Raw genomic sequence first — 56,106 nt, 5'->3', positions numbered from 1 at the left:
CCGCGGCGTACTGGGCGGCGGCGCGGTCGAAGGAGAGCGCGCGGGGCGGGGTGGCGGGTGCGTCGGGTTCGGCGGGAGGCATGGGTTCATCGTGGCGCGTGCCCCGGGGCCCGTGCCGGTGTTCTCTCCCTGCGCGTGCCCACGCCGGTGTGCGGGTGACTTCGCGCGCCGGTGCGTACGTGGTTTGCGCGCGCCGGTGCGCCCATGGCTTCGAAGCAGGCCGGTGCGTACATGGCTTCGCAAGCAGGTGCGCACGCGGCTTGCGCGTCCGGTGTACGCGTGGGCTTGTGCCCCGGGCCGTTCTACTTGCGCTTGGGGCGCTTGCCCTTGGTGTTCTTGCGGGCCGCCGGGTTCCCGGTGCGGGCCGAGCGGCGCTTCTCGTAGCGTGCCAGGGCCGTCTCGTACTCCGTGCGGTGCAGTTGCTCGCCCGGTGCCTCCCGGAACGTACGGAGGAAGTACGCGAGCAGCGAGCCGACGAAGCCGATCGTCTTGAGGCCGCGCAGATTGGCCTCGCGCACCGGATCGGCGGGGCGGCGGCTGAACCCTTCCCAGGTCTTGCGGAAGGCGACGGCGCTGCAGATGGCGAACATCAGGACGATCAGGATGCCGACGAAACTGCCGACGTCGGCGATCTGCAGTCCCTGGTAGGCGAAGCGGAGCACGAAGCAGGCGGCGACCGCGGCGGCCAGGGAGCCGACCGCGGCCCCGGCGCGGCGCAGCCCGTAGCCCCCGCTGTGGTCGACCCAGGTCGTACCGAAGAAGCGCAGGGGCTCGGGCCGCGGGCCGGGCGTGGTGGAGCCGGGCGTGGTGGAGCCGGGCGTGGCACCGGCGCCGGGGGCTTCGCTGTTCTCGCTCACGAAGTCGATTATCCCCGGGCGGTAGCGGTCCCGGACGGGCCGGTCACGGACCCGGACGGGCCGGTCGCAGCCCCGGCCCGTCCGGGTCAGTCGCAGCGCGGCGCGATGTAGCCGTCGCTGCCCGTGCGGACGTAGGCGTCCGACACGAACTGTCCGTTGGCGATGTTGTCCCAGAGGTTGGAGGTGCCGTACGGGCCGGTGACCCGCTCCCCCGGCTTCTGGCAGTAGACCGGGACCCTCATTCCGTACGGGAGTGTCCTGACGATCCCGTACTGGGTGCCCGGTCCCGTACGGACGTTGACGCGGTAGCCGGGCGCGATCGGGTACCTGGTGACGTCGTCGGTCCCGGCGAGCGTCTCCACGCCCTCGGTGACGTCGACGGCATCGGCCGCCGCGGTCGTGCCGTCGGTGTGCTCGTCCATGGCCATGAGGCCCTCCCCCGTTGAGAGATGGTGTGTACGACGTGTACGACGCGCAGGCTACAAGCCCCGGCCGGATCGCACGCACCATCGACTAGGCTCCGTGCGTCGCGCTTGCGGACGAACACACGGGGGTGGGCGGTGCCGCCGCTGCGAGGTATCGGGGCCAATCCGGAAGCGGAGCATCCGGAGTACGCCGGGCAGTACCGTCTTGAGGCACGTCTCGGCGCGGGCGGCATGGGAGTCGTGCACCTGGCGCGCTCCGCCTCCGGGCTGCAGCTCGCCGTCAAGGTGGTGCACCAGCAGTTCGCGGCGGACCCCGAGTTCAGGGCGCGTTTCCGGCAGGAGGTCGGGGCGGCCCGGCGGGTCAGCGGCGCCTTCACCGCGCCGGTCGTCGACGCCGACCCGGATGCCGAACAGCCGTGGATGGCCACCCTGTACGTACCCGGCCCCACGCTCGCCGACCAGGTGAAGCGGAACGGGCCGATGGCCCCCGCCGAACTGCGCAGGCTGACGGCGGGACTGGCCGAGGCGCTGCGCGACATCCATCGGGCCGGGGTGATCCACCGCGACCTCAAGCCGAGCAATGTGCTGCTCTCCGACTCCGGGCCCAAGGTCATCGACTTCGGGATCTCCCGGCCGTACGACAGCGATCTGCGCACCGAGACGGGAAAGTTGATCGGCTCGCCGCCGTACATGGCGCCCGAGCAGTTCCAGCGGCCGCGCGAAGTCGGGCCCGCCGCCGATGTGTTCGCCCTGGGGGCCGTGCTCGTCCACGCGGCGACCGGCCGGGGGCCCTTCGACTCGGGCAGCCCGTACATCGTGGCCTACCAGGTGGTGCACGACGAGGCCGATCTGGCGGGCGTGCCGACGGACCTGGCTCCTCTGATCGGGCAGTGCCTGACGAAGGACCCGGCCGGGCGGCCCACGCCGGACGAGATCATGACGACGCTGCGCCCGCCGTCGTACGACGCCACCGCGTTCATACCGTCGCAGCGGCGGCCGGTCTCCGGCTCGGCACCCTCCCCGGAGGCCGGGGCCGATGCCTCTTTTGACGCGGACACGCACGTGGGCGCGGGCGCGGCGGCGCGGGGCAGGGAGGCGGCCCCGGACGGCGGTGGCAAGCGGCGGTGGCTGGCGGCCACCGCGGCGCTGCTGGTCATGGGGGCCGGCGGGGTGTGGGCCGTCGGCACGGGAGCCGATTTCGGCGGGGCCGGTGAGCCGGGCGGTACGGGCGGGGCGAAGGGTTTTGCGGAGGAGTTCGCCCCGTGGCGGACGGCCCTGCGGACCACCGGTAAGGCGACACCGGCCTGTTCCCCGGCGGACGGCGCCGGGCAGGAGGCGTCCGACCGGGCCTCGGGGCTGTACTGCGCGGCGGAGGGTGTCGGTGTCACCCGGCTGGATCCCGCGGACGGCCGGGTGCTGTGGTCCCGGCGCGCCGCGGAGGACAGCCCGCCGGTCGGCGTGGTGTCGGTCTCCGGCGGTCTGGTGCACACGGCGGTGCCGGGCGGGAAGCTCCGGGCGTACGACCCCGCCAAGGGCGAGCAGGTCTGGGACGCGGACCTCTCCCCGTATCCGGGCACGCCCTTCGACGCGGGTGACGCGCTGTTGCTGGTCGCCGAGGACGGCACCACCGAGGCGCTCGACTCCGCGACCGGTGTCTCCCTCTGGCGGCATGCGCTCGCCGGGCACCGGCGCCCGGACTACGCGCTGTACGACGCCGGCACCGGGCTGGCCTACGCGTTCGAGCACTCCGCCTACGGATCCACCACCCTGGTCACGGCCGTCCGTGCCACGACGGGGCGCACGGCGTGGCAGCGGCGGCTGACGGGGATGCTGACCCCGGTGGGGACCTCGGGCGGTGCGCTCGTCATGACGTCGATGAACGGTGACGCACAGACCGTCGGGCTGGTCCGCTACGAACCGGAGGCACGGAACGTCGTACGGATGGCGCTGCCGTTCCGGATGAACGAACCGGAGGTCGTGCTGGGCGGGGACACCGCCTATCTGCTGGCGCACGGCGGGACGCTGGTCGCCGTCGACATCCGCCCCGCCGAGGGCGGCGAGACGGTCCGCTGGCAGCTGGAGACCGCCGCCGGGCGGACCTCCGCCCCCGTCCTCGGTGCCGGGAACCGGCTGTTTTTCTCGACGGCGGACGGGCGGCTGCTGGCCGTGGACACCGAGCACGGGAAGCTGCTGGGGCAGACGAGCCCACGGCTGCGGAACGGGAGACTCACGTACTCCTCGGCGCTGCCCGCGCCCGTCGCCGCCGGCCGGACTGTCTTCGGGACCGCGCCCGACGGGTCCGTGTTCGCCGTGGACGGACAGGACCCCGCCCGCTGGTGAGAGCGGGCGGGGTCCTCGTCGGTCGGCGGACTGATCAACCCAGCTTGGACACGTCGCGCACCGCGCCCCGGTCCGCGCTCGTCGCCATCGCCGCGTAGGCGCGCAGCGCCGCCGAGACCTTGCGCTCGCGGTCCTTCGGCGCGTAGACGCCGTTCAGCGCCGCGCGGCGGGTGGCCAGCTCGCCTTCGGGGACGAGGAGCTCGATCGAACGGTTCGGGATGTCGATCCGGATCCGGTCGCCGTCCTCGACCAGCGCGATCGCGCCGCCCGACGCGGCCTCCGGCGACGCGTGGCCGATGGACAGGCCCGACGTACCGCCGGAGAAGCGGCCGTCGGTCACCAGGGCGCAGCTCTTGCCGAGGCCGCGGCCCTTGAGGAAGGAGGTCGGGTAGAGCATCTCCTGCATGCCGGGGCCGCCGCGCGGGCCCTCGTAACGGATGACGACGACGTCGCCCTCCTTGATCTCCTTGCGGAGGATCTTGTCGACGGCCGCCTCCTGCGACTCGCAGACGACCGCCGGGCCCTCGAACGTCCAGATCGACTCGTCGACGCCCGCCGTCTTCACGACGCAGCCGTCCACGGCGAGGTTCCCCTTGAGGACAGCGAGGCCACCGTCCTTGGAGTAGGCGTGCGCCAGGTCGCGGATGCAGCCGCCCGCCGCGTCCAGGTCGAGGGTGTCCCAGCGCTCGGACTGCGAGAAGGCGGTCGCGGAACGGACGCAGCCGGGCGCCGCGTGCCACAGCTCGACGGCCTCCGGGGACGGGGAGCCGCCGCGGACGTCCCAGTTCTTCAGCCACTCGGCCAGGGAGTCGGAGTGGACCGAGTGCACGTCCTCGTCGAGCAGGCCGCCGCGGTGCAGCTCACCGAGGATGGCGGGGATGCCGCCGGCCCGGTGGACGTCCTCCATGTAGTACGTGCCGCCGGGGGCGACGTTGGGCGCGACCTTCGACAGGCAGGGGACGCGGCGCGAGACCGCGTCGATGTCGGCGAGGTCGTAGTCCAGCTCGGCCTCCTGGGCGGCGGCCAGCAGGTGCAGGATCGTGTTGGTGGAGCCGCCCATCGCGATGTCGAGCGCCATGGCGTTGTCGAACGCGGCGCGGGTGCCGACCGAGCGGGGCAGGACCGACGCGTCGTCCTGCTCGTAGTAGCGCCTGGTGATGTCGACGATCGTGCGGCCGGCCTCCTCGTACAGCGCCCTGCGAGCGGTGTGCGTGGCGAGGACCGTGCCGTTGCCGGGGAGGGAGAGGCCGAGCGCCTCGGTCAGGCAGTTCATCGAGTTGGCGGTGAACATGCCGGAACAGCTGCCGCAGGTGGGACAGGCATTCTCCTCGATGCGGAGGATGTCCTCGTCGGAGATGCTCTCGTCGACCGCGTCGCTGATCGCGTTGACCAGGTCGAGCTTGCGGACGGTGCCGTCGACGAGGGTGGCCTTGCCGGCCTCCATCGGGCCGCCGGAGACGAAGACCGTCGGAATGTTGAGGCGCATCGCGGCCATCAGCATGCCGGGGGTGATCTTGTCGCAGTTGGAGATGCAGATCAGCGCGTCCGCGCAGTGCGCCTCCGCCATGTACTCGACGGAGTCGGCGATCAGGTCGCGGGAGGGGAGGCTGTAGAGCATCCCGCCGTGGCCCATCGCGATGCCGTCGTCGACGGCGATGGTGTTGAACTCGCGGGGCACGGCGCCCGCGGCCTTGATGGCCTCGGAGACGATCCGGCCGACCGGGGCCAGGTGGGTGTGGCCGGGTACGAACTCGGTGAAGGAGTTGGCGACCGCGATGATCGGCTTGCCGATGTCCTCGCTCGCTACGCCCGAGGCCCGCATGAGGGCGCGGGCGCCCGCCATGTTGCGGCCATGAGTGACAGTGCGGGACCTCAGCTGGGGCATCGTCTCTCGCTCCTTCGACATCAAAGACTGCCTCCGAGCGTACGCCTCCGGCTCCAAGATCTGGACACAGTGTCCGAAATGCGGGATGAATTGCTCGGTGGATGGGCGGGTTGCCGGCGAGGTCTCAGGATTCCGTCAGGTAGCGCTGGAGCGTCGGCGCGACCATCTCGATGATCTTCTCGGGCTCGGCCGAGGCCAGTGGTTCCGCCCGGATCACATAGCGGAGCATCGCGATCCCGATCATGTGTGAAGCCGCCAGTTCAGCACGGAACGTGGCGTCCGGTACGTCGAGTGCCTCCGCGACGCGTTCCAGGAGCCGGCGCAGGACGAAGCCCCTGAGGACCTTCGCGGCCGCCTCGTGCGTCAGGGCGGACCGCATGACCGCCAGCAGAGGGGCCCTGGAGGCCGGGTTCTCCCATACGCCGATGAAGTAGCGGGCCAGCCGCTCCCCCAGGCCGTCCGTGCCGTCGCCGAGGACGGCCGGGATCACCAGGGCCGGCTCGAAGGAGAGCTCGATCGCGGCCGCGAAGACCTCGTCCTTCGTCCCGAAGTAGTGGTGGACCAGGGCGGAGTCGACGCCCGCCGCCTTGGCGATGCCCCGGACCGAGGTCTTGTCGTAGCCTCGCTCCGCGAATTCGGTGCGGGCCGCCTCCAGGATGCGGGTGCGCGCGTCGGGGCCGGTGGGGGTGGCGGTACGGGAGGGTCGGCCACGGCGCTTGGGGCCAGTGGGATCGCCGGGGCCTGTGGGGTCCGTGGGGCCATTGGGACCGGTGGGACCGCCAGGGCCTGTGGGGCCAGTGGGACCGCCAGGGCCGGTGGGGCCTGTGGAGCCCGTGGGATCGCCGGGGCCCGTGGGGCCCGTGCGGCCGGTGGGATCGCCAGGGCCGCCGGGGCCCGTGGGGTCGTCCGTCATGGGCGTGGTGCCCGGGTCGGGGACGACGCCAGGTGGAGCCGGGTAAAGGCCAGGGCCTCCGCCAGGTCGGCCTCGCGTTCGGCGGTGGACATGGCACGGCGGGTGTTGACCTCGATGACGACATGGCCGTCGAAGCCGCTACGGGCCAGATGCTCCAGCAGTTCGGCACAGGGCTGGTCGCCCCGGCCGGGCACCAGGTGTTCGTCCTTGTTGGAGCCCTTGCCGTCGGCGAGGTGGATGTGGGCGAGCCGGTCGCCCATCCGCTCGACCATCGCCATGCCGTCGGTGCGAGCCGTCGCGGTGTGCGAGAGGTCCACGGTGAAGTGGCGGTAGTCGCCGTTGGTGACGTCCCAGTCGGGGGCGTACGCAAGCATCTCGCGGTCCCGGTAACGCCAGGGGTACATGTTCTCGACGGCGAACCGCACATCGGTCTCGTCCGCCATGCGCCAGATTCCGGTGACGAAGTCCCGGGCGTAATTGCGCTGCCAACGGAACGGCGGATGGACGACCACGGTCGTCGCCCCGAGCTTCTCCGCCGCGGCACGGGCCCGCTGGAGCTTCACCCACGGATCGGTGGACCAGACCCGTTGCGTGATCAGCAGACAGGGCGCGTGGACGGCCAGGATCGGCACCCGGTGGTAGTCGGAGAGCCGCCGCAGTGCCTCGATGTCCTGGCTGACGGGGTCGGTCCACACCATGACCTCGACGCCGTCGTAGCCGAGGCGCGCGGCGATCTCGAAGGCCGTCGCCGTCGACTCCGGGTAGACCGAAGCCGTCGACAGGGCGACCTTCGCATCCGGGATGCGCACCACTGGTTCTGCCACTGGGACAGCGTACGGGCAGTGGTCCGCCGCTCCGAAGGGTCCCGGCGGAAAGTGAGCAGTGCCATGACGGGGCTTCGGCCGTCCGGCGGCGCGCCGCGCCCCGCGCTCAGCCCAGCGCGGTCCGCTCCGCCGGCAGGTGGTCCAGGCGGCGCAGGATGATGCCCTCGCGCAGCGCCCAGGGGCAGATCTCCAGCTCGTCGACCCCGAACAGATCCATCGCTCCCTCCGCGACCAGCGCCCCGGCGAGCAGCTGCTGGGCCCGGCCCTCGGAGACGCCGGGCAGACCGCCCCGCTGCTCGGTGGTCATCGTCGCCAGCTTCGGCACCCACTCCTCCAGCGCCTTGCGGGTGAGGCCGCGCTGCACGTAGAGGCCCTCGGCGGAGCGCGCGGCGCCCGCGATCCTGGCGAGCTGCTTGAAGGTCTTGGACGTGGCCACGACGTGGTCCGGGCGCCCGAGGCGGGTGAACTCGCCGACGCTGCGGGCGATCCTGGCCCGGGCATGGCGACGCAGCGCCTTCACCTGCGCCGGGTCCGGCGGGTCGCCCGGCAGCCAGCCCGCGGTGAGCCGGCCGGCCCCGAGCGGCAGCGACACCGCGGCGTCCGGCTCCTCGTCCATCCCGTACGCGATCTCCAGCGAACCGCCCCCGATGTCCAGGACCAGCAGCCGCCCCGCCGACCAGCCGAACCAGCGGCGCGCGGCGAGGAAGGTGAGCCGGGCCTCCTCCGCACCGCTGAGGACGGTGAGATCGATGCCCGTCTCGTCCCGCACCCGGGCCAGCACCTGATCGGCGTTGCTCGCCTCCCGCACCGCGGACGTGGCGAACGGCAGAACGTCCTCGCACCCCTTGTCCTCGGCGGCCTGGAGCGCCTCGGTGATCGTCGCCACGAGCCGGTCCACACCGCCGGGGCCGATCGCCCCGTCCTCGTCGAGCAGTTCGGCCAGGCGCAGCTCCGCCTTGTGCGAGTGCGCGGGCAGCGGGCGCGCGCCGGGGTGTGCGTCCACCACCAGCAGATGCACCGTGTTCGAACCCACGTCGAGGACTCCGAGTCTCATACCCGGAACGCTACCGGGAGCGCAGACTCGGGCCGACCGGCAGGTGGGGGCGGCGTCGCGGGGCCGGGCACGCGCATCTGCCGCGTTTTCGCCGATCGACAACGCTGCTTCCCCGAGCTCTCGGCCGCGTTCGAGCAGGGGAGACCCCGCCCGCCTCGATCCTCCGCCTCGCAGCCGCACGCACCCGGCCCCGCTCCTTCTCCCACCCTCCACCGGCCGGTCGGTCTTACTCTTGGCCCGTGCCAAAGACGAAAAAGGCGAAGCCGGGCAAAAACACGAAGAAGCAGAGAACGAAGCAGGAGATGCAGCAACAGGAAGTGAACGGACCGAACCGGTCCGAAGACGAGACGGGGATCGACTTCGCGCGCGCCTGGGTCGAATTCCCGGACCCCGCGGACGACGAGCAGATCTTCCGCTGCGACCTGACCTGGCTGACCTCCAGGTGGACCTGCATCTTCGGCAGCGGCTGCCAGGGGATCCAGGCAGGCCGTGCGGACGACGGGTGCTGCACGCTGGGCGCGCACTTCTCGGACGAGGACGACGAGAAGCGGGTGGCGGACCATGTCGATCGGCTGACCCCGGAGCTGTGGCAGTTCCACGACGTCGGCACCAGGACGGGCTGGGTCGAGGTCGACGAGGACGGGGAACGCCAGACGCGGCGCTGGAAGGGTTCGTGCATCTTCCAGAACCGGCCCGGATTCGCGGCGGGCGCGGGCTGCTCCCTGCACATCCTGGCGCTGCGGGAGGGCCGGGAGCCCCTGGAGACCAAGCCGGACGTCTGCTGGCAGCTACCGATCCGGCGTACGTACGACTGGATCGACCGGCCCGACGACACACGGGTGCTCCAGGTGTCGATCGGCGAGTACGACCGCAGGGGCTGGGGCCCCGGTGGCCACGATCTGCACTGGTGGTGCACCTCGGCGACCTCGGCGCACGGGGCCGGGGAGCCGGTCTATGTCTCGTACCGGCCCGAGCTCACCGAGATGATGGGCAAGGAGGCGTACGAGCGGCTCGCCGAGCTGTGCGAGCAACGGCTGTCCTCGCTGCTGCCGATGGCACCGCACCCGGCGGACCCGGTCGATCCGGCGTGACGGCCGGGAGGTGAGGCCCTGTCGCCGGACGCCGCGCGGCAGAGGGCGGTTCGACGACAGGGGCCCGGCCGCGGCCCGCCCGCTTCAGCCCGTCGGAGTCGTGCCCGGCCCCGGGTCGGCGGGGCTCGTGGAGCCGGACGGGTCCGGTGACGGCGACGGGTGGCCGGTCGGGCCCGGGTCCGTCGGCGTGGGATCGCTCGGCCCGGGGGTCGGGTCGGTGGACGGTGAGGACGTGGGCGGCTCCGAAGGGCCGGGGGTGGCGGAGGGTTCCGCCGGGTGTCCCGGGCCGCCGGGCACGGGCGGTGTCGTCCCGTGCCCCCGGATCACCACCGCCGAACCCGACGGGGCGAGGGCGATGCGCGCGCTCCACGGGGCGGCCGGTTCCCGCCGGCGGTCCACCAGGACGTGGACCGTGACGCTCTCGCCCGCGGCGAGCGTGCCCGAGTAGCGGCTCAGCCCCACCCAGGACGCGTCCGCGCGGGCCGACCAGGCGACGGGCGCGCCGCCCGACGCGGTCAGCCGGATCAGGGTCCTGCCGCCCCGGGAGCGGGTCTCGACGGTGAGCCCGCCGACGCCGTTCCGGCCCGGACCCGTGCTGATCACCTCCGCCGAGACGTCCGGGGCGCGGCCGTCCTCGAAGCGGGCGCCGGGCTGGGGGCGGGCGTTGCCCGCGTTCTCGTAGTGGCCGTCCGAGGTGCCGCCGGGGCCGTGCCGGGCATCGCTCTCGGTGGCGGTGACCGACGAACCCTCGTGGCCCTCGCCGGTCTGCGGTGCGCCGCGGTAGGCGGTCCACAGCGCGATCACGGGGGCGGCGACGACCGTCGCCACCACCGTCGTCGTGACGACCCTGGCCCGCAGCCGGTCCCGGCGCGCGGCATGGTCCTTCGGGTCCATGGGGAAGCCCGCCCGGTCGAAGCGCGGGCCGCCGGAGCGGTTGCGCTGGGCGTGGACCATCGCGACGTACGCCGAGGGCCGGGGCGCCTCGACGACCGGCAGCGCGGCGGCCGGGGTGACCGCGGCACCGGGCCACGGGCCGTCGGCACCGGCCCGTTCGGCGGCCCGGCGGCAGCGGGGGCAGTCGTCGACGTGGCGGACGAGTTCGCGGCGCAGGACGGCGGAGAGCAGGACGCCGTGTTCGCCGGTGAGCCGGGCGACGGTGGAGCAGTTGCCGGTCTCGACGACGGCGAGGGCGGCGCGGGTGCGTTCCACCTCGCAGGCCGCGGCGGCCAGGAGCTCACGGGCGGCCGCCGGTTCGAGGCCCAGGACGGAGGCGACGGCACGTGGGGGGAGGTGGTGGCGCACGGCGAGTTCGAGCGCTTCGCGCTGCTCGGGGGTGGTGCCGGCGGCCTCGGGCCAGGCCAGCTGAGCGAGTTCACGGCGGTGCGCCTCGGCGGCGGCCTCGGTCTCGGGGGCGCGGGAGGGGCCTGCGGGGGCGCCGCCCGGCGTGAACGCGGCGGTGGCGGGGGCCTTCGCGGCGACGACAGGGGGCGTACGCCGTCCCGCGCGCGCCCCCTGGGCGGCCACGGCGCCCGGCTGCTTGCCCGGAGGCCCGCCCGCCCGCTTCGTCTCCTGCTTCGGGGAGAGCGTGCGCAGTTGCTTCCCGGCCTTGCGCCGGCGCGCCCGGCGGCCCTGCCTCTGCTCGGCGAGCTTGCGCAGGCACATCCATCTGGCCAGCGCGTACAGCCAGGATTTACGTTCCTCCTCGCCCGCCGGGCACCGGCCGTCCTGCCGTTCCGCGATCGCGAGTACACCGCCGAGCGCCTCGGTGGCGGCGTCGTGGTCGCAGAGCACGGAGAGGCAGTAGGTGAACAGGCCGTCGAGATGGGGCTCGTAACGGGCGGGTGGTCGACGCGGCGAGGGGTGCGCCGAGAGACAGGGCGCACTGCGCCGCGACCGGTGTGCGCCGGTGGTGTGTGTGGGGGGCTCCAGACCGCTGCTCGTCACCGTGCGACCGTAGGCAGCACAGGGCACACTTTTAGCGCCTCTTCAGCACTTTTAATCCTTCCGGGTGAACGTATCCCTCAAAAGGGGACAGGAATTCCCCATTCCGCCGCAAGTGCCCGCCGTTCCGCGCCGCAAGCGCCCGCCGTTCCGCCGGAGGCGCCGCACCCTCGGAGGGCGCGCGTCCCCGCAGCCGGACCGCGCCCGGCGGCGTTGTCGTACCCCACCTATACGGTTGCGCCATGGCTGCCCGTACGAAAACCGCGAAGGACCGGCCGTCCTACCGCTGCACCGAGTGCGGCTGGACGACCGCCAAGTGGCTCGGTCGCTGCCCCGAATGCCAGGCGTGGGGGACCGTCGAGGAGTTTGGCGGCGCCCCCGCCGTGCGGACCACCGCGGCCGGCCGGGTCAGTGCCGCCGCGCTCCCCATCGGCCAGGTCGACAGCCGGCAGGCCACCGCCCGGTCGACCGGCGTCGGTGAGCTGGACCGGGTGCTCGGCGGCGGTCTCGTCCCGGGCGCCGTCGTGCTCCTCGCGGGCGAGCCGGGGGTCGGCAAGTCGACGCTGCTGCTGGACGTCGCCGCCAAGGCGGCGAGCGACGACCACCGCACGCTCTACGTCACCGCCGAGGAGTCCGCGAGCCAGGTGCGGCTGCGCGCCGACCGGATCCGGGCGATCAACGACCATCTCTACCTCGCCGCCGAGACCGACCTGTCCGCGGTCCTCGGCCATCTGGACGCCGTCAAGCCCTCGCTCCTCATCCTCGACTCCGTGCAGACCGTCGCCTCGCCCGAGATCGACGGGGCGCCGGGCGGCATGGCCCAGGTCCGGGAGGTAGCCGGGGCCCTCATCCGGGCCTCCAAGGAGCGCGGCATGTCCACGCTCCTGGTCGGCCATGTCACCAAGGAGGGGGCGATCGCCGGGCCGCGGCTGCTGGAGCATCTCGTCGACGTGGTGCTGTCCTTCGAGGGCGACCGCCACGCCCGCCTGCGGCTCGTACGGGGCGTCAAGAACAGGTACGGCGCGACCGACGAGGTCGGCTGCTTCGAGCTGCACGACGAGGGCATCACCGGCCTCGCCGACCCCTCCGGCCTCTTCCTCACCCGGCGCGACGAGCCCGTGCCCGGTACCTGCCTGACCGTCACCCTGGAGGGCAAGCGGCCGCTCGTCGCCGAGGTACAGGCACTGACGGTCGATTCCCAGATCCCTTCGCCCCGGCGCACCACCTCGGGGCTGGAGACGTCCCGGGTGTCGATGATGCTCGCGGTCCTGGAGCAGCGCGGCCGGATCAGCTCGCTGGGCAAGCGCGACATCTACAGCGCGACGGTCGGCGGTGTGAAGCTCTCCGAACCCGCCGCGGACCTCGCGGTCGCGCTGGCCCTGGCCAGTGCCGCGAGCGACACCCCCCTGCCCAAGAACCTGGTGGCGATCGGCGAAGTGGGCCTCGCGGGCGAGGTCAGAAGGGTCACGGGGGTCCAGCGCAGGCTGGCCGAGGCGCACCGTCTGGGCTTCACACACGCGCTGGTCCCGACCGACCCGGGGAAGGTCCCGGCCGGTATGAAGGTCACAGAAGTCGCCAACATGGGCGATGCGCTGAGAGTCCTCCCGCGCCGGTCTCGCGCACAGGCCCCTCAGGAGGAGAGCGCACGCCGGTAGACTTTGCCCTGGTCTCGCCCGTCCGTACGAACGGTACGAGGGACGTAAGGGCACCGCAAACCTGTGACCGGAGGAGTGCAGTGGCAGCCAACGACCGGGCAGCATCGCCCGGAAAGTCCGGCCAAGGCACCGGTAACGAGGCGCTCATGCGCGCCTCGCTGAGCGCCGTGGCGCCCGGAATGGCGCTGCGGGACGGCCTGGAGCGCATCCTCCGCGGCAACACCGGCGGGCTGATCGTGCTCGGCATGGACAAGACCGTCGAGTCGATGTGCACCGGCGGATTCGTGCTGGACGTGGAGTTCACCGCGACGCGCCTGCGCGAGCTGGCCAAGCTCGACGGCGCGCTGATCCTCGACAAGGACATGACCAAGATCCTGCGCGCCGGCGTGCAGCTGGTGCCGGATGCCTCCATCCCCACCGAGGAGACCGGCACCCGTCACCGCACGGCGGACCGGGTCTCCAAGCAGTGCAATTTCCCGGTCGTCTCGGTCTCGCAGTCGATGCGCCTGATCGCGCTCTACGTGGACGGGGAGCGCCGGGTCCTGGAGGAGTCCGCCGCGATCCTCTCCCGCGCCAATCAGGCCCTCGCCACCCTGGAGCGGTACAAGCTCCGGCTGGACGAGGTCGCGGGCACGCTCTCCGCTCTGGAGATCGAGGACCTGGTGACGGTCCGGGATGTCACGGCCGTCGCCCAGCGGCTGGAGATGGTCCGCCGGATCGCGACCGAGATCGCGGAGTACGTGGTCGAGCTCGGCACCGACGGCCGGCTTCTCTCGCTCCAGCTCGACGAGTTGATCGCGGGCGTCGAGCCGGAGCGCGAGCTGGTCGTGCGCGACTATGTGCCGCAGCCGACCGCGAAGCGGTCCCGTACGGTCGCCGAGGCGCTGACCGAGCTGGACTCGCTCTCCCACACCGAGCTGCTCGAACTCCCGGTCGTGGCGCGGGCCCTGGGCTACAGCGGCTCGCCCGAGACGCTCGACTCGGCGGTCTCGCCGCGCGGCTTCCGGCTGCTGGCGAAGGTGCCGCGGCTGCCCGGGGCGATCATCGACCGGCTGGTGGAGCACTTCGGCGGTCTGCAGAAGCTGCTCGCCGCCAGCGTGGACGACCTCCAGACGGTGGACGGCGTCGGCGAGGCGCGGGCCCGCAGCGTGCGCGAGGGCCTGTCACGGCTGGCCGAGTCGTCGATCCTCGAACGGTACGTGTAGGGGCGGTTCGAAGCCGCAGCGTGGCCGGGGCCCGGGAGACCGGACCACGTCGCGTTCTGCGGTCCCGCCCCGGCGCGCGCTCAGTCCTTCGCAAGGACGAACGAGGCGCGCTGCACCGGCTCGCCCGGCGCCTTCGCCTCGACCAGATACGTACCGGGGCCCACCGCCCCCGCGGGCGGCGTCGCGCACTGCGGGGAGCTCTTCCTGCGGTCCCACTCCACGGTGTGCGCGACGGTCTCGCCCGCCGGGACCTTCAGCAGCAGGACGCCCGCGTCGCGCGGGCAGTCCTTGGAGGACCACACCTGATTGTCCTCGCCGCCGGCCTCGGTGATGGTGAGCACCGCGCTCTTCGGTCCGAGGTCGGCCTTGCAGGTGGTGGCCGAGGTGTTCTTGACGACCAGCTTGAACTCCGGCTTCTCGCCGGGGCTGTAGGTGAGCTCCGTACTCAGGCTCAGGTGCAGTGCCGCGGGAGTGCAGTCGGGGAGCGGGGAGGAAGCCGGGACCTGCTGGCCGGCCGTCCAGCCGCTGCCGTTCGCGCCGCCGGCTCCGGTGTCCGCTGCGCCGCCGGCGTCCGTACCGCCGCCGCCCGTTCCGCCTCCGGAGCCCGCGCCCGTACCGTCGCCGTCCCCGCCTGAGCCGTCCGACTCGTCGCGCCCGCCGGGCTGTTGGCTGATGGCCGGGCCCGAACCCTCGGGACCCGGGGTGATCTCGCGCGCGGGGCCGGACCCGGCGGGCCGGGAGTCGTCCTTGGTCTTCTTGTCCCCGCCCGAGGTGACGACCCATACGATCAGCAGCGCGAGCAGCGCGACGAGTGACGCCGCTACCGCCCTCCGTCGCCAGTAGATGGCGGAGGGAAGCGGACCGATCGGATTACGCAAAGATCCCACGGCCCAAACTCTACGAGAGATCGGCGCCGACTCCCGCCCCACCCGCCGCCCCGGCATCAAGTTTTGCGGATCATCATCTCGGACGGCCCGTTCCGGTCCCGCACCGCGACCGAGTCGACCACCGGGCATCGCCCGGATGAACTCCCGGTTTCATTCACTACCCTCTGTCGGATGGATAGCTCAGTTACGGCCCCGCTCTACCGGGACATCACCGACTTCGCGCATGACATGCCGTCATGGGTGCAACATCTGGCCGAGATATGGACGGAGCTCGGGCTCCTGGTCTTCGGTGTCCTGTTCATCACCGGGTGGTGGCGGGCCCGGAGCCAGGGCGACGGCGCCCTGGCGCTGGCGGTTCTCGCGCCCGTCGCGACGGCCTTCGGCTACGTGGCCAGCGAGGTGCTCAAGTCGGTGGTGGACGAGGAGCGCCCGTGCAGGTCGGTGGCCGACGCCGCGGCCTCGCTGGTGACCTGCCCGCCGCCCGGCGACTGGTCCTTCCCCAGCAACCACTCCGCGATCGCCGGCGCGGCGGCCGTCGCCCTGGCGATCGCCAGGCCCCGGCTGGCCTGGCTCACGGTGCCGCTGGCGCTGCTGATGGCCTTCTCCCGGGTCTTCGTCGGTGTGCACTATCCGCATGACGTGGCGGTCGGGCTGCTGCTCGGCGCCGCGGTCTCGGCCCTGGTCGTCGCCGTACTGCGCGGCCCGGCACAGTCGCTCGCCCGCACGGTACGCAGCAGTGGGGCGCCGGTGGCGGCCTGGGCCTCGGGGCCGGGCGCGCCCCCGGCCGGCCGCTCCCGCCGACGGGCCAGGCGGCGCTGACGGCCCCGGAGGAACGCGACCGGCCCCCTTGGGCCGGTTGCCGGACCACCGGGGCGCGGACGGGTGGCATTATCACCCCAAGGGCCCCCAGGAGGAGCGACACCACCGTACGCGGAACCATCGTCTGTCCTTCCGTGCCAGGATCGACGGTGCGATGACTGCCATGACTGCGACACAGACGCCCCCCGCCTCCCTCCACTCTCCCGTCATCGGGTGGTTCGACCAGCACGCCCGCGATCTGCCCTGGCGCCGCCCCGAAGCGGGCGCCTGGGGTGTGATGGTGAGCGAGTTCATGCTGCAGCAGACCCCCGTGAGCCGGGTCCTCCCGGTGTACGAAGAGTGGCTCGCCCGCTGGCCCCGCCCCGCCGACCTGGCCGCCGAACCGCCCGGCGAGGCGGTCCGCGCCTGGGGCCGGCTCGGCTACCCCCGCCGGGCTCTCCGCCTGCACGGGGCCGCGCAGGCCATAACGGAACGACACGGCGGCGACGTACCGAGCGAGCACGCCCAGCTGCTCGCCCTGCCCGGGATCGGCGAGTACACCGCGGCGGCCGTGGCCTCGTTCGCGTACGGACAGCGGCATGCCGTGCTCGACACCAACGTCCGCCGGGTGTTCGCCCGCGCCGCGACCGGGATCCAGTACCCGCCGAACGCGACCACCGCCGCCGAGCGCAAGCTCGCCCGCGCGCTGCTCCCCGACGAGGACGAGCGGGCGGCCCGCTGGGCCGCCGCGACGATGGAGCTCGGAGCCCTCGTCTGCACCGCGAAGAACGAGGACTGCGACCGCTGCCCGATCGCCGGACAGTGCGCCTGGCGACTGGCCGGGAAGCCCGCCCACCAGGGGCCCCCGCGGCGCGGTCAGACCTATGCCGGCACGGACCGGCAGGTGCGCGGCCGGCTGCTCGCCGTGTTGCGCGAGGCGACGACGCCGGTGCCGCAGTCGGCGCTGGACGCGGTGTGGGACGAGCCGGTGCAACGAGCCCGCGCACTGGACGGCCTGGTCGCCGACGGCCTGGTCGAACCGCTGGCCGGCGGCCAGTACCGGCTGCCGCTGAGCTGAGCTCCGTACCACCGGCGCCGCTCCCCCGCTGTTACACAACCGATGGACAGCCGTGCGTCGGCGTATGGCTGCTCCGCACAACCCCGTGACAACAGCTCCGTAGCGTCTTCTCCGTCAGCCGGACCGAACGATGGCTGACGGCGGAACCACGGGGATCCACGGGGACGGAGGCGGTTGGAATGGCGCACGGCGAGGTGCTCGCATTCGAGGACTACGTACGCACTCGGCACGACGCGCTGCTGCGCAGCGCGCGGCGGCTGGTCCCCGACCCCGTGGACGCGCAGGACCTGCTCCAGACCGCGCTGGCCCGTACGTACGGCCGCTGGGACGGCATCGCCGACAAGTCCCTGGCCGATGCCTATCTGCGCCGCGTCATGATCAACACCCGTACCGAGTGGTGGCGGGCCCGGAAGCTGGACGAGGTCCCCACCGAGCAGCTGCCCGACGCGAGCGTCGAGGACGGCACCGAGCAGCGCGCCGACCGCGCCCTGCTGATGGATGTGCTGGGCGTACTGGCTCCCAAGCAGCGCAGCGTCGTCGTGCTGCGACACTGGGAGCAGATGAGCACGGAGGAGACGGCTGCGGCGCTCGGTATGTCGGCCGGTACGGTGAAGAGCACGCTGCACCGTGCACTGGCACGGCTGCGCCAGGAGCTGGAGAGCCGTGAGGCGGTGAGCAGCGAGGCCCGGCTCCGTGAGGAGCAGGACCTGGCGGTCGGCCGCGCTCCGGTGCGGGCGCGGATGGGCAGGCATACGGACGAACGGGGGCGGGAGCGTTGCGCGGCCTGACAGCCAGCGACGGCGACGGCGGGGACCGTGGCGGTGGCAGAAGAAGGGACGGTGGCCGTGCGGCCACCGTCGGACGTGGCCGGGTCCTGACCGGCTGGGCGGCGAGCGCCACGACCCTGGTCGGCCTCGCCGCCTTCGGGCTGCTCGCCGTCGGCTGCTCGACCGGTGGTACCGGCACCCGCGACGAGGGCCCGGCCGGCACCCAGCCCGTGGCCCAGGTCACGCCCAGCGACGGGCCGTCCTCCTCCGCGAAGCCCGCCGCGCGGATCGATCCCGTGACGCTGCTCAAGCGCGACCCCAAGGTCAGCGAGCGGGTCAGAACGGATCTGAAGCCCTGCACCGGCTCCGAGTACCCGGTGGACACCTCCTACGGCGCCATGACCGGCGGGCCCTCGCCCGATGTGGTGGTGAACGTGATGACCTGCGGCGACTCGGTGGGCGTCGGCACCTATGTGTACCGCCCGCGGACCAACGGCACGTACGCGAACGTGTTCACCGTCGAGCAGCCCGCGGTCTACGGCACCATCGACCGCGGTGATCTGGTGGTGACGACCCAGGTGTACGAGAAGAGGGACTCGGTCGCGTACCCCTCCGGCGAGGAAGTGATCACCTACCGCTGGGCGGGCAACCGGTTCAACGAGCACGACCGGGTGCACAACGACTTCAACCGAGCCGTCGGCAGCGGCGGAGCGACTCTTCCGGGAGCCGCCGAACCGGCGGGGAGCTGAGAGCAGTCTGATGGCCGAGACCCACGTCCTGTTCGTCGAGGACGACGACGTCATCCGCGAGGCCACCCAGTTGGCGCTGGAGCGCGCCGGCTTCGTGGTCACCGCGATGCCCGACGGCATGTCGGGCCTCGACGCCTTCCGGGCCGACCGCCCCGACATCGCCCTGCTCGACGTGATGGTGCCGGGGCTCGACGGAGTCAGCCTCTGCCGTCATATCCGCGACGAGTCGACGGTGCCCGTGATCATGCTGTCGGCCCGCGCGGACTCGATCGATGTGGTGCTCGGCCTGGAGGCCGGCGCGGACGACTACGTCACCAAGCCCTTCGACGGGGCGGTCCTGGTCGCCCGGATCCGCGCCGTGCTGCGCCGCTTCGGCCACGCCTCGGGCAGGCAGGGCAGCGGGGAGCCGGAGCCACAGCCCGTCGACGGGGTGCTGGTCTTCGGCGATCTGGAGGTCGACACCGAGGGCATGGCGGTCCACCGCGGCGGCGAGCGGGTGGCGCTGACCCCGACCGAGATGCGGCTGCTGCTGGAGTTCTCCGCGGCGCCCGGCACGGTGCTCTCCCGCGACAAGCTCCTGGAGCGGGTCTGGGAATACGGATGGGGCGGTGACACCCGGGTCGTGGATGTCCATGTGCAGCGACTGCGCACCAAGATCGGCCAGGAACGGATCGAGACGGTCCGCGGCTTCGGCTACAAACTCACGCCGTGAAGCGGCCGGCCCTGCGGACCGGAGTCCGCTGGAAGATCAGCATCGCGATCGCGGCGGTCGGCGCGCTGACCGCGGTCGCGCTCAGCTTCGTCGTCCACAACGCGGCCCGGGTCTCGATGCTGGAGAACGCCCGCGAGGTCCAGCTGGAGCGGCTGACGCACGCACAGCTGCTGTACGAGGCGACGAAGACGAAGAAGGCCGACCCCCGGTTCGGCGCCAAGCTCAACGACCCGACCATGCCGCGCAGCCTGCGCGCGGAGACCTCCAGGAACCGGCGCGCCACCCATGTCGAGGTGACCAGCAAGGGGGTGCCCGATGTGTGGGCGGCCGTGCCGGTCGGCCATGGCGACGTGCTCTCGCTGCACACCCGGTTCGCGGGCCGCAACTCCACGATCATGCGCGATCTCGACCGGGCGCTGATCATCGGCTCGGTCTCGGTGGTGTTCGGCGGCTGTGCGCTGGGCGTGCTGATCGGCGGGCAGCTGTCGCGCCGGCTGCGCAAGGCGGCGGCCGCGGCGGGCCGGGTCGCACAGGGCAATACGGATGTACGGGTCGGGGAGGCCGTGGGCGGTGTCGTCCGGGACGAGACCGATGAGCTGGCCGGTGCGGTGGACGCGCTGACGGACGCGTTGAACGCGCGGATCGAGGCGGAGCGGCGGGTCACCGCGGACATCGCGCACGAGCTGCGTACGCCGGTGACCGGTCTGCTGACGGCGGCCGAGCTGCTGCCGCCCGGCCGCCCCACCGAGCTGGTACGGGACCGGGCGCAGGCGATGCGCACGCTCGTCGAGGACGTGCTGGAGGTGGCCCGGCTGGACAGTGCGTCGGAGCGGGCCGAGCTCCAGGAGATCGCGCTGGGGGAGTTCGTCAGCCGACGGGTCGCGCTGCTGGACCCGGACGTGCGGGTGCGGGTGGTGCACGAGTCCTGGGTCAACACCGATCCGCGCCGGCTGGAGCGCATCCTCGGCAATCTGCTGGGCAACGCCGCCAAGCACGGCGCGACCCCGGTGGAGGTCACGGTCGAGGGCCGGGTGGTCCGGATCCGCGATCACGGTGCCGGGTTCCCGGCGGCGCTGCTGCGCGAGGGGCCGAGCCGCTTCCGTACCGGAAGCAGTGACCGGGCCGGGCGCGGGCACGGTCTCGGGCTGACGATCGCGGCCGGTCAGGCGCGGGTTCTCGGGGCCCGGCTGACCTTCCGCAACGCGGCGCCGGACGGGGCGGCGCCGGGCACGGGCGGGGCGATCGCGGTGTTGTGGCTGCCCGAGCACGCGCCGACGAACACCGGCAGCTTCCCGATGCTCCAGGTGTCCGAGCCGCGTGGCCCGGACAGCGACGAGGCACAGGGCGCGAAGGCCGGCCGCAAAGGCTCCGGCAGCTGAACCGGAGCGGCAGGTTGATGTAGAAGCTCCAACGCCGGCCGAGGTGGTCGGTGATGGTGCCGCCGACCAGCGGTCCGCCGATCATGGCGATGGCCATGACACCGGCCTCGGGGTGACCATCAAGGAGCGCGTCGTAGCCCTGGTCGATCTGCTCCAGGAACCCGGCGCCTCACCGGCCGACCATGTGCGCTGCTCCACCGCGCTCTTCGCGACGCACGCGGGCATGTTCGCCCTCAAGGACCTCGAAGGCGACCCCGAGGAGAAGCGCAAGGCCGTCCTCGAAGTCGCCTTCGAACTGGTCACCCGGGCACACGGCCAGGAGTCCGCGCAGTAGTGGAGCCGTCCCGGCCGGATCGGACCCCGTCGGCTCGGACCCGGTCGGATCGGTCACGGCCGGATCAGACGTGCACGCCCTTGTTGTTCAGGAAGCTGACCGGGTTGACCGCGGAGCCGTAGTCGGCGGTGTGCCGGATCTCGAAGTGCAGGTGCGGGCCGCTGGAGTTGCCGGTGTTGCCGGAGAGCGCGATCTTCTCGCCCGTCTCCACGGCCTCGCCGATCCGCACATCGATCTCCGACAGGTGGGCGTACTGCGAGTACGTACCGTTGGCGTGCTTGATCACGACAGCGTTGCCGTACGCGGGACCGTCGCCGCCGCCGTTGGGGCCGGCCTTCACGACGACGCCGGAGTGCGCGGCCTCGACCTTGGTGCCGATCGGCACGGCGAAGTCCTGGCCGGAGTGCTTGTGGGCCCAGCGGCTGCCGTCGTTGCCGAAGCTCGCGCTCAGCTCGTAGCGGCTCACCGGGGTCTCCCAGCCGTGGGCTTTCTTCAGCGCGGCCTTCTTCGCCGCGGCCGCCTTCTTGCTCGCCGCCGCCTTCTCGGCCGCGGCCTTCTCGGCGGCCTTGCCCTGTGCGGCCGCCTGCTGGGCGACCGATTCGGCCGTGCCGTTGTCGATCAGGGGCATGGAATTCGGGGCACCCGCCGAGTCGGCCGCGAACGCAGCACCCGCACCGAGAACCATCGACGCCCCCAGGCCGGCTGCCACGACGGCGCCACGGACACGGGACACGGACGGGCGGCGGGAGCGCTGGAACGAAACGCGCTTCGACATAAGCGGAGAACCTCCGAAGACGACTGGACCCGGCGCTCCGGCCGGGCTGGCCGTTCCTTGGTAACCCGCACTCCACCTATTGCCCAAACACCTCATCTACGAACAAAAGCCGTATCCGACACCCCGGGAATTCACAGCCGCAGGTTTGAAACGAGCCACGCCCGAACCCATCGAAACTCTGGTTCCGGACGGGTTTGACCCCAGCTCCAAACTGCTCGAAACGGATATATCCCAGCGATTCGGCCCTCTGCCCCTCCTGCTCCGAAAGCCCCGTCCACCGCAGGGCCGAAGACCCCCGCAGCGATCACGACGCCCTCTCCTACCGTTCCTAGTAGGCCCAGAACGGGCTGTGCGCCTTGTCACCACCGGTGGGCCCGAAGGCTGTCCGTTTCGGGACCTTCGACCTGCCCTTAGGCTGGCGCAACGACCGCCAGCTCGACCCGGGGGAACAGGCCATGGCCAGCGACACCACAGACACCGGCGACATGGACGGCATCGAGCTCGCCGATGCCGTCGAATCGATCCGCAACCAGCTCGTCGAAGCCGCCGGCCGCGCCACCGGCCGCCCCGTGGCCTTCGAGGTCGGTGACATCCAGATGGAGTTCACCCTCGAACTCCGCAAGGAGGTCAAGGGCGGCGGCAAGGTCAAGGCCTGGGTGGTCGAGGCGGGCACCGACGCCTCCCGCGCGACCAGCCGCACGCACAAGGTCGCCTTCACACTGAAACCGCGCGACGCCGCGACCGGAGGGCCGTGGCAGATCGGCCACGGAGACCAGGGCAGCACCGCGCACTTCGGCCAGAGGGGCCAGGGCAGCGCCACACACACCGGCCACGGAAACCAAGGCAGCGCCACACACACCGGCCACGGGGCGGCGCAGCCGTGAGCACCGCGCCGCCCACCGCACCCGCGGCGCGTACGGTCGTCGTCCTGGGCGCCGGAACCGTCCAGGGCAGCGGCGCCCTGCTCACCGACCGTCTCGTGCTGACCTGCGCCCATGTGGTCAGGGGCGGCAGCCGGGCCACCGTCGCCCACCCCGGGCGGGCGGACCACGCGACGGCGACGGTCGCCTGGATCGACCACGACCTCGACGCCGCCCTCCTGCTGACCACCGACCCGGTCCTCCCCGTCTCTCCGGTGCGGCTCGGCGTCCTCCACACCGGGCAGGCGGTCTCCGGCTGCGAGATCACCGGCTTCCCCGACATCCAGCGGTACGGCCCCGAGCGGCATCTGGAGGCCGACCAGTACACGGCCACCGCCCTGCCGATGGCCGGACACCTGCGCGGACTCCTGGTCTGCGAGCTGGACGGCCCGCCGCCTGCGGAAAGCGACTCGGAGCCCCCGTCACTGCGCGGCATGTCCGGCGGCCCGGTCTTCGCCGGTAACGTCCTCATCGGCATCGCCCGGCAGATCCCCCGGCAGCGCGGCGGCCGGCGCGTGGAGTGCGTACCGCTCACCCCGCTCGTCGCCTCCCGGCCGTTCGAGCTCGTCTACCGGCAGACCGGCACGGCACTGCGCCACGAGCGGGTCCACGGCCGCTTTCCCCAAGACGCGCGGTACGAGGAGGAGTACGCGACGGCACTCGGGGCCGCGTACCGCCGTACGAAGATCTTCGGCCTCGACGAGCTGGGCCGACGCGACTCCGAATGGGATCTGGACACCGCGTACCTGAGCCTGGAGGCCCAGCAGAACGCCGGGGAAGCAGGTCCACCGCCGCAGCGGATCGACACACTGCTCCCCGACCGCCCCCGGGTCCTGCTGCGCGGCGACGCGGGCGCCGGCAAGACCACGCTGCTGTGGTGGCTGGCCGCCCACGCCTCGGCCGGCACGCTGGGCCCGCAGCTGGCCCCGCTCAACGGCCTGGTCCCGTTCGTCGTACCGCTGCGCACCCTGCGCGCCCAGGGCGGCACCTTCCCCGCCCCCGCGCAGTTGCCCGACGCGGCCCGGCTGGTGATCGACGCGGCCCCCGAGGGCTGGGTCGGCCGGGTGCTGGAGTCCGGCCGGGCGCTGCTGCTGGTCGACGGGCTGGACGAGGTCCCGCGCGACGACCGCGAGCAGGCCCATGAGTGGCTGTCCCGCCTCCTGGACCGGTACCCGGACATCCGCTGCGTGGCCACGGTGCGCCCGCTGGCCGTCGAGCCGGGCTGGCTGAGGTCCCAGGACTTCGAGGAGCTGCGGCTGCTGCCGATGCGGGACGGGGACATCGAGGCCTTCGTCGCCGCCTGGCACCGGGCTGCCCGGCTGGACGACGACGACCACGAGACGCTCGGCGCGCTGGAAAGGGACCTGATCCAGCAGTTCGCCCAGAACCGGACCCTGCGCAATCTGGCCCGTACGCCGCTGCTCTGCGCGGTGATCTGCGCCCTGCACCGCCGCCGCCAGGGCATCCTGCCGGAGACCCGCTGGAGCCTGTACGACTCGGCGCTCACCATGCTGCTCGGCGACCGCGACAAGCAGCGCAGGATCGAGGCCCCCGAGGGCATCACAATGAGCGTGGAGGAGCAGGCCCAGCTGCTCCAGCGCATCGCGATCTGGCTGGTGCGGGGCGGCCAGTCGGAGCTCCACCGCTCGGCGGCACTGCGCCAGCTGGAACGCGCCCTGCCGGGCATGGAACGGCTGCGCGCCCAGGGCTCGGCCGAGGAGATCCTGACCCATCTGCTGAACCGCAGCGGCGTCCTCCAGGAACGTACCGACGACGTCTACCAGTTCGCCCACCGCACCTTCCAGGACTTCCTCGCCGCGAAGGAGTTCATCGAGGGCGACCAGCTGAACGAGCTCCTCGGCCGGGCGGGCACACAGAACTGGTACGACGTCATCCGACTGTCGGCCGGCCACTGCGGGCGCCGCGAACACCCCGTACTGGTCAATGGACTGCTGGATGCGCAGCCCGGCCCCGGCGACACCGTCACCCGCAACGAGATCGTCGTCCTGGCCGCGCTCTGCACACAGCACGCGACCTGGCTGGACGAGACGACACGGGACAGGGTCCGCTCGGCCGTCGGGGCGCTGTTCCCACCGAGGAACGACAAGGACGTACGGCTGCTCACCCACCTCGGTCCGGCCGCTCTGGAGTTCCTGCCCGACCCGGCCCACGCGCCCACCAAGGAGCAGGCCCGCCCCTGCGTCGACCTGATCAACGAGATCGGCGGGGCGGAGGCCGTACCGCACGCCCGCCGCTGGGCACTCGCACACCCTGAGCTCAGCTTCCTGTTCAGGGTGGACTGGGACAGGTACCCGGTGGAGAAGTACGCCCGGCAGGTCCTCGCCCAGCTGGATCACCACACCCTGAACATCGACTCCCCGGAGAAGCTGGCAGCGCTGCGCCACCTGCCGGCCGCCGCGGACCTGCAGATCATCGGGTGCTTCGGCTCGGCCGAACTCCATGCCGCTCTGCGCGGCAGACCCTGGAACGATCTGATCTTCCGGCGGAACCCCTGCATCACGGATCTCTCGTTCCTGGCGGACTGCTCCGAGAAGCTCAGGTCCCTGTCCTTGGACGGCTGTCCGGCTGTACGGGACCTCGGCCCGCTCACCGGACTCCAAGCGCTGAAGATGGTCGTTCTGGACATGACGCATGTCCCCGACAGTGCGCTGGCAGCCACGGCTTCGAAGGAACTGGCCTGCCTGATGCTCAACCGCCTGACGGCCGAACGTCTGACCCAGCTGCCCGCCCACCCCGGGCTGCGCTCACTGGCCATCGGCGGAACGGCCCTGGAGATCGACTCGCTCGACGGCTGGACGCGCCTGCAGGAACTCGACCTGAACGCTCGCACGTCGGTCGGGCCGCTGCTCGCCGCCCTCCGGCGGGCGCCGTGGGTGTCCCACCTCTCGCTGACCCTGACGTCCCTGACGGAGTTCGGCGGCGAGCAGCCCGTTCCTTCCGTCAGGAATCTGGTGCTCCGCCCCGAAGCCGACATGCTCGGGCTCGAAGGCATCCCCCGGGTCTTCCCCGCACTGAGGTGGGTGATGCTCACCCCGCCCGTGCATGTCAGACACATCGATCTTTCCCCGTTGCAGGCAATGCCCGAGTGCCGGGTGGCCGTCACCGGCCATGCGGCGATCACGGGCGGCGAAGGCCTCGACGTAAGCCGCTGACCGCACGCCGAAAGGGGCTGCCCCGGACCGTTTCGCACGGTTCCGGGGCAGCCCCTTCTACTTCTGTTCAGGCGCTCGGGGCGTCCTCACACATCCTTCGACATGTTCGGGCCCGCGCCGCCTGCCGCCTGCTCGATCGGGGGGACGTCGGGCAGCGCCGACTTCTCCTCGCCGCGGAAGGTGAAGGTCTTCTCCTCCCCCTCGCCCTCGGTGCCGACGACCACGATGTGACCGGGGCGCAGCTCACCGAAGAGGATCTTCTCGGAGAGGACGTCCTCGATCTCACGCTGGATCGTCCGGCGCAGCGGCCGGGCGCCCATCACGGGGTCGTAGCCCTTCTTGGCGAGGAGCGTCTTGGCGTCCGCGCTGAGCTCGATGCCCATGTCGCGGTCCTTCAGACGCTCGTCCACCTTGGCGATCATCAGGTCGACGATCTGGATGATGTCTTCCTGGCTGAGCTGGTGGAAGACGACCGTGTCGTCGACACGGTTGAGGAACTCGGGCCGGAAGTGCTGCTTGAGCTCCTCGTTGACCTTGTTCTTCATCCGCTCGTAGCCGGTCTTGACGTCGCCCTGGGCGGCGAAGCCCAGGTTGAAGCCCTTGGAGATGTCCCGGGTCCCGAGGTTGGTCGTCATGATGATGACCGTGTTCTTGAAGTCCACTACCCGGCCCTGGGAGTCGGTCAGGCGACCGTCCTCCAGAATCTGGAGCAGGGAATTGAAGATATCGGGGTGGGCCTTCTCGACCTCGTCGAAGAGGACGACGGAGAACGGCTTGCGGCGCACCTTCTCGGTGAGCTGGCCGCCCTCTTCGTAACCCACGTAACCGGGGGGAGAACCGAAGAGGCGGGAAACCGTGTGCTTCTCGCTGAACTCCGACATGTCGAGGGAAATCAGCGCGTCCTCGTCGCCGAAGAGGAATTCGGCGAGCGTCTTGGAGAGCTCCGTCTTACCGACACCGGACGGGCCGGCAAAGATGAACGAGCCACCGGGGCGCTTCGGGTCCTTCAGACCGGCTCGCGTACGGCGGATCGCCTGCGAAAGGGCCTTGATGGCGTCCTTCTGCCCGATGACGCGCTTGTGGAGCTCGTCCTCCATGCGCAGCAGGCGGGAGGACTCCTCCTCCGTCAGCTTGAAGACCGGAATGCCGGTCGCGGTGGCCAGGACCTCGGCGATCAGCTCGCCGTCGACCTCGGCCACGACGTCCATGTCGCCGGCCTTCCACTCCTTCTCGCGCTTGGTCTTCGCGGCGAGGAGCTGCTTCTCCTTGTCGCGGAGGGAAGCCGCCTTCTCGAAGTCCTGGGAGTCGATGGCCGACTCCTTGTCGCGGCGGACGCCCGCGATCTTCTCGTCGAACTCGCGGAGGTCCGGCGGCGCGGTCATCCGGCGGATGCGCATCCGGGAACCGGCCTCGTCGATCAGGTCGATCGCCTTGTCCGGCAGGAAGCGGTCCGAGATGTACCGGTCGGCCAGCGTCGCGGCCTGGACCAGCGCCTCGTCCGTGATGGAGACGCGGTGGTGGGCCTCGTAGCGGTCGCGCAGACCCTTGAGGATCTCGATGGTGTGCGGCAGCGAGGGCTCGGCGACCTGGATGGGCTGGAAGCGGCGCTCAAGCGCGGCGTCCTTCTCCAGGTGCTTGCGGTACTCGTCGAGCGTGGTGGCACCGATGGTCTGCAGCTCGCCGCGGGCCAGCATCGGCTTGAGGATGCTGGCGGCGTCGATCGCGCCCTCGGCGGCACCCGCACCCACCAGGGTGTGGAGCTCGTCGATGAACAGGATGATGTCGCCGCGGGTGCGGATCTCCTTGAGGACCTTCTTCAGGCGCTCCTCGAAGTCACCGCGGTAGCGGGAGCCGGCGACCAGCGCGCCGAGGTCCAGGGTGTAGAGGTGCTTGTCCTTGAGGGTCTCGGGCACCTCGCCCTTGACGATGGCCTGCGCCAGTCCCTCGACGACCGCCGTCTTGCCGACGCCGGGCTCGCCGATGAGAACCGGGTTGTTCTTGGTGCGGCGGGACAGCACCTGCATGACCCGCTCGATCTCCTTCTCGCGCCCGATGACCGGGTCGAGCTTGGATTCGCGGGCCGCCTGGGTGAGATTCCGGCCGAACTGGTCGAGCACCAGGGACGTGGAGGGCGTGCCTTCCGCGGGGCCGCCCGCGGTCGCCGCCTCCTTGCTGCCCGAGTACCCGGAGAGCAGCTGGATGACCTGCTGCCGCACCCGGTTCAGGTCGGCGCCCAGCTTCACGAGGACCTGGGCGGCGACACCCTCGCCCTCGCGGATCAGGCCGAGCAGGATGTGCTCGGTGCCGATGTAGTTGTGGCCGAGCTGAAGGGCCTCGCGGAGCGAGAGCTCCAGGACCTTCTTGGCCCGGGGCGTGAAGGGGATGTGCCCGGACGGGGCCTGCTGGCCCTGGCCGATGATCTCCTCCACCTGCTGGCGGACCGCCTCGAGCGAAATCCCGAGGCTCTCCAGGGCCTTAGCGGCGACACCCTCACCCTCGTGGATAAGGCCCAGGAGGATGTGCTCGGTGCCGATGTAGTTGTGGTTGAGCATCCGGGCTTCTTCCTGAGCCAGGACGACAACCCGCCGCGCGCGGTCGGTGAACCTCTCGAACATCGTTAATCGCTCCTCAGAGCGGTCAGGCAGTAAGGGGTCGGTCCCCTCCCTGTCCTTCCGCAGCTTAGTCCCGCAAGCGGGGACCGCTCATTCCAACTGCCGACACCGTCCTTGGCCTCCTGCCCCGAACGCTGACAACTTCTCCAACCCGATGGTGCGAGACGATGTTCCCGCATAGCCAGGCAGATACCCCTTTCGCCAGTACGCCGATGGCGAACGTGAGATGCCCGAACCTGCGTGTCGCCCCTCCCCACTGGGGATGTCTTACCCGCAATTACAGACAGTCCATGCGGCGCGCGCCGGTTCCCTCCGCTACGGGCGAACACATTCGTGCTCCCGAGCGCGCCCCTTCACCCCACCCAGGACACACGGTGCAACCAGGTGGGCACTCTGCGTAACCCTGCGGGTGTCCGGCCCGTTCTTCCGGGCATGGCCATCACCTTCCCGCCTCCCGCGCCCTCGGTCACCGGTGAGCACAAGAGCAGCGACTGTGCCCGGTGGGCGCAGTGGTACGAACGCGAGCTCGGCTGGGCGACGGCGGGCACCGCGCCGGTGCGCCTGCTGACCGGGGTGCGGTTCGACGTGCTCCAGGTCCCCGCGGCCGCCGGTCACGCGGCGCTGCGGCAGCTGGACCGCACCGGGCCCGTGGCGCTGTCGGGCGCGCGGATGAACCTGCTGGTCGCGGTGGGGAGTGCCGAAGAGCTGCCCGGACTGCTCGACTGGCTGGAGTGGGGAGGCATCACCCTCTCCCTGACCGCCATCGGCGCGGGCGGCCGGATCACCGCGCCGGTGCCGCCCGGGCGGACGGCGGGCCGGCCGGGGGCCGCCGCATGGCTGCGGCCCCCCGGGCCACGGCACGAGGAAGGGGTGGAACTCCCGGCCCTCGCCGGCCTCGGGAGCAGGGGTGGGGGTGCTCCCGATCTCGTACGGCTGTTGGACACGGTGGCGACGGAATGCCACCGGGCCCGATTGATGCGTGCCCGAACAGGACTGTCGGTGGATGGGCCGACAGCTCAGCCGTTGGCCTTCTCGTAAGCTTCGCGGATCTCCGCGGGAACACGGCCGCGGTCATTCACATTGTGGCCGTTCTCGCGGGCCCACTTACGGATCTCGGCGGTGTCCTTGTTGCCACCCGTAACGGCGCGGCCCTTGCCACGGCCGGACGCCGCGCGGCCACCCGTGCGCCGACCACCCTTGGTGTACGGCTCAAGAAGACCACGGAGCTTGTCCGCGTTGCTCGTCGTGAGGTCAATCTCGTACGTCTTGCCATCGAGAGCGAACGTGACCGTCTCGTCCGCCTCGCCGCCGTCGAGGTCATCGACAAGAAGGACCTGAACCTTCTGTGCCACTGGATTCCCTTTCATCGAAAATGCAGTACGCGGAAAGGAAACCGCTTTTCCCCGGAAAACACAAACCCTCGGGAGAGGTTCAGGATCACGGGAAGACGGGAAACATGCGCGATTCGGACATAGGGTTCCGGCTTCTTGTGACGGTCGCAGATGGCGGTCACAGATGCAGAAGCATCCGGCTGTTGCCCAAGGTGTTCGGCTTCACTCGTTCGAGGCCCAGGAACTCCGCTACACCCTCGTCATAGGAACGCAGCAGCTCACTGTAGACATCTCCGTCGACCGGTGTCTCTCCGATCTCCACGAAGCCGTGCTTCGCGAAGAAGTCCACTTCGAAGGTGAGACAGAAAACCCGCTGCACGCCCAGCCAGCGGGCGGTCTGCAACAACTTGTCCAGCACTTGATGACCGACTCCGGCACCCCTGATGCTGTGGTCGACGGCGAGAGTACGCACTTCGGCGAGGTCTTCCCACATCACGTGCAGTGCGCCGCAGCCGATGACCCGGGCATCCTCGTCGCGTTCCGCGATCCAGAACTCCTGGATGTCCTCGTAAAGCGTCACGGTCGCTTTGTCGAGCAGGATGCCTTCACGTACGTACCCGTCGAGGAGACGGCGGACCGACGCCACATCACTGGTCCTGGCACGTCGGACTGTGATGGCCGTGTTTATGGCCGGCGGTTCGGTACGGGAATCGGCGTACGGAAGCTCTGAGGACATACCCCTGACGCTATCGCCCGGCCTCCGGGGCCGCCCCGTCGGCCGGATCTTCGGCCTCCTCTCCGGCCGGTTCGCCGGTGGCCGCATCGACCGGTTCACCGGCGGGTTCACCGGACGGGGACTCGGGGGTTGCGGACAGATCGGGCCGGACGATCCGCATGGCATCCCGGAGGGCCTCGCGCTGCTCGGCGGACATCATGCCGAAGAAGGCGACAAGTGCGGCCGCGGGGTTGTCACTGCGCGACCAGGCTTCGTTCATCAGTGCGGCCGAGTAGGCGGCGCGAGTGGAGACCGCCGTATATCTATATGCGCGGCCGTCGACTTCCCTGCGCACCCAGCCCTTCTGATGGAGATTGTCCATTACCGTCATGACGGTCGTGTAGGCGATGGAGCGTTCCTGCTGAAGGTCCTCAAGGACTTCCCGCACGGTGACCGGACGGTTCCATTGCCAGATCCGCGTCATCACGGCGTCTTCCAGATCTCCCAATTGGCGGGGCACAATGTCACTTTAGTGCCAGATGCCTGGAATGACCGGTTATTCGTGCGGCAAAGCAGCAAAGGGCGCACGGCTCGGGATGAGCCGTGCGCCCTTCATGTACGACGGGAGGCGGAGGTCAGGCGCCGCCGCTCCGCGGGGCCTGCTGGACCGACTCGGCGCGGCCGATCGCCAGGTCCACAGCCGCGTCCTCCTTGGCCTTGTTGGGACCGCCCTGACTCTTGACGATCGTCACGACGAGGCCGATGAAGAAGGCGGCCATCACCACGGGGGGCAGGAGCGCGGCTACATAGTCCATGGCGTCCAGGGTAGCGAGGCCGGTACGGACTTCCGCGGCGCCCCTACCCCGCGGCGCGCTGCTGCGGCGGCGGGACCGGGCGGCGGCGGGGCGGGAAGACCTCCGAGGGCTTCGGCGCCGGGCGCCCGGACGGGCGGCCCGGCCGGGCGGGCTCCGCCGGGGCCTTGGGCCGTTCGGGTTCGGCTTCGGCGGCCCGGCCACCGGGCAGGGCGAGGAGCCGGCTGCGCGGCGCGGGAGCCTTCGCCGATACGGCGCGTCCGGCGAGGCGGGCCTGCACCGACCGTTCCGCGACCGCCTGACAGCGCTCCAGGAGCGCTGCGGCCAGCGGCCTGTGGCGCAGGGCGCGCAGCGCGGCGAGATCGTCGGGGCCTGGGTCGTATCCGCCCGCCAGGGCATCCTGGAGCAGCTCCAGATAGCCGCTGACGGAGCCGGGGAGGGCGTTGCGGTAGCGGACGAGGTCGGCGAGGAGGAACGTGCGCAGCCGTCCCGCCTCGCCGACCGCCTCGTCCACGGAACCGGCCAGCCGCAGGCAGTCCTGGACGTCCTCGTCCGGCAGGGGCATGGGATGGAGGGCGATGGCGAGAGCGCGTCGGAGCACCCGCAGCTCGTCCGCGCTGAACGCCATGCCGCCGCGTGATCCGTAAGGCGTGGGCATGACGCGACAATACGTGCTAAATGGACAAAATCGGCTTAACTGGACGTCGGCGGCGCGGCGGCGGACCCGCTCCCCGTGGGCCGTTCCCGCAGGTACACCGCCTGTCCGACAGGGCCGAGGGCGTGCTGCGAAGGTCCGCCTGGCCGGGAACGCCCGACACGCACACTCGCCGCGTTGCCGGTCGTCGGCGCAGCCCGCTGCGCTCTCCACCCTCCGCCTTGCGGTCCCACGCACCGGACGCCCCCGACCCCGCCCTCCGGGCGGACGACGTCCTTTCGAAACACGCCCCAGGAGCGTCCTGAAGATCTTGAAATCGGGCCCGGCTTGCCCCGGTTCATGGCGATTGACATTTTCTGGCGACCTGGTGTGAGCCGGGCGGTCAGAGCAAGATCTTCAGCGGTCTCCTACGGGACAGCCCTCAGCGCCGTGACACGTTCCGCTCGTAGACCAGGCGCAGGCCGATGAGGGTGAGCCAGGGCTCGTGCTCGTCGATGACGGAGGACTCGCCCAACACCATCGGCGCAAGGCCGCCCGTCGCGATGACGGTGACGTCGTCGGGGTCGGCCGCCAGCTCCTTCTTCATCCGCGCGACGACTCCGTCGACCTGGCCGGCGAAGCCGTAGATGATGCCCGCCTGCATCGCCTCGACCGTGTTCTTGCCGATCACGCTGCGCGGCCTGGCCAGCTCGATCTTGCGGAGCTGGGCGCCCTTGACGCCGAGCGCCTCGACCGAGATCTCGATGCCGGGCGCGATGACACCACCGGTGTACTCGCCCCGCGCGGAGACCGCGTCGAAGGTGGTGGCCGTACCGAAGTCGACGACGATCGCCGGACCGCCGTACAGCTCGACGGCAGCGGCCGCGTTGATGATGCGGTCCGTGCCGACCTCCTTCGGATTGTCCATCAGGATCGGCACGCCGGTCTTGATGCCCGGCTCGACGAGCACGGCGGGGACATCGCCGTAGTAGCGGCGGGTCACCTCGCGCAGCTCGTGCAGGACGGCCGGGACCGTGGAGCAGATCGCGATGCCCTCGATGCCGTCGCCCAGCTCCATGCCGAGCAGCGGGTGCATGCCCATCAGGCCCTGGAGCAGCACGGCGAGCTCGTCGGCGGTGCGGCGGGGGTCGGTGGAGATCCGCCAGTGCTCGACGATCTCCTCGCCGTCGAACAGGCCGAGGACGGTGTGGGTGTTGCCGACGTCGATGGTGAGCAGCATCAGGCGTCGGCCCCGTCGGTGTCGCGGAAGTCCAGGCCGATGTCGAGGATCGGCGAGGAGTGGGTGAGCGCGCCGACGGCCAGGTAGTCGACGCCCGCCTCGGCGTAGGCACGGGCGGTGTCGAGGGAGAGCCGGCCGGAGGACTCCAGGACCGCGCGGCCGCCGGTCAGGGCGACCGCCTCGGACGTCTGCAGCGGGGTGAAGTTGTCCAGCAGGATCAGGTCGGCGCCCGCGTCGAGCACCTCGCGGACCTGCTGGAGGGTGTCGACCTCGACCTCGATCGGTACGTCCGGGAACTCGTCCCGCACCCGCTTGAACGCCTCGGCCACGCCGCCCGCCGCGATGACGTGGTTGTCCTTGACCAGTGCCGCGTCCGACAGCGACATCCGGTGGTTGACGCCGCCGCCGCAGCGCACCGCGTACTTCTCCATGGCGCGCAGGCCCGGGGTGGTCTTGCGGGTGTCGCGGACCTTGGCCTTCGTACCTTCGAGCACATCGGCCCAGGCACGGGTGGCGGTCGCGATGCCGGAGAGCCTGCACAGCAGGTTGAGTGCGCTGCGCTCCCCGGTGAGCAGATCGCGGGTGCGGGTGGTGACGGTCAGCAGCTTCTGGCCGGGGGCGACCCGGTCGCCGTCCTCGACGTGGCGCTCGACCGCGAACTCCTCGGTGCAGACGATGGACAGGACGGCCTCGGCGATGCGCAGACCGGCCACGACGCCCGCCTCGCGGGCGGTGAAGTCACCGGTGGCCACGGCGTCCTCGGCGACGGTCGCGACGGTGGTGACGTCCACCCCGCCGTCCAGGTCCTCCTCGATCGCGACATGCGCGACGTCCTCGACCTGGACCGGGTCCAGGCCGGCGTCGGCGAGGAGCTGTGCGAGGGCGGGGTCGAGGCCGCACTCCAGCGGGTCGAGCTCGTCCCCGCCGCAGCCGCAGCCGTCCCCGCAGCCGCCCGCGGACGGTGCGGGCGCGCCGATCTGGATCAGCGGTACATCCACGGGTGTGGGGCGCGGATTCTCTTCGGGCGTGCTCACGGTTACGGCTCCTCGGTGACATCGGCGGGGTGGGTGGGGGGTGCTGCTGCGCAGTCTGGTGCCTGCGCGGGGCGTACGGGCCCGAATGCCTGGGTCTGCGTCCGGCTGAGGACCGGGCGGCGCTCCGGGGTGAGCCGTACGACGAGGTGGCGGCGCCAGCTCTCGTCGTCGCGCTCGGGCCGGTCCTCGCGCCAGTGGCAGCCGCGGGTCTCCTCGCGCTGCCGGGCGGCGGCGACCAGGACGCGCGAGACGAGCAGCAGGTTGGTGGCCTCCCACGCCTCGACGCCGGGCACCGCGACCTTGGGCTCGTCCGCCTCCACGGCCGACGCGGCGCTGTCGTGGAGGGCCTCCAGCTCGTCGGCGGCGGCGGCCAGGCTCTCGGCGGAGCGGAGGACTCCGGCGCCCCGGGTCATGATGTGCTGGATCGTGGACCGGGCCTCCGGGGCGATCAGCGGGGAGGGTGCACGGTCGTCGTCGGTCTCCGCGGCACCCGCGCGGGGCCGGTCCTCGACGATGTCCGCCGCGATGCGCTCGGCGAAGACGAGGCCCTCCAGGAGGGAGTTGGACGCCAGCCGGTTCGCGCCGTGCACGCCGGTGCAGGCGACCTCGCCGCAGGCGTACAGACCGGGCACCGTGGTACGTCCCCGCAGGTCGGTGCGGATGCCGCCGGAGGCGTAGTGCGCGGCGGGGGCGACCGGGACCGGTTCGGTGATCGGGTCGATGCCGTGGGCGCGGCAGGCCGCCAGGATCGTGGGGAAGCGCTGCTCCCACATCTCGGCGCCGAAGTGGCGGGCGTCGAGGTACATGTGCTCGGTGCCGAGCAGCTCCATCCGGCGGGTGATGGTCTTGGCGACGATGTCGCGCGGGGCCAGTTCCGCCAGCTCGTGCTGTCCGAGCATGAAGCGCGTGCCGGACGCGTCGACGAGATGGGCGCCCTCGCCCCGTACCGCCTCCGACACCAGCGGCTGCTGGCCCTCGGAGCCGGCGCCGAGGTAGAGGACCGTCGGGTGGAACTGGACGAACTCCAGGTCGGAGACCTCCGCGCCGGCCCGCAGCGCCAGCGCCACGCCGTCGCCGGTGGAGACGGCCGGGTTGGTGGTGGCGGAGAAGACCTGGCCCATGCCGCCGGTGGCGAGGACCACCGCGGGGGCGTGGACCGCGCCGACGCCGTCGTGCTGGCCCTCGCCCATGACATGCAGCGTGACCCCCGCGGTACGCCCCTCGGCGTCGGTGAGGAGGTCCAGTACGAGCGCGTTCTCCACAGTTCGCAGGGCGGCCTCGCGAACCGCCTCGACCAGGGCGCGGGAGATCTCGGCGCCCGTGGCGTCGCCGCCCGCGTGGGCGATGCGGCGGCGGTGGTGGCCGCCCTCACGGGTCAGCGCGATGTCGCCACTCGCCGTGGTGTCGAAGTGGGCGCCGGTCCCGATCAGCCGGCGCACCGCGTCCGGGCCCTCGGTGACCAGCATCCGGACCGCCGCCTCGTCGCACAGACCGGCGCCCGCGACCAGGGTGTCGTCCAGGTGCTGCTCGGGGGTGTCGCCCTCGCCGAGGGCGGCGGCGATACCGCCCTGCGCCCAGCGGGTGGAGCCGTCGTCGAGGCGGGCCTTGGTGACGACCACGGTGGCCAGGCCCGCGGCGGCGCAGCGCAGCGCGGTGGTGAGACCGGCCACGCCGGAGCCGACCACCACGACGTCGGCGTCGATGGACCAGCCGGGAGCGGGCGCGGTCAGCCGTATTCCGGTCACGTGGTGGCTCCGAAGGTCAGCGGGATGTTGTCGATGAGGCGGGTCTTGCCGACCCGCGCGGCGACGGCGAGGACCGCCTCACCGGTGGTGCGGTCGTCGGGGATCTCGGTGAAGTCGGCCGGGTCCACCAGCGCCAGGTAGTCCAGGGCGAGCGGGGGCTGCGCGCCCGCCGCGTCGTCGAGGATCAGGCGCGCGGCCGCCCGCACTGCCGAGGGGCCGTCGACCGGGCGGGCCAGAGCCACCGCCTGGGTGTCCGCGGCGGCGCGGGCCTCGCCGAGCGCGGTGAGCGCGGCGGCCCGGCCCGTGGTGGCCGCGGTGGTCCGGGCGCGGGCGTGCAGCGCCTGCTGGGCGGCGAGCCGGTCGCGGGCGGCGAACAGGGCCCGGGACAGGGCGAGGGCGGTGTGCCGCTCCTCCGCGTCCAGGAAGCGGTTGCGGCTGGAGAGCGCCAGGCCGTCCGGCTCGCGCACCGTCTCCACGCCGACGATCTCCACGGGGAAGTTGAGATCGCGCACCATCCGGCGGATCAGCGCCAGCTGCTGGGCGTCCTTCTGCCCGTAGAACGCGACATCGGGGCGGGTGAGGTGGAGGAGCTTGGCGACGACGGTGAGCATGCCGTCGAAGTGCCCGGGGCGCGAGGCCCCTTCGAGCCGCTCGCCCATCGGGCCCGCCGAGATCCGGACCTGCGGCTCGCCGCCGGGGTAGACCTCGTCGACGGACGGCGCGAAGACGGCGTCCGCCCCGGCGGCGCCCGCCACGGCGAGATCGGCGTCGAGCGTGCGGGGGTAGCGCTCCAGGTCGGCGGCCTCGCCGAACTGGAGCGGGTTGACGAACACGGTGACGACCACCTGGCCGTCGGGGCCCGCCGCCGCGCGGGCGGCGCGGATCAGGGCGGCGTGGCCCTCGTGCAGGGCGCCCATGGTCATGACGACGGCCCGCGGCCCCTCGAAGGGTGCGAAGGCGCCGAGCTCGGCCGCGGTACGGAGCAGGGGGGCCGCGGGCCCGCGGGGCGCGGCGGGGCGGGGGGTATCGGTCGTGTCGGTCATCGGGGCTCCTGTGGTCCGGTGCCCGTGCCGTCGGCCAGGACCCCGAGCAGGTCCTCGGCCAGCTCCGGCTTGAGCATGCCGTGGGCGAGGGCCCGGTCGGCGGTGGCGCGGGCCATCGCGACGTATCCGGCCACGGTCTGCGGGGCGTGCCTGCGCAGCTCGCCGATGTGCGCGGCGACCGTGCCGGCGTCGCCGCGGGCCACGGGGCCGGTCAGCGCGGCGTCGCCGGAGCGCAGGGCGTTGTCGAGCGCGGCGCCGAGCAGCGGGCCGAGCATCCGGTCGGGGGCGGTGACCCCGGCCGTGCGCAGCAGCTCCATGGACTGGGCGACCAGGGTGACCAGGTGGTTCGCGCCGAGGGCGAGCGCGGCGTGGTAGAGCGGACGGGACTCCTCCGCGATCCATTCGGGCTCACCGCCCATCTCGATCACCAGCGCCTCGGCCGCGAGCCGCAGCTCCTCGGGGGCGGTCACGCCGAAGGAACAGCCGGCCAGACGCTGGACGTCGACGGAGGTGCCGGTGAACGTCATCGCGGGGTGCAGGGCGAGCGGCAGGGCGCCGGCCCGCAGCGCCGGGTCCAGGACGCCGGTCCCGTACCGCCCGGAGGTGTGGACGATCAGCTGTCCCGGCCGCACCGCACCGGTCTCGGCCAGGCCCTCGACCAGGCCGGGCAGGGCGTCGTCGGGGACGGTCAGCAGCACCAGCTCGGCGCGCGCGAGGACCTCCGCGGGCGGCACCAGCGGGACATCGGGCAGCAGGGCGGCCGCCCTGCGCACGGACGCGTCGGAGACGCCCGACACGGCGACCGGCCGGTGCCCGGCGAGCTGCAGGGACGCGGCGAGAGCAGGGCCGACGCGGCCCGCGCCCACGACGCCGACCGTGAGGCGGGCGGGGCGGTCCCTCGCGTCGAGGGGTTCATTGGGGGCTGTTGCATTCACGCGGCGGTGGCCTTCCGTTCCAGTCCGCAGGGGGTACCGGACGATTCCTCTGCATGCTACGCCAGCGTTTCGTCCGGACTCCTGGCTGTCCACAGCCTGTGGGAAAGTCCGGGCAGGAGGCACGGCTCGGAGCCCGGGAGCCCGGAAAACCGTGCGGGCCCGCTCTGCGCGCTGCGTGATGATCGTCCCATGACAGACACAGCAGACATGGACGGGCAGTCACGGCCCAAGGCGCAGGAGGAGCCGCGGGAGGAATCGTGGGAGGACGCGCAGCGGTCGCGCAGGACCAAAGCCTGGGCCGCGGCCGAACGGGCCCTGATCCGGCCGGCCATGAACCTCTCGCTCGGTGAGCGGCTGGCCGCGCTGACGGCCGGGGCCGGGTCCGTCACCGATCTCGACCGCCCCGCGGACATCTACGGCGACGGCGTCGTCGCCGAGCTGGAGGAGCGGATCGCGGGCCTGCTGGGCACGGAGGCCGCGGCGTTCTTCCCGACCGGGACGATGGCCCAGCAGGTCGCGCTGCGGTGCTGGGCCGGACGGACCGGCAACCCCACGGTGGCGCTGCACCCCCTCGCCCACCCCGAGGTGCACGAGCGCGGCGCGCTGGGGACGGTGAGCGGGCTGCGCACCGTCCATCCGACGTCCGGATCCCGGCTGCCCACGGCTCAGGAGATCCGCGACTTCGACGAGCCGTTCGGCACGCTGATGCTGGAGCTGCCGTTGCGCGATGCCGGTTTCGTCCTGCCGACCTGGGAGGAGCTGGAGGACGTGGTGGCTGCCGCGCGGGAACGCGATGCCGTGGTGCACATCGACGGCGCTCGGCTGTGGGAGTGCGCTCCCCACTTCGGGCGGGAGCTGCCGGAGATCGCGGCGCTCGCGGACAGCGTGTACGTGTCGTTCTACAAGACCCTCGGCGGGATCTCCGGGGCCGCGCTGGCCGGTCCCGCCTCGCTGATCGAGGAGGCCCGCACCTGGCGCCACCGGTACGGCGGGCAGCTCTTCCAGCAGTTCCCCGCGGCGCTCGCCGCCCTGATCGGCCTCGACCGGGAGCTGCCGCAGCTGGCTTCGTACGTGGCGCAGGCGAAGGTGGTGGCCGGGGCGCTGGCCGAGGGCTTCTCGGCGGCCGGCACCCCGTGGTTCCGGGTGCATCCGGAGCCGCCGCACACGCACCAGTTCCAGGTGTGGCTGCCGTACGGGGCGGATGTCCTGACGGAGGCCGCGGTGCGGCAGGCGGAGGAGACGGGCGTGTCCCTCTTCCGCAAGTGGTACCCCGCGGCCGCCGGGCCGCCCGGACTGTCGTTCACCGAGGTGACGGTGGGGCGAGAGGGGCTGGAGTGGACGGCTGAGGATGTACGGGGCGCCGTGCGGGAGTTCGTGGAGCGGCTGGGGCAGGGCCTGTCCGGCGGATCGGAGTCGGACGGTTAGGGCCTGTCCGGCGGATCGGAGTCGGACGGTTAGGGCCTGTCCGGCGGATCGGGGTCGGACAGGGCGCGGCGTCTGGTGCGGTGCATCGCAAGGCGCCGGAACGTCTTGGACCGACCGGCGACGCCGCGAGGTGCCGTGCCGGACGCCGTGACCCCGGTCATGATCCGCCGGACAGGTCCTAGACGGATCCCGCCGGGCCGGCGGGGGAACGGCCGGGAGCGCCGCAACCACCGGTCCCGCGGCCCCGGCCGGTCAGCGAACGCAGTGCCGCCCGCCGGCGACCGCGCGCCGGGCGGCCCGCAATCACCGCGTCGAAGCGGCGCCGGCCGCGTGCCTCGCGCACCACGGCCCAGTCGTCCCGGCCTGGCAGTGGCGCCGGTCAGGCCGCCCCGCCGCCACCGGCCCGGACCAGCCCCGTCTCGTACGCGAGGACCACGACCTGCACCCGGTCGCGCAGGGCCAGCTTGGTGAGGATGCGGCCCACGTGCGTCTTCACGGTCGCCTCCGAGAGCGCCAGGCGCGCCGCGATCTCGCCGTTCGACATGCCCTGGGCGACCAGCAGCATCACCTCGCGTTCGCGTTCGGTGAGCTTGGCGATGTCCTTGTGCTGCGGCTCGCTGATGCCGCTCGGCAGCATCGGCGAGAAGCGGTCGAGCAGCCGACGGGTGGTGGACGGGGCGACGACGGCGTCGCCGCTGTGCACGGAGCGGATCGCGGCCAGCAGCTCGGCGGGCGGCACGTCCTTGAGCATGAAGCCACTGGCCCCGGCCTTCAGCCCGGAGAAGGCGTACTCGTCGAGGTCGAACGTGGTCAGGATGAGCACCTTGGGCGCGTCCGGCTGCGCGCAGATGCGCCGGGTGGCCTCGACACCGTCCAGCCTCGGCATCCGCACATCCATCAGCACCACATCGACGGCGGTGGAGCGAAGGTTCTCGATCGCCTCCGCACCGTCGCCGGCCTCGGCCACGACCTCCATGTCCGGCTGGGCGGCGAGCACCATCCGGAAGCCGGTGCGCAGCAGCACCTGGTCGTCGACGAGCATCACGCGGATCGCCATGAGGGGTTCCGTCTCCTTGTCTGACAGGGCGTCGGATCCGACGCCCAGGGCCTTTCGCTCGGATCAGGCCGGGCTCGCGTGCCCCGGTGCCTGATCCGGCCGGATCCGAACAAAAACCCTAGTGGTCCGGTTTGAGCGGCAGCAGCGCGCTGATCCGGAAGCCGCCGCCGGGCCTCGGCCCGGCGTCCAGCGTGCCGCCGACCATGCCGACCCGCTCGCGCATACCGATCATCCCGTGGCCCGCACCGTCGGCGCCGCCGTCCTCGTACAGTTCGTGCGCCGCGCCCCGCCCGTCGTCCTCGACCAGCAGTCCGAGGCCGTCGTCGAAGTAGACGAGACGCACGCTGGCCCCCGCGTCAGGGCCGCCGTGCTTGCGGGTGTTGGTCAGGGCCTCCTGCACGATGCGGTACGCGGTCAGCTCGACCCCGCTGGGCAGCGGGCGCGGGGTCCCCTCGATCTTGAAGTCGACGGCCAGCCCGGTCTGTCTGACCTGTTCGATCAGATCCCCGATCTGGTCCACATCGGGCTGCGGGACGTACTCCCCGCTCTCCTGCGCGTCGCCCGTCCGCAGCACCCCGAGCAGCCGCCGCATCTCGGCCAGTGCCTGCCTGCCGGTACTGGAGATGGTCTCCAGGGCCTGCTTGGCCTGGTCGGGGGCCGCGTCCATCACGTAAGCCGCGCCATCGGCCTGCACCACCATCACCGACACGTTGTGCGCGACCACGTCGTGCAGTTCGCGGGCGATACGGGCGCGCTCGGCCGCCACCGCGACCTTCGACTGCGCCTCGCGCTCCCGCTCCAGCCGGGCGGCGCGCTCCTCCAGCTGACTGAAGTAGGCGCGCCTGGTCCGCATCGAGTCGCCGAGCACCCAGGCGAGCACGAACGGAACGGTCAGCACGACGACGAAGAAGACTTCCTCGGCCCAGCCGTACCGCGCCTCCTCGCCCGGCCAGCGCAGCTTGGACAGCGCCGCCGCGCACAGGCTGCACACCAGTGCGAGCCGGGACGCCCAGCGCTCCCCGACGGTGGCCACGGTGAAGACGATCACCAGCATCGCGAAGTTCATGACACCGGGCCCCACCCCGGTGACCATCTGCGCCACCCCCATCGCGATGGCGAGCAGCAGCATCTTCTCCGGCGCACGCCGGCGCAGGGCGACGACGGTGCAGAGGCCGAGGACGATCGGAACGGAGGCGACGCGCTCCCTCGTGGTTCCCCCCATACCCACCATGGACAGGCCGGAGAGCCCGAGGAGGACGACGGCCCAGAAGGTGTCGACGCCCGTCGGGTGTCTGCGGAGGAAGTCGTAGAGGCGCTGCACGTGACCCAGCGTAGGGACAGGCAAGGGCGCACGGGTCAGCCGAAGGGCCGATCCGGCTCCAGGGGCCGTACTCCCCAAGGTGGAGACTTGGATCCGTGACGGATGAGTGGCGTGGATGGCAGGAGGCGGCACAGACCGCTTTGTACGGGGACCAGGGGTTCTACCGGAGCCCCGAAGGGCCGGCGGGCCACTTCCGTACCTCCGTCCATGCCTCCCCGCTCTTCGCCTCCGCCGTCGCCCGGCTGCTGGTCGAAACGGCACGGGAGCTGGGCACCGGCTCGGTCGACCTGGTGGACCTGGGCGCCGGGCGGGGCGAGCTGCTGACGGGGGTGCTGGCGGCGCTGCCGGCCGCCGGCGCGGACGGTCTGGCCGTACGGGCGTACGCCGTGGAGCTGGCCGGCCGTCCGCCCGGACTGGATTCCCGGATCGAGTGGTGCGCCGAACCGCCGCCGCGGACCCGCGGCCTGCTGTTCGCCAACGAGTGGCTGGACAACGTCCCGACCGAGGTGACCGAGACCGACGCGGACGGTGTCGCCCGATACGTCCTCGTCCGGACCGGGGACGGTACGGAACGGCTGGGCGAGCCGGTGACCGGGGCGGACGCCGAGTGGCTGCGCCGCTGGTGGCCGCCGGCCGGACCGGGCAGCCGCGCGGAGATCGGCCGCCCCCGCGACGAGGCCTGGGCGCGGGCGGTGGCCACGCTGGCCCAGGGGCTCGCGGTGGCGGTGGACTACGCCCATGTGCGCGACGCACGGCCCCCGTTCGGCACCCTGACCGGCTTCCGGGCCGGCCGTGAGGTGCGGCCGGTGCCGGACGGCAGCTGCGACCTCACCTCGCACGTGGCGCTGGACGCGTGCGCGGCGGCCGGCTCCGGGGCCGGTGCGCCGCCCGAGCTCCTGAGCCAGCGCGAGGCGCTGCGCCGCCTGGGCGTCAGCGGCGAACGCCCGCCCCTGGCGCTGGCCTCGGCCGACCCGGCCGGGTACGTACGGGCGCTCGCCTCGGCGGGCGAGGCGGCGGAACTGACGGCCCGGGGCGGCCTCGGCGATTTCGGCTGGCTGATGCAGCGCAGGGGCTGAGAACGGGCGCCCTGGACTCGGAGCCCCGGCCCGTCCACGCGATACTGGCGGCATGACGGAGACGACAGTCGGCATCGGCGGCGCGGCGGAGAGCACCGACATGGTGCTCAACATCGGCCCGCAGCACCCCTCCACCCATGGCGTGCTCCGACTGCGTATCGTCCTGGACGGCGAGCGTATCCAGCGCGCCGAGCCGGTCATCGGCTACATGCACCGGGGCGCCGAGAAGCTGTTCGAGGCCCGCGACTACCGGCAGATCGTGATGCTCGCCAACCGCCACGACTGGCTGTCGGCGTTCTCCAACGAGCTGGGCGTCGTGATGGCCGTGGAGCGCATGCTCGGCATGGAGGTCCCGGAGCGCGCGGTGTGGACCCGCACCCTGCTCGCCGAGCTGAACCGGGTCCTGAACCATCTGATGTTCCTCGGCTCGTACCCGCTCGAACTCGGCGGGATCACCCCGGTGTTCTACGCCTTCCGCGAGCGCGAGGAGCTCCAGGCCGTGATGGAGGAGGTCTCCGGCGGCCGGATGCACTACATGTTCAACCGCGTCGGCGGCCTCAAGGAGGACCTCCCGGCCGGATGGCTCGGCCGCGCCCGGGACGCCGTCGCCTCGGTCCGGTCCCGGATGGACGTCTACGACGACCTGGTGCTCGGCAACGAGATCTTCCGGGGCCGCACCCGCGGCGTGGGCGTGCTCTCCGCCGGGACCGTGCACGCGTACGGGGTGTCCGGGCCGATCGCCCGCGCCTCCGGCGTCGACTTCGACCTGCGGCGCGACGAGCCGTATCTCGCGTACGGGGAGCTCCAGGACACCCTGAAGGTGGTCACCCGCACCGAGGGCGACTGTCTGGCCCGCTTCGAGTGCCTGCTGGAGCAGACGCACAACGCCCTGGACCTCGCGGACGCCTGCCTGGACCGGATGGCCGCCCTGGCCCCCGGCCCGGTCAACCAGCGGCTGCCCAAGGTGCTGAAGGCCCCCGAGGGCCACACCTACGCCTGGACCGAGAACCCCCTCGGCGTCAACGGCTACTACCTGGTGTCCAAGGGCGAGAAGACCCCGTACCGGCTGAAGCTCCGCTCCGCCTCGTACAACAACATCCAGGCGCTCACCGAGCTGCTGCCTGGCACGCTGGTCGCCGACATGGTGGCGATCCTGGGCTCGCTCTTCTTCGTGGTCGGCGACATCGACAAGTGACCGACGAAGCAGCGGCCGCCGTCCCGGGTCCCGGGGCGGCGGCCGCTGCTCGTCGTGCGGGTCGTGCGGGTCGTGCTACGAGATCGCGCTGCGCAGCTCCACCACGTCCAGCTGCTCGGTCTCGTCGTGCGGGGTCAGGTCGATGACCTCGCCCACGACGCGGTCCGGGGCCGCGCCCGTACGGTGCGCGGCCAGCGCCTCCTCGCCCACCACGTCGGCGAGGTCCTCGTCCTGCACGGAATCGATCGCGGCGCGCGCCGCCTTCTGCGTACCGAAGAAGTCGAAGCTGCCCTGCGGCACGGGATGGCGGCGGGAGGCCGCGTACGGGGCGACGGCGGTGGCGGCCGGCGCGGTGCGCGCCGGGGGCAGCGCGGCGGACACTCGGGGCGCGGGCAGGGCTGCCGGCGGGCGCAGATGCTGCGCGCCGGTCGGGTCCTCGTCCGCGGCGTGCTTGCCCTGCCGCTCCTCCGGCTCCCGGGACCGCTCCTCCAGATCGCGCTTCCTGGCCTGCTCGGCGGTACGGCGCGCCCCCTGGAGCGCCCCGTTGCGCGAGAGGTCCTCCAGCGCCTGGGCGGCCCGCAGATAGGCGGCCCGAGTCGGCGTGCTGCGCGCGGCAGGCAGTTCCCGGGGCGCGGCGGCCTCGATGGCGAGCTGCCTGCGGCCCTCCAGGGCGCTGGCCCGCTCGGTCTCGGCGTTGGCGTACCGGCGCAGCAGTGCGGCGTGCTCCCCGCGGAGGTTGGCGAGCTCCACGCGCTTGCGGCGCAGCTTCGCCTCCAGCCGGGCACGCAGCTCCCGCGACTCCTCCAGGTCGGCCTCCAGCTCGGCGAGCCGCTCCTCGGCCCGCATCTCGTCACCGGCGCGGGCCCGCGTCAGCTCCGCGACCCGGCGGCCGGCCTCCCGGTCCCAGCTGCGCATCAGATACGCACCGGTCACGGCGGCTGCCGCCGAGGCGGCCACCAGACCGCGCAGGACCAGGGGCTCGGCGAGCAGCCAGGCGCCCGAGGCACAGAGGACCGAGACTCCGACGACTGCCGACGGCGGAAGGATTCTGTGCAGAGGTGGCGAATGGCGATGACGTCCACGTGGCATGGCCTGAAATTTACCGTGTGTACGAGGCACTTGGGGGGCCGCCCGCCAATCTGTTCCCTGCCGGTTACCTGACGGCCCCCTTTCCGCCCGGATTCCTACTTCTCGACGAGGCCCTTCGAGCGCAGATAGTCCTTGGCCACATCGGCGGGCTTTGCGCGCTCGGCGTCGACCTTGCGGTTCAGTTCCGCGAGATCCTCTGTGGTGAGCGCCTTGGTGAGCTTGCCGAGTGCGTCGGCAATGTCCTGGGAACCGGCGTCCTCGGCATTGACGACCGGCAGTACGTTGTCGGCGTTCTGGAGCTTCTTGTCGTCCTCCAGGAACACCAGGCCGTAGCTGTCCAGCACCGCGTCCGTGGTGGTGGTGAGGACCATCTGGTCCTTGCCGTCCTTGACCGCCTGCTTGGACTGCGGCGTACCGACTCCCTTGGGGTCTATACCGGTGACATTGATGCCGTACGTCTTCTTCAGACCGGGTGCGCAGAACGGCCGCACCTCGCACTCGTCACCCGCCGCGATCTTCACTTCGGCCTTCGACCTGCCGAGGTCCGAAAGGGTCTTGAGCTTGTTCTTCCCGGCGAATTCCCTGGTGACCGCGAAGGCGTTCTGGTCGACCGCCGCACCGGCCGGGAGCACCTTCAGTCCGCGCGGGGTGGCGAGCTTCTCCAGCGCGGCGACCGTGGCCGCCGTGTCACCGGAGGCGACCGGCGTCTTCTCGGCCTTCTCGGGGCCGTTCACCTTGGCATTGAGGAATTCGGCAATCGTCGCGGCGTATTCGGGGACTACATCGATCTCGCCCTTCTCCAGGGACGGCTCGTACAGTTCCCGGTTCGCCACCGTGGTGACCGAGGTGCTGTATCCGGCATCGCCCAGGATCTGCGCGTACAGCTCCGCGAGCACCTTGGACTCGGTGAAGGAGGCCGCGCCGACGACCAGCGAGCCCTTCTTGCCGGAGCCCGCGGCGCCGCCGGAGGATGCCGCGCCCGCCTTGTCCTGCTCCAGGCTGTCGCCGCCGCAGGCGGCGAGCGAGCCGGCCAGCGCGGCCATGCCGATGACCGCGCCGGCTATGCGCGAGGTCTTGCTCATTGTCGTCTCCGTCCACGGCCACAGGGGCCGTACGAGTTCACAGCAACAGGTCTGTACGTGATGCGGCCGGGGAATCGCGGACCGGGTTCCGCGGGGTGCTCACGCCTCCTCACACCGTCCGGCGGCGGCGCAGCGGTGACAGCAGCCGGTCCAGGCCCACCAGCACCGCCTCCACCAGCAGGGCCAGCACGGCGACCAGCACCGCGCCCGCGACCACCTGCGGTGTGTTGTACGTGTTGAAGCCGGCGGTGATGATCCGGCCGAGGCCGCCCTGGCCGACCATCGCGGCGATCGTCGCCGTGGCGACCACCTGGACCGCGGCGGAGCGCAGCCCGGTCATGATCAGCGGGTAGGCCAGCGGGAGTTCGACCCGGAGGAAGAGCTGCCGCCCGGACATCCCCATGCCGCGCGCCGCTTCCGTCACCGACCGGTCGACCTCCGTCATCCCGACGTAGGCGTTGGTCAGCAGCGGTGGCACGGCGAACAGCACCAGCGCGATGACCGTCGGCACATATCCGGCGTTGCGCAGCGGCGAGACCATGAAGAGGGCCAGCACCGCGAAGACCGGCACCGCACGCCCCACGTTGGAGAGATTGACGGCCAGTGCGCCCCCCTTCCCGATGTGCCCCAGATACAGCGCGACCGGCAGCGCCACCGCGCAGGCCAGGGCGAGCGCGACACCGCTGACGTACAGATGCTCGGCGAGCCGGTGGGCCGCCCCGCTCTCCCCCGACCAGTTGGCGCCGGTGGTGAGCCAGGTCCATGCCTCGCCGAGAACTCCCATGGATCAGACCGCCTTTGCCACGGTGTCCGCGTCCGCGTGCGCGGCGCTTATTCGGGTCCAGGGGGTCAACAGCCGCTGCACACCGAGCAGCAGCAGATCCGCGACGACCGCCAGCAGTACGCACAGCACCGAGGCGGTGAGCACCTGGGCCTTGAAGAAGCTGGGGAGCGCGTCCCCGATGAGGTTGCCGAGGCCGCCCCTGTCGATGATCGACCCGACCGTGGTCAGCGCGATCGTCGACACCGTGGCGATCCGTACCCCTGCCATCAACGCTGGTATGCACAGCGGGAGTTCGACCTCCCACAACAGCCGGGCCGGCCCGTACCCCATCCCCTTCGCGGCCTCCTTCGCCTCCTTCGGCACGGCTTCCAGGCCTGCCAGGATGTTCCGCACGAGAATGGTCAGCGAATACAGCACCAGGCCGGTGACCACCAGCGCGGCGGAGAGCCCGAACAACGGCAGCAGCAGCGAGAACATGGCGAGCGAGGGCACGGTGTAGAGCACCGTCGTCAGCCCGAGCACCGGTCCGGCGAAACGGCGGCTGCGACGCGCGAGCAGCGCCAGCGGAAAAGCCACCAGGAGTCCGATCGCCACCGAGACCGCGGTGATCCAGATGTGCTGGACCGTCGCATCGGTCAACTCCTGGCTGCGGGAACGGAGATACTCCCCGCAGATCCAGTCGTTCGTCACCAGGCAGTTCTGTCCCGCGGCCATCCGTCCCCACCTCCCGGTCACCGCTTCGCACGTATGTCTGGCGACCCTATCCTCGACCACTGACAATCGCCGGAGCCGTTGTATTTCAGCAACATGTCCTTCACAGAACACGCGCCACAATGGGGGAACCATGATCCGTTTCGAGCACGTCACCAAGCGGTATGCGGACGGCACCACCGCCGTCGACGGCCTTTCCTTCGAGGTCGCCGAGGGCGAACTGGTCACGCTCGTCGGACCATCGGGGTGCGGCAAGACGACCACCATGAAGATGGTGAACCGGCTCATCGAACCGACCGAGGGCCGGATATTCGTCGACGGGGACGACATATCCGCCATCGACCCGGTCCGGCTGCGCCGCCGTATCGGTTATGTGATCCAGCAGGTGGGACTCTTCCCGCACCGCACGATCCTGGAGAACACCGCGACCGTCCCCCATCTCCTGGGCTGGAACCGGGGAAAGGGACGGGAACGCGCGGCCGAACTCCTGAGCCTTGTCGGACTTGACCCTTCCGTCTATGGCGACCGCTATCCGGAACAGCTCTCCGGCGGTCAGCGCCAACGCGTCGGTGTGGCAAGGGCGCTGGCCGCGGACCCGCCGGTACTGCTGATGGACGAGCCTTTCGGCGCGGTCGACCCGGTCGTACGGGAACGACTCCAGAACGAATTCCTGAAACTTCAGGAACAGGTCCGTAAAACCGTCCTGTTCGTCACGCACGACATCGAGGAAGCGGTCCGGCTCGGCGACCGGATCGCCGTCTACGGGCAGGGCACCATCGAGCAGTTCGACTCCCCCGCCACCGTGCTCGGCGCGCCCGCCACCCCCTATGTCGCGGACTTCGTCGGCGCCGACCGCGGCCTCAAGCGGCTCTCCGTGACCCCCATCGAGCAGGGCGACCTCGACCAGCCGCCGGTCGTCCATCTCGACGACTCCCTGGCGCGGGCGACCGAACGGCTGCGGGCCGAGGGCGCGCGCTGGGCCGTCGTCCTGGACGGCCAGGACAATCTGCACGGCTGGATCCCCGCCGACGCCACCGCCGACGGGGCCGGGGACACGGTGCGCGCGCACGCCCGCAGGATGGAGGCGTGGCTGCCCGTCGGCGCCCCGCTCAAGCAGGCGTTCGCCACCATGCTCCAGCACGACGCGGGCTGGATCGCCGTCATCGACGAGGAGAGCGCCGGCCGGTTCCTCGGCGTGCTCACCCCGGCCCGGCTGCACGAGGCGCTGCGCCGCTCCATCGACGCGGACGCCCAGGACGTCCCGCGCGCCGAAGTGGCGGTCGAGACGGTGGAGAACGTCACCAAGGCCGCCGCGCGGTGAACCGGGTCTTCCCGGCGCACCGCGCGGCGGCCCGTGCAGCGGCCCGTGCCGGGTCTCCCTTCGGATCCGATCCGGGTCTCCCTTCGGATCCCGATCCGGTTCCCGCTTCGGCTCCCGATCCGGTTCCCGCTTCAGTTCTCGCTGAGCCGGCTGCTCAGCCATTCCAGCGCCGAGGGTATCTCCCGCCGCCAGGTGTTGAAGTTGTGCCCGCCGCTGTCGAGCACGATCGACGAGACCTGCGCGGGCGGCTTCACCTTGGCGATGAACTGCCGCGTGGTGCGGTAGTTCCCCTCGCCGTGCCTGGAGGTCGTGACGAGGAAGGACGAGTCGGGATGCTTCGGCATGTGGTCCAGACTCCACATCAGATCGGCGCGGTCACGCGCGCTCTGGTCGCCGTGGAAGAGATCGCCGGTCGTCGGGTCCTCGGCCGCCTTGTAGTACGCGGAGAGCCCGACGCTCGCCGCGAACCGGTCCGGGTGGTGGAGCCCGATCTTCAGCGCGCAGTAACCACCGGTCGAGTTGCCGATGATGCCCCAGTTGCGGGCCAGCCCGCCGACCCTGTACGACTCCGAGATCACCCGCGGCAGGTCCTCGGCGAGATAGGTCTCGGTCTGCGGCCCGCCCTTGATGTCCACGCACTCGGTGTCCCGCGGCGGCGCGACCGTCGGCCGCAGCATCACCAGGATCATCGGCTGGGCCCGGCCCGCCTTCACCCGCTCGTGTGCGGTCCGCGGGTACCGAAGGCCCTTCAGAAGGTTCTCCGAAACGCCCGGATAGCCGGTGAGCACGACGACCGCGGGGAACTTGCGGCGGGCGTAGGCCGGCTGGAAGTACTCGGGCGGCAGATACACGTACGCCGAGCTCTCGATCTTCGACTGCCGGCCCGCGATCACGACCTTGTCGATCCGCCCGGCCATCGTGGGCCGCGATGCGCCCGGTACGTCCGGCCGCTGGGTCCCGACCCGGACGATGTTCTTGGAGGTCAGCGTTCCGGCCGCGTGGTCCGTGACCACACCCAGATCCTGCTTCTGGCCGAACAGGTCGGCCCACGAGCCGTAGAAGAGGAAGGAGTTGTTCGCCACCAGGCCCACCGTGACGAAGACCGTCACCTGGGTCGCCAGCAGCAGGCCGACCCTGCCGAGCACCGCGGACACGCTGCGAGGGGCCAGCCGGGGCCACAGCCAGACCGTGGCGGCGAAGAACACCACGGTCAGCACGATGGCCAGAACCAGAAATGTCTTACTGGTAAGACCCATGGGGGTGAGCTTTCTTGTCTGGAAATTTCCGGCTGTCGGGTGAACCCCCGGCCCGGAAGCCTCGTCCTACAGGTCGCACATCGTCCGGAGGGCTACGACCGAAGGACTGAAAGAATCTCTCGCGGAACCACGGGAAGCGATGTCTGTCACGCTAGATGGGGATAAGTCGGTGTTGGTTCCGAGCCGCGTACGCAAGTTCATGCGTGGCCCGCGCCCCGAGTCCGTACCGACACTGGTCGGTTCCGCCTGCGCCGCCGTCGGCCTGATCGATGTCGCCGCGGGCGTCTTCCCGCGCTTCCGGCACAGCCGGATGCACACCCTCGCCGAAGTGCTGCCCGGCGCCCTCGGGCCGTTCGCCGCCGCACTCTCGCTGAGCGCGGGCGTCCTCCTGCTGCTGCTCGCCCACGGCCTCAAGCGCCGCAAGCGGCGGGCCTGGCGGGCCGCCGTCGCGCTGCTGCCGGCCGGCGCGCTGGCGCAGTTCAGCTACCGGCACTCGGTCACCGGCACGCTCGTCTCGCTGGCGCTCTGCCTGCTGCTGATCCGTCACCGCGGCGAGTTCGCGGCGCTCCCCGATCCCCGGAGCCGCTGGCGGGCCCTGGCCAACTTCGTGCTCCTCGGCGCGGGTTCGCTGGCCCTCGGCCTGGTCGTCGTCAGCGCACACCCCGGCCGGGTCCTGGGCAGCCCCAGCATCGCCGACCGGCTCCAGCACGTGCTTTTCGGAATGCTCGGCTTCGAGGGGCCCGTCGAGTACGCCGGCGACACCTCCTGGACCGTGGCGTACTCCCTCGGCGCCCTCGGCCTGCTGACCGCCGTCACCACCATCTACTTCGCCTTCCGCCCCGAGCACCCGGCCGCCCGCCTCACCGAGGACGACGAGGCACGGCTGCGCGCCCTGCTGGAGAAGCACGGCGGCCGCGACTCGCTCGGCCACTTCGCGCTCCGCCGCGACAAGGGCGTCGTCTTCTCCCCCAGCGGCAAGGCCGCCGTCTGCTACCGGGTCGTGTCGGGGGTGATGCTGGCCAGCGGCGACCCGATCGGCGACGTGGAGGCCTGGCCCGGCGCCATCGAACGGTTCATGGACGAGGCCAGGGCCCACTCCTGGACCCCGGCCGTGATGGGCTGCAGCGAGACCGGCGGCGAGGTCTGGACCCGCGAGACCGGGCTCGATGCCCTGGAGCTCGGCGACGAGGCGGTGGTGGATGTCGCGGATTTCTCGCTCGCCGGGCGCGCGATGCGCAACGTACGCCAGATGGTGAAGCGCATTGAACGGCTCGGCTACGAGACCCGGGTACGACGTGTGAGCGACATCGACGAGGCCGAACTGACCCGCATCCGGCACGCCGCCGCCGACTGGCGCGGCACCGACAACGAGCGCGGCTTCTCCATGGCGCTCGGCCGGATCGGCGACCCGGCCGACGGCGACTGCGTCATCGCCACCGCGCACAAGGCCGACGAGCACACCGCCGACTCCCCCTACGGCGACCTGAAGGCCGTACTCCACTTCGTCCCGTGGGGCCGCGACGGCATGTCCCTCGACCTGATGCGCCGCGACCGCTCCGCCGACCCCGGCATGAACGAGCTGCTGATCGTCGCCGCCCTCCAGGCCTCGTCCCGGCTGGACGTCCGACGCGTCTCGCTGAACTTCGCGATGTTCCGCTCGGCGCTCGCCCGCGGCGAGAAACTGGGCGCGGGACCGGTGCTGCGGGCCTGGCGCGGACTGCTGATCTTTCTCTCGCGCTGGTTCCAGATCGAGTCGCTGTACAAGTTCAACGCCAAGTTCCGGCCCCGCTGGGAGCCGCGCTTCGTCGTCTACCGCGCCGCCCGCGACCTGCCCCGCATCTCGCTGGCGGCCATGCAGGCGGAGGGCTTCGTGCACCTCGCCCTGCCCCGCCCCTTCGCCCGCCGCTTCCCGGCCCCACGGCCCCGCCCCTGCGCCCACACCCTCGCGCCCAGCCAGGAACAGCACGCCCGCGCAGCGTAGCGCCGCTCCGTACGGGGCCTACGCTGGTCGCATGAGTACGTTGCGTGGACGAGGCACGGTCCAGGGCCTGCCGGAGTGGGACCGCTGCGCGGTCATGGGTGTCGTGAACGTGACCCCGGACTCCTTCTCCGACGGGGGCCGCTGGTTCGACACCACGATCGCGGTCAAACACGGCCTCGACCTGGTCGCCCAGGGCGCCGACCTGATCGACGTCGGCGGCGAGTCGACCCGCCCCGGCGCCAGCCGGGTGGACGCCTCCGAGGAGCTGCGGCGCGTTGTTCCGGTGGTCAGGGGCCTGGCCTCCGAAGGGGTCACGGTCTCCGTGGACACCATGCGGGCCCGGGTCGCCGAGGAGGCGGTCGCGGCCGGGGCCGTACTGGTCAACGATGTGAGCGGCGGCCTCGCCGACCCCGACATGATCCGGGTCGTCGCCGCGGCCGGCGCCCCCTTCGTCGTGATGCACTGGCGCGGCTTCAGCAAGTCCATGAACAGCCGCGCGGTGTACGGGGACGTCGTCGCCGAGGTCGTCACGGAGCTGCGGGAACGGATGGACGCCGTGGTCGCGGGCGGTGTCGCCCCGGAACGGATCGTGATCGACCCCGGCCTCGGCTTCGCCAAGGACGCCTGCCACGACCTCGCCCTGGTCGCCCACCTCGACGAGCTGCGCGCCCTGGGCCGCCCGCTGCTGGTCGCCGCCTCCCGCAAACGCTTCCTCGGCCATGTGCTGGCCGGCGAGGGCGCCGCACCGCCGCCCGCCCGCGAACGCGACGCCGCCACCGCGGCCGTCTCCGCGCTCTCCGCCCACGCGGGTGCCTGGGCCGTACGGGTCCACGAGGTACGGGCCACGGCCGACGCCGTGCGGGTCGCCCGCGCCGTCGAGGGGGCCGCGTGACCGGGTCCCGCGACGAGCACGCGGAGGCGGCCGCCGACATCGCGGCCGTCGAGCAGGCCAACACCGCCTTCTACGAGGCGATGGAACGCGGCGACTACGAGGAGCTCTCCGGGCTCTGGCTGCCCGGCGAGGACCTCACGGTCTCCTGCGTCCACCCGGGCTGGCCGGTACTGACCGGCCGTGGCGAGGTGCTGCGCAGCTACGCACTGATCATGGCGAACACCGAGTACATCCAGTTCTTCCTGACCGATGTCGGGGTCTCGATGACCGGCGACACCGCTCTGGTGACCTGCACGGAGAACATCCTCAGCGGCGGCCCCGCGGAGGACGGCAACGCCCTCGGCCCGCTCGTCGGCCAACTCGTCGTGGCCACCAATGTGTTCCGGCGTACACCGGACGGCTGGAAACTCTGGTCCCACCACGGCTCGCCCGTACTGACCGAAACCGGTGAGGAAGAGGACGAAGAGACACCCTCCTGACCCGGTGGTCGAGTGGCCGCGCCCCCGCAGGGGGTTGGATCCGGGAAGTGCGGGTATACGCGGCTACCAGTGCCGTGAGGCCGCGACCACGGCCCCCACGGGCGAGCGCTGTCGGTGCTCGCAGGTAGATTCGAAAGAGAGCACCTCGCCGTCCGCACGCGGCCCGTGTCTCTACGCCCTACGACAGCAGGAGTGATTCGCGTGGATCGTGTCGCGCTGCGCGGCCTCAAGGCCCGTGGACACCATGGCGTCTACCCCAAGGAACGGGAAGAGGGCCAGACTTTCATCGTCGACCTGGTGCTCGGCCTGGACACCCGCCCCGCGGCGGCCACCGACGACCTGACGAAGACCGTGCACTACGGCATCGTCGCGGAGGAGGTCGTCGGCGTGGTGCAGGGTGAACCCGTCGATCTGATCGAAACGCTCGCGGAGCGCATCGCCCAGCAGTGCCTCAAGCACGAAGGAGTCGAGGAGGTGGAGGTGGTGGTGCACAAGCCGGATGCGCCGATCACCGTCCCCTTCGACGATGTGACCATCACCATCACCCGGAGCCGAGTATGACCGCGTTTCCCACCGAAGGGCAGAGCGACCCGACCGTGCAGCCGGTGCCCGCCTCCGTGGTCGAGCAGGTGGACGCGGCGGACAGCACTCTCTCCAACCCCAAGCGTGCCGTGATCTCCCTGGGATCCAACCTCGGCAATCGCCTGGAGACCCTCCAGGGCGCCATCGACGCCCTGGAGGACACCCCCGGCCTGCGGGTCAAGGCCGTCTCCCCGGTGTACGAGACGGAGCCCTGGGGCGTCGCCCCCGGCTCCCAGCCCTCGTACTTCAACGCGGTGGTCGTCGTGCGGACGACGCTCCCCCCGTCCTCCCTCCTGGAGCGCGGCCAGGCCATCGAGGAGGCCTTCGACCGGGTCCGCGATGAGCGCTGGGGCCCGCGCACCATCGACGTCGACATCGTGGCGTACGCGGATGTCGTCTCCGACGACCCGGTGCTCACCCTCCCCCACCCCAGGGCCCATGAGCGCGCCTTCGTCCTCGCCCCGTGGCACGACATCGACCCCGATGCCCAGCTGTCCGGCGCCGGATCCGTGGCGGAGCTGCTGGCCGGGGTCGGCCGGGACGGCGTGCTGCCCCGGGCCGATCTGGAACTCCGTCTGCCCGAGTAGTCGTTAGGCTCAACGGAAACGGATCACCGGCGCCGCGGTTTCCCGGCGAGGGGGACCACGGGCGACACGGACCACTGGCGGCGAAGGGCGGACCACTCGGTGAAGCAACTCAGGCTCGGGGTACTGGCCGGCCTCTTCGCCGCCGCCGGGGTGCTCTCCTGGGGCGGCGCCCGCCTCTGGGACTCCCTGGGCAGCCTGCCGAGCGTTCCTCTCGCCGCGCCCATCGTGCTCGCTGTGATCGCCGTCATTCTGCTGGCGACGGCTCTCTCCATCCGCTCCCGGCTGCGCGCCCAGCGCGAGCGCCGGCCGGGAGCCAAGGGCGTCGAGCCGCTGATGGCGGCCCGAGCGGTCGTCTTCGGTCAGGCCAGCGCCCTGGTCGTCTCCCTGGTCTCCGGCATGTACGGCGGCATCGGCGTCTTCCTGCTCGGCTCCCTGGACATCCCGGCCCGCCGCGACCAGGCGATCTACGCGGGCTTCGCGGTCCTGGCGGGCATCGCGGTGATCGCCGCGGCCCTCTGGCTGGAGCGCATCTGCAAGCTCCCGGACGACGAGGACAACGACAAGAGCTCGGCGGCCGCATAGGGCCTGTCCGGCGGACAGGCCCCAGGGCGTGTTTCGTTGTCAGCGCGCCATGATCAGGCTCATGGCCTCGGCGCGCGTCGCGGGGTCGCGGAGCTGTCCGCGCACCGCCGAGGTCAGCGTCTTCGCCCCGGGCTTGCGGATGCCCCGCATCGACATGCACATGTGCTCGCACTCGACGACGACGATGACCCCGCGCGGCTCCAGGATCTCCATCAGGGACTCGGCGATCTGCGTGGTCAGCCGCTCCTGGACCTGCGGGCGCCGGGCGTAGACATCGACCAGCCGGGCCAGCTTGGAGAGGCCGGTGATCTTGCCGCTGGTGGCCGGGATGTACCCGACGTGCGCGACGCCCCGGAACGGCACCAGGTGGTGTTCACAGGTACTGAACACCTCGATGTCCTTGACCAGCACCATCTCGTCGTGACCGAGGTCGAACGTCGTCGTCAGGACGTCCTCGGGCTCCTGGTGGAGGCCCCCGAATATCTCCTTGTACGCCCGTGCCACCCGTCCCGGCGTCTCGCGCAGTCCCTCGCGGTCCGGGTCCTCGCCCACCGCGATGAGGAGTTCGCGGACGGCGGCCTCGGCCCTCTTCTCGTCGAACTCGCCGATCGGACCCTGGCCGTCCAGCGTCACCGGGTCGGTCATCTGTGCCTCGTTCCTCTGAGCTGTCACCCGCGCATACCTCCGCACGGACGTACGAAAAAGCCGCGCCCCCACAGGCTAGAACCTGTGGGGGTGAGGGAGCCGTCATGGGCCCGGTAGCCGGTTCCCATGCCTTCCGTCCCGTCCATGTCCTTCATCGAGTGCCCTTCGTGCCCGGCGG

The 56,106-nt window shown here is 71.7% G+C and carries 51 protein-coding genes and 2 pseudogenes (1 of these 53 only partly in view); 24 read left to right on the top strand and 29 right to left on the bottom strand.

Annotated elements, in window-relative coordinates; genetic code table 11:
* From ACWCQ6_RS22045 to ACWCQ6_RS22035, 3 genes are all read right to left on the bottom strand, one after another.
* Positions 1-82, bottom strand: the 5' portion of a protein-coding gene (locus tag ACWCQ6_RS22045; RefSeq protein ID WP_451091621.1) for a class I SAM-dependent methyltransferase. The gene continues 704 nt to the left of window position 1, outside the view; only the first 82 of its 786 coding nucleotides appear in the window; its start codon is at positions 80-82; its stop codon lies beyond the left edge, outside the window.
* Positions 83-302: 220 nt separating this feature from the next.
* The gene (locus ACWCQ6_RS22040) at positions 303-857 is read right to left on the bottom strand and encodes a hypothetical protein (protein WP_451091619.1); all 555 of its coding nucleotides are present in this window, start codon (positions 855-857) and stop codon (positions 303-305) included.
* A gap of 86 nt (positions 858-943) precedes the next feature.
* Positions 944-1,285: an SH3 domain-containing protein gene (locus ACWCQ6_RS22035; RefSeq protein ID WP_451091617.1), complete on the bottom strand. Its 342-nt coding sequence runs from the start codon at positions 1,283-1,285 to the stop codon at positions 944-946.
* A gap of 132 nt (positions 1,286-1,417) precedes the next feature.
* On the opposite strand from ACWCQ6_RS22035, the gene ACWCQ6_RS22030 reads away from it, so the two are divergent.
* A complete protein-coding gene (locus ACWCQ6_RS22030; RefSeq protein WP_451091637.1) occupies positions 1,418-3,622 on the top strand; it encodes a serine/threonine-protein kinase in 2,205 nt (734 codons plus the stop codon).
* A 34-nt stretch (positions 3,623-3,656) separates the two neighbouring features.
* On the opposite strand, the gene ilvD is transcribed toward ACWCQ6_RS22030, so the two are convergent.
* From ilvD to ACWCQ6_RS22010, 4 genes and pseudogenes are all read right to left on the bottom strand, one after another.
* Complete coding sequence (gene ilvD, locus ACWCQ6_RS22025) at positions 3,657-5,507, bottom strand: dihydroxy-acid dehydratase (protein ID WP_451091615.1); 1,851 nt, start codon at positions 5,505-5,507, stop codon at positions 3,657-3,659.
* A gap of 124 nt (positions 5,508-5,631) precedes the next feature.
* A pseudogene (locus ACWCQ6_RS22020) lies at positions 5,632-6,237 on the bottom strand (TetR/AcrR family transcriptional regulator); the annotation flags it as partial.
* Between the two features lie 179 nt (positions 6,238-6,416).
* Positions 6,417-7,244 carry a sugar phosphate isomerase/epimerase family protein gene (locus ACWCQ6_RS22015; protein ID WP_451091613.1) on the bottom strand — a complete coding sequence of 276 codons (828 nt, stop codon included), beginning with the start codon at positions 7,242-7,244 and terminating at the stop codon, positions 6,417-6,419.
* A 106-nt stretch (positions 7,245-7,350) separates the two neighbouring features.
* Positions 7,351-8,298 (bottom strand): Ppx/GppA phosphatase family protein, encoded by a 948-nt coding sequence (locus ACWCQ6_RS22010; protein WP_451091611.1) that lies wholly within the window; start codon positions 8,296-8,298, stop codon positions 7,351-7,353.
* Positions 8,299-8,537: 239 nt separating this feature from the next.
* On the opposite strand from ACWCQ6_RS22010, the gene ACWCQ6_RS22005 reads away from it, so the two are divergent.
* Positions 8,538-9,389: a hypothetical protein gene (locus tag ACWCQ6_RS22005; RefSeq protein WP_451091609.1), complete on the top strand. Its 852-nt coding sequence runs from the start codon at positions 8,538-8,540 to the stop codon at positions 9,387-9,389.
* An 84-nt stretch (positions 9,390-9,473) separates the two neighbouring features.
* Here ACWCQ6_RS22005 and ACWCQ6_RS22000 read toward each other — a convergent pair whose 3' ends face one another.
* Positions 9,474-11,333 (bottom strand): BACON domain-containing protein, encoded by a 1,860-nt coding sequence (locus tag ACWCQ6_RS22000; RefSeq protein ID WP_451091607.1) that lies wholly within the window; start codon positions 11,331-11,333, stop codon positions 9,474-9,476.
* A 239-nt stretch (positions 11,334-11,572) separates the two neighbouring features.
* On the opposite strand from ACWCQ6_RS22000, the gene radA reads away from it, so the two are divergent.
* Together radA and disA are read left to right on the top strand one after the other, a co-directional pair.
* Positions 11,573-12,985: a DNA repair protein RadA gene (radA, locus tag ACWCQ6_RS21995; RefSeq protein ID WP_362451007.1), complete on the top strand. Its 1,413-nt coding sequence runs from the start codon at positions 11,573-11,575 to the stop codon at positions 12,983-12,985.
* Between the two features lie 80 nt (positions 12,986-13,065).
* The gene (gene disA / locus ACWCQ6_RS21990; RefSeq protein WP_451091604.1) at positions 13,066-14,190 is read left to right on the top strand and encodes a DNA integrity scanning diadenylate cyclase DisA; all 1,125 of its coding nucleotides are present in this window, start codon (positions 13,066-13,068) and stop codon (positions 14,188-14,190) included.
* Between the two features lie 80 nt (positions 14,191-14,270).
* Here the strand turns inward: disA and ACWCQ6_RS21985 are convergent, their stop codons facing one another.
* On the bottom strand, positions 14,271-15,077 hold the full coding sequence (locus ACWCQ6_RS21985; protein ID WP_451091602.1) for a hypothetical protein: 807 nt from the start codon (positions 15,075-15,077) through the stop codon (positions 14,271-14,273).
* A gap of 171 nt (positions 15,078-15,248) precedes the next feature.
* Here ACWCQ6_RS21985 and ACWCQ6_RS21980 point away from each other — a divergent pair, with 171 nt between their 5' ends.
* From ACWCQ6_RS21980 to ACWCQ6_RS21950, 7 genes and pseudogenes are all read left to right on the top strand, one after another.
* Complete coding sequence (locus tag ACWCQ6_RS21980; protein ID WP_451091600.1) at positions 15,249-15,896, top strand: phosphatase PAP2 family protein; 648 nt, start codon at positions 15,249-15,251, stop codon at positions 15,894-15,896.
* 154 nt (positions 15,897-16,050) lie between these two features.
* A complete protein-coding gene (locus tag ACWCQ6_RS21975) occupies positions 16,051-16,953 on the top strand; it encodes an A/G-specific adenine glycosylase (RefSeq protein WP_451091598.1) in 903 nt (300 codons plus the stop codon).
* Between the two features lie 179 nt (positions 16,954-17,132).
* The gene (locus tag ACWCQ6_RS21970) at positions 17,133-17,741 is read left to right on the top strand and encodes a SigE family RNA polymerase sigma factor (protein ID WP_451091596.1); all 609 of its coding nucleotides are present in this window, start codon (positions 17,133-17,135) and stop codon (positions 17,739-17,741) included.
* Positions 17,729-18,469, top strand: a complete 741-nt coding sequence (locus ACWCQ6_RS21965) for a hypothetical protein (RefSeq protein ID WP_451091594.1) — start codon at positions 17,729-17,731, stop codon at positions 18,467-18,469. Before ACWCQ6_RS21970 ends, ACWCQ6_RS21965 begins: the two co-directional genes overlap by 13 nt.
* Before the next feature lie 7 nt (positions 18,470-18,476).
* Positions 18,477-19,181, top strand: a complete 705-nt coding sequence (cseB, locus tag ACWCQ6_RS21960) for a two-component system response regulator CseB (protein ID WP_451091635.1) — start codon at positions 18,477-18,479, stop codon at positions 19,179-19,181.
* Positions 19,178-20,560 (top strand): two-component system sensor histidine kinase CseC, encoded by a 1,383-nt coding sequence (gene cseC / locus ACWCQ6_RS21955; RefSeq protein ID WP_451091592.1) that lies wholly within the window; start codon positions 19,178-19,180, stop codon positions 20,558-20,560. Before cseB ends, cseC begins: the two co-directional genes overlap by 4 nt.
* A gap of 97 nt (positions 20,561-20,657) precedes the next feature.
* Positions 20,658-20,894 (top strand): annotated as a pseudogene (locus tag ACWCQ6_RS21950) (TetR family transcriptional regulator); the annotation flags it as partial.
* Positions 20,895-20,958: 64 nt separating this feature from the next.
* Here the strand turns inward: ACWCQ6_RS21950 and ACWCQ6_RS21945 are convergent.
* Positions 20,959-21,669 carry a M23 family metallopeptidase gene (locus tag ACWCQ6_RS21945; protein ID WP_451091590.1) on the bottom strand — a complete coding sequence of 237 codons (711 nt, stop codon included), beginning with the start codon at positions 21,667-21,669 and terminating at the stop codon, positions 20,959-20,961.
* A gap of 455 nt (positions 21,670-22,124) precedes the next feature.
* Between ACWCQ6_RS21945 and ACWCQ6_RS21940 the strand changes: the two genes are divergently transcribed.
* On the top strand, positions 22,125-22,553 hold the full coding sequence (locus ACWCQ6_RS21940; RefSeq protein WP_451091588.1) for a trypco2 family protein: 429 nt from the start codon (positions 22,125-22,127) through the stop codon (positions 22,551-22,553).
* The gene (locus ACWCQ6_RS21935; RefSeq protein ID WP_451091586.1) at positions 22,550-25,762 is read left to right on the top strand and encodes an NACHT domain-containing protein; all 3,213 of its coding nucleotides are present in this window, start codon (positions 22,550-22,552) and stop codon (positions 25,760-25,762) included. Before ACWCQ6_RS21940 ends, ACWCQ6_RS21935 begins: the two co-directional genes overlap by 4 nt.
* A gap of 86 nt (positions 25,763-25,848) precedes the next feature.
* Here ACWCQ6_RS21935 and ACWCQ6_RS21930 read toward each other — a convergent pair whose 3' ends face one another.
* The gene (locus tag ACWCQ6_RS21930) at positions 25,849-28,377 is read right to left on the bottom strand and encodes an ATP-dependent Clp protease ATP-binding subunit (RefSeq protein WP_189546087.1); all 2,529 of its coding nucleotides are present in this window, start codon (positions 28,375-28,377) and stop codon (positions 25,849-25,851) included.
* 429 nt (positions 28,378-28,806) lie between these two features.
* On the opposite strand from ACWCQ6_RS21930, the gene ACWCQ6_RS21925 reads away from it, so the two are divergent.
* Positions 28,807-29,412, top strand: a complete 606-nt coding sequence (locus tag ACWCQ6_RS21925; protein WP_451091584.1) for an SCO3374 family protein — start codon at positions 28,807-28,809, stop codon at positions 29,410-29,412.
* On the opposite strand, the gene ACWCQ6_RS21920 is transcribed toward ACWCQ6_RS21925, so the two are convergent.
* From ACWCQ6_RS21920 to ACWCQ6_RS21875, 10 genes are all read right to left on the bottom strand, one after another.
* A complete protein-coding gene (locus ACWCQ6_RS21920) occupies positions 29,391-29,726 on the bottom strand; it encodes a histone-like nucleoid-structuring protein Lsr2 (RefSeq protein WP_072487060.1) in 336 nt (111 codons plus the stop codon). The genes ACWCQ6_RS21925 and ACWCQ6_RS21920 overlap by 22 nt on opposite strands.
* 157 nt (positions 29,727-29,883) lie before the next feature.
* Positions 29,884-30,441 carry an amino-acid N-acetyltransferase gene (locus ACWCQ6_RS21915; RefSeq protein WP_451091582.1) on the bottom strand — a complete coding sequence of 186 codons (558 nt, stop codon included), beginning with the start codon at positions 30,439-30,441 and terminating at the stop codon, positions 29,884-29,886.
* 10 nt (positions 30,442-30,451) lie between these two features.
* Positions 30,452-30,940 (bottom strand): BlaI/MecI/CopY family transcriptional regulator, encoded by a 489-nt coding sequence (locus tag ACWCQ6_RS21910; RefSeq protein WP_451091580.1) that lies wholly within the window; start codon positions 30,938-30,940, stop codon positions 30,452-30,454.
* A 115-nt stretch (positions 30,941-31,055) separates the two neighbouring features.
* Positions 31,056-31,235 carry a hypothetical protein gene (locus ACWCQ6_RS21905; protein WP_451091578.1) on the bottom strand — a complete coding sequence of 60 codons (180 nt, stop codon included), beginning with the start codon at positions 31,233-31,235 and terminating at the stop codon, positions 31,056-31,058.
* 43 nt (positions 31,236-31,278) lie between these two features.
* Positions 31,279-31,860, bottom strand: coding sequence for a hypothetical protein (locus ACWCQ6_RS21900; protein WP_451091633.1), 582 nt, complete (start codon positions 31,858-31,860; stop codon positions 31,279-31,281).
* Between the two features lie 448 nt (positions 31,861-32,308).
* On the bottom strand, positions 32,309-33,106 hold the full coding sequence (locus tag ACWCQ6_RS21895) for a type III pantothenate kinase (protein ID WP_451091576.1): 798 nt from the start codon (positions 33,104-33,106) through the stop codon (positions 32,309-32,311).
* Complete coding sequence (nadC, locus tag ACWCQ6_RS21890; RefSeq protein ID WP_451091574.1) at positions 33,106-34,140, bottom strand: carboxylating nicotinate-nucleotide diphosphorylase; 1,035 nt, start codon at positions 34,138-34,140, stop codon at positions 33,106-33,108. Before nadC ends, ACWCQ6_RS21895 begins: the two co-directional genes overlap by 1 nt.
* Before the next feature lie 2 nt (positions 34,141-34,142).
* On the bottom strand, positions 34,143-35,885 hold the full coding sequence (locus ACWCQ6_RS21885; RefSeq protein ID WP_451091572.1) for an L-aspartate oxidase: 1,743 nt from the start codon (positions 35,883-35,885) through the stop codon (positions 34,143-34,145).
* Positions 35,882-36,928, bottom strand: a complete 1,047-nt coding sequence (gene panC / locus ACWCQ6_RS21880) for a pantoate--beta-alanine ligase (protein ID WP_451091570.1) — start codon at positions 36,926-36,928, stop codon at positions 35,882-35,884. The genes ACWCQ6_RS21885 and panC overlap by 4 nt, the downstream gene beginning before the upstream one ends.
* Complete coding sequence (locus tag ACWCQ6_RS21875; protein ID WP_451091568.1) at positions 36,925-37,863, bottom strand: Rossmann-like and DUF2520 domain-containing protein; 939 nt, start codon at positions 37,861-37,863, stop codon at positions 36,925-36,927. The genes panC and ACWCQ6_RS21875 overlap by 4 nt, the downstream gene beginning before the upstream one ends.
* A gap of 207 nt (positions 37,864-38,070) precedes the next feature.
* Between ACWCQ6_RS21875 and ACWCQ6_RS21870 the strand changes: the two genes are divergently transcribed.
* Positions 38,071-39,288, top strand: a complete 1,218-nt coding sequence (locus tag ACWCQ6_RS21870) for a threonine aldolase family protein (RefSeq protein ID WP_451091631.1) — start codon at positions 38,071-38,073, stop codon at positions 39,286-39,288.
* A 379-nt stretch (positions 39,289-39,667) separates the two neighbouring features.
* Here ACWCQ6_RS21870 and ACWCQ6_RS21865 read toward each other — a convergent pair whose 3' ends face one another.
* The gene (locus ACWCQ6_RS21865; protein ID WP_451091566.1) at positions 39,668-40,345 is read right to left on the bottom strand and encodes a response regulator; all 678 of its coding nucleotides are present in this window, start codon (positions 40,343-40,345) and stop codon (positions 39,668-39,670) included.
* A 118-nt stretch (positions 40,346-40,463) separates the two neighbouring features.
* The gene (locus ACWCQ6_RS21860; RefSeq protein ID WP_451091564.1) at positions 40,464-41,666 is read right to left on the bottom strand and encodes a sensor histidine kinase; all 1,203 of its coding nucleotides are present in this window, start codon (positions 41,664-41,666) and stop codon (positions 40,464-40,466) included.
* A gap of 95 nt (positions 41,667-41,761) precedes the next feature.
* On the opposite strand from ACWCQ6_RS21860, the gene ACWCQ6_RS21855 reads away from it, so the two are divergent.
* A complete protein-coding gene (locus ACWCQ6_RS21855; RefSeq protein WP_451091562.1) occupies positions 41,762-42,742 on the top strand; it encodes an SAM-dependent methyltransferase in 981 nt (326 codons plus the stop codon).
* Positions 42,743-42,794: 52 nt separating this feature from the next.
* Entirely contained in the window at positions 42,795-43,937 is a 1,143-nt protein-coding gene (locus ACWCQ6_RS21850; RefSeq protein WP_451091560.1) for an NADH-quinone oxidoreductase subunit D, read from the top strand.
* 75 nt (positions 43,938-44,012) lie between these two features.
* Here the strand turns inward: ACWCQ6_RS21850 and ACWCQ6_RS21845 are convergent, their stop codons facing one another.
* The 4 genes from ACWCQ6_RS21845 to ACWCQ6_RS21830 all read right to left on the bottom strand — a co-directional run bounded on the left by ACWCQ6_RS21845 (position 44,013) and on the right by ACWCQ6_RS21830 (position 47,606).
* Entirely contained in the window at positions 44,013-45,026 is a 1,014-nt protein-coding gene (locus ACWCQ6_RS21845) for a hypothetical protein (RefSeq protein ID WP_451091558.1), read from the bottom strand.
* Positions 45,027-45,121: 95 nt separating this feature from the next.
* Positions 45,122-46,108 (bottom strand): ABC transporter substrate-binding protein, encoded by a 987-nt coding sequence (locus ACWCQ6_RS21840; RefSeq protein WP_451091556.1) that lies wholly within the window; start codon positions 46,106-46,108, stop codon positions 45,122-45,124.
* 109 nt (positions 46,109-46,217) lie between these two features.
* Positions 46,218-46,892 carry an ABC transporter permease gene (locus ACWCQ6_RS21835; protein ID WP_451091554.1) on the bottom strand — a complete coding sequence of 225 codons (675 nt, stop codon included), beginning with the start codon at positions 46,890-46,892 and terminating at the stop codon, positions 46,218-46,220.
* A gap of 3 nt (positions 46,893-46,895) precedes the next feature.
* The gene (locus tag ACWCQ6_RS21830) at positions 46,896-47,606 is read right to left on the bottom strand and encodes an ABC transporter permease (RefSeq protein WP_451091551.1); all 711 of its coding nucleotides are present in this window, start codon (positions 47,604-47,606) and stop codon (positions 46,896-46,898) included.
* A 130-nt stretch (positions 47,607-47,736) separates the two neighbouring features.
* Here ACWCQ6_RS21830 and ACWCQ6_RS21825 point away from each other — a divergent pair, with 130 nt between their 5' ends.
* A complete protein-coding gene (locus ACWCQ6_RS21825) occupies positions 47,737-48,924 on the top strand; it encodes an ABC transporter ATP-binding protein (protein WP_451091549.1) in 1,188 nt (395 codons plus the stop codon).
* 131 nt (positions 48,925-49,055) lie between these two features.
* Here the strand turns inward: ACWCQ6_RS21825 and ACWCQ6_RS21820 are convergent, their stop codons facing one another.
* Positions 49,056-50,180, bottom strand: coding sequence for an alpha/beta hydrolase (locus tag ACWCQ6_RS21820; RefSeq protein ID WP_451091547.1), 1,125 nt, complete (start codon positions 50,178-50,180; stop codon positions 49,056-49,058).
* Positions 50,181-50,319: 139 nt separating this feature from the next.
* On the opposite strand from ACWCQ6_RS21820, the gene ACWCQ6_RS21815 reads away from it, so the two are divergent.
* From ACWCQ6_RS21815 to ACWCQ6_RS21790, 6 genes are all read left to right on the top strand, one after another.
* Entirely contained in the window at positions 50,320-52,161 is a 1,842-nt protein-coding gene (locus ACWCQ6_RS21815; RefSeq protein WP_451091545.1) for a phosphatidylglycerol lysyltransferase domain-containing protein, read from the top strand.
* Between the two features lie 31 nt (positions 52,162-52,192).
* Complete coding sequence (folP, locus tag ACWCQ6_RS21810) at positions 52,193-53,053, top strand: dihydropteroate synthase (RefSeq protein ID WP_451091543.1); 861 nt, start codon at positions 52,193-52,195, stop codon at positions 53,051-53,053.
* Positions 53,050-53,532: a nuclear transport factor 2 family protein gene (locus tag ACWCQ6_RS21805; RefSeq protein ID WP_451091541.1), complete on the top strand. Its 483-nt coding sequence runs from the start codon at positions 53,050-53,052 to the stop codon at positions 53,530-53,532. The genes folP and ACWCQ6_RS21805 overlap by 4 nt, the downstream gene beginning before the upstream one ends.
* 201 nt (positions 53,533-53,733) lie before the next feature.
* Positions 53,734-54,093, top strand: coding sequence for a dihydroneopterin aldolase (gene folB / locus ACWCQ6_RS21800; protein WP_451091539.1), 360 nt, complete (start codon positions 53,734-53,736; stop codon positions 54,091-54,093).
* The gene (folK, locus tag ACWCQ6_RS21795; RefSeq protein WP_451091537.1) at positions 54,090-54,701 is read left to right on the top strand and encodes a 2-amino-4-hydroxy-6-hydroxymethyldihydropteridine diphosphokinase; all 612 of its coding nucleotides are present in this window, start codon (positions 54,090-54,092) and stop codon (positions 54,699-54,701) included. Before folB ends, folK begins: the two co-directional genes overlap by 4 nt.
* Before the next feature lie 99 nt (positions 54,702-54,800).
* Positions 54,801-55,283: a DUF3180 domain-containing protein gene (locus ACWCQ6_RS21790; RefSeq protein ID WP_451091535.1), complete on the top strand. Its 483-nt coding sequence runs from the start codon at positions 54,801-54,803 to the stop codon at positions 55,281-55,283.
* A gap of 39 nt (positions 55,284-55,322) precedes the next feature.
* Here the strand turns inward: ACWCQ6_RS21790 and folE are convergent, their stop codons facing one another.
* Positions 55,323-55,928: a GTP cyclohydrolase I FolE gene (folE, locus tag ACWCQ6_RS21785; protein ID WP_451091629.1), complete on the bottom strand. Its 606-nt coding sequence runs from the start codon at positions 55,926-55,928 to the stop codon at positions 55,323-55,325.
* Positions 55,929-56,106: the final 178 nt, after the last annotated feature.

The organism is Streptomyces sp. NPDC001880 (genome assembly GCF_053594575.1).
This window is presented reverse-complemented; position numbering and strand designations above follow the sequence as displayed.

Excerpts from the sequence above, each read along its gene's own strand:
- ACWCQ6_RS22035 (WP_451091617.1), bottom strand. The coding sequence starts at position 1,285 with ATGGCCATGGACGAGCACACCGACGGCACGACCGCGGCGGCCGATGCC.
- ilvD (WP_451091615.1), bottom strand. The coding sequence starts at position 5,507 with ATGCCCCAGCTGAGGTCCCGCACTGTCACTCATGGCCGCAACATGGCG.
- ACWCQ6_RS22010 (WP_451091611.1), bottom strand. The coding sequence starts at position 8,298 with ATGAGACTCGGAGTCCTCGACGTGGGTTCGAACACGGTGCATCTGCTG.
- radA (WP_362451007.1), top strand. The coding sequence starts at position 11,573 with ATGGCTGCCCGTACGAAAACCGCGAAGGACCGGCCGTCCTACCGCTGC.
- ACWCQ6_RS21980 (WP_451091600.1), top strand. The coding sequence starts at position 15,249 with ATGGATAGCTCAGTTACGGCCCCGCTCTACCGGGACATCACCGACTTC.
- ACWCQ6_RS21975 (WP_451091598.1), top strand. The coding sequence starts at position 16,051 with ATGACTGCCATGACTGCGACACAGACGCCCCCCGCCTCCCTCCACTCT.
- ACWCQ6_RS21970 (WP_451091596.1), top strand. The coding sequence starts at position 17,133 with ATGGCGCACGGCGAGGTGCTCGCATTCGAGGACTACGTACGCACTCGG.
- ACWCQ6_RS21945 (WP_451091590.1), bottom strand. The coding sequence starts at position 21,669 with ATGTCGAAGCGCGTTTCGTTCCAGCGCTCCCGCCGCCCGTCCGTGTCC.
- ACWCQ6_RS21940 (WP_451091588.1), top strand. The coding sequence starts at position 22,125 with ATGGCCAGCGACACCACAGACACCGGCGACATGGACGGCATCGAGCTC.
- ACWCQ6_RS21930 (WP_189546087.1), bottom strand. The coding sequence starts at position 28,377 with ATGTTCGAGAGGTTCACCGACCGCGCGCGGCGGGTTGTCGTCCTGGCT.
- ACWCQ6_RS21925 (WP_451091584.1), top strand. The coding sequence starts at position 28,807 with ATGGCCATCACCTTCCCGCCTCCCGCGCCCTCGGTCACCGGTGAGCAC.
- ACWCQ6_RS21915 (WP_451091582.1), bottom strand. The coding sequence starts at position 30,441 with ATGTCCTCAGAGCTTCCGTACGCCGATTCCCGTACCGAACCGCCGGCC.
- ACWCQ6_RS21905 (WP_451091578.1), bottom strand. The coding sequence starts at position 31,235 with ATGGACTATGTAGCCGCGCTCCTGCCCCCCGTGGTGATGGCCGCCTTC.
- ACWCQ6_RS21900 (WP_451091633.1), bottom strand. The coding sequence starts at position 31,860 with ATGGCGTTCAGCGCGGACGAGCTGCGGGTGCTCCGACGCGCTCTCGCC.
- ACWCQ6_RS21895 (WP_451091576.1), bottom strand. The coding sequence starts at position 33,106 with ATGCTGCTCACCATCGACGTCGGCAACACCCACACCGTCCTCGGCCTG.
- panC (WP_451091570.1), bottom strand. The coding sequence starts at position 36,928 with ATGACCGACACGACCGATACCCCCCGCCCCGCCGCGCCCCGCGGGCCC.
- ACWCQ6_RS21870 (WP_451091631.1), top strand. The coding sequence starts at position 38,071 with ATGGACGGGCAGTCACGGCCCAAGGCGCAGGAGGAGCCGCGGGAGGAA.
- ACWCQ6_RS21865 (WP_451091566.1), bottom strand. The coding sequence starts at position 40,345 with ATGGCGATCCGCGTGATGCTCGTCGACGACCAGGTGCTGCTGCGCACC.
- ACWCQ6_RS21850 (WP_451091560.1), top strand. The coding sequence starts at position 42,795 with ATGACGGAGACGACAGTCGGCATCGGCGGCGCGGCGGAGAGCACCGAC.
- ACWCQ6_RS21845 (WP_451091558.1), bottom strand. The coding sequence starts at position 45,026 with ATGCCACGTGGACGTCATCGCCATTCGCCACCTCTGCACAGAATCCTT.
- ACWCQ6_RS21840 (WP_451091556.1), bottom strand. The coding sequence starts at position 46,108 with ATGAGCAAGACCTCGCGCATAGCCGGCGCGGTCATCGGCATGGCCGCG.
- ACWCQ6_RS21835 (WP_451091554.1), bottom strand. The coding sequence starts at position 46,892 with ATGGGAGTTCTCGGCGAGGCATGGACCTGGCTCACCACCGGCGCCAAC.
- ACWCQ6_RS21830 (WP_451091551.1), bottom strand. The coding sequence starts at position 47,606 with ATGGCCGCGGGACAGAACTGCCTGGTGACGAACGACTGGATCTGCGGG.
- ACWCQ6_RS21825 (WP_451091549.1), top strand. The coding sequence starts at position 47,737 with ATGATCCGTTTCGAGCACGTCACCAAGCGGTATGCGGACGGCACCACC.
- ACWCQ6_RS21820 (WP_451091547.1), bottom strand. The coding sequence starts at position 50,180 with ATGGGTCTTACCAGTAAGACATTTCTGGTTCTGGCCATCGTGCTGACC.
- ACWCQ6_RS21815 (WP_451091545.1), top strand. The coding sequence starts at position 50,320 with ATGTCTGTCACGCTAGATGGGGATAAGTCGGTGTTGGTTCCGAGCCGC.
- folP (WP_451091543.1), top strand. The coding sequence starts at position 52,193 with ATGAGTACGTTGCGTGGACGAGGCACGGTCCAGGGCCTGCCGGAGTGG.
- folK (WP_451091537.1), top strand. The coding sequence starts at position 54,090 with ATGACCGCGTTTCCCACCGAAGGGCAGAGCGACCCGACCGTGCAGCCG.
- folE (WP_451091629.1), bottom strand. The coding sequence starts at position 55,928 with ATGACCGACCCGGTGACGCTGGACGGCCAGGGTCCGATCGGCGAGTTC.